Source organism: Flavobacterium sp. K5-23 (assembly GCF_023278045.1).
Taxonomy (GTDB): Bacteria; Bacteroidota; Bacteroidia; order Flavobacteriales; family Flavobacteriaceae; genus Flavobacterium.
The window spans coordinates 1,397,501-1,455,171 of the sequence record NZ_CP056783.1; the positions used below are offsets into that span (position 1 = coordinate 1,397,501).

40 protein-coding genes, 6 tRNA genes, 3 rRNA genes and 2 pseudogenes (2 of these 51 running past the window's edge) are annotated in these 57,671 nt (G+C 34.8%); 26 read left to right on the forward strand and 25 right to left on the reverse strand.

Going from position 1 to position 57,671, the window contains the following annotated elements:
• The 7 genes from FLAK523_RS06145 to FLAK523_RS06175 all read left to right on the forward strand — a co-directional run.
• A 16S ribosomal RNA gene (locus FLAK523_RS06145) occupies positions 1–1,034 on the forward strand; it begins 475 nt to the left of the window's first position.
• 126 nt (positions 1,035–1,160) lie between these two features.
• Positions 1,161–1,234, forward strand: a tRNA-Ile gene (locus FLAK523_RS06150).
• A gap of 108 nt (positions 1,235–1,342) precedes the next feature.
• A tRNA-Ala gene (locus FLAK523_RS06155) sits at positions 1,343–1,416 on the forward strand.
• Between the two features lie 208 nt (positions 1,417–1,624).
• Positions 1,625–4,505 (forward strand): 23S ribosomal RNA (locus tag FLAK523_RS06160).
• A 144-nt stretch (positions 4,506–4,649) separates the two neighbouring features.
• Positions 4,650–4,759, forward strand: a 5S ribosomal RNA gene (gene rrf / locus FLAK523_RS06165).
• Together the 16S, 23S and 5S rRNA genes with 4 tRNA genes alongside form the textbook arrangement of a ribosomal RNA operon.
• Before the next feature lie 73 nt (positions 4,760–4,832).
• Positions 4,833–4,905: transfer RNA gene (locus tag FLAK523_RS06170), tRNA-Phe, on the forward strand.
• A gap of 7 nt (positions 4,906–4,912) precedes the next feature.
• Positions 4,913–4,998, forward strand: a tRNA-Leu gene (locus tag FLAK523_RS06175).
• 172 nt (positions 4,999–5,170) lie between these two features.
• On the opposite strand, the pseudogene FLAK523_RS15245 reads toward FLAK523_RS06175, so the two are convergent.
• The 9 genes and pseudogenes from FLAK523_RS15245 to FLAK523_RS06215 all read right to left on the reverse strand — a co-directional run.
• Positions 5,171–5,254 (reverse strand): annotated as a pseudogene (locus tag FLAK523_RS15245) (transposase); the annotation flags it as partial.
• Positions 5,255–5,971: 717 nt separating this feature from the next.
• Entirely contained in the window at positions 5,972–7,633 is a 1,662-nt protein-coding gene (locus tag FLAK523_RS06180; protein ID WP_248907612.1) for an MFS transporter, read from the reverse strand.
• 109 nt (positions 7,634–7,742) lie between these two features.
• Entirely contained in the window at positions 7,743–10,043 is a 2,301-nt protein-coding gene (gene bglX / locus FLAK523_RS06185; protein ID WP_248907613.1) for a beta-glucosidase BglX, read from the reverse strand.
• A gap of 77 nt (positions 10,044–10,120) precedes the next feature.
• Positions 10,121–11,233, reverse strand: coding sequence for a family 16 glycosylhydrolase (locus FLAK523_RS06190; protein WP_248907614.1), 1,113 nt, complete (start codon positions 11,231–11,233; stop codon positions 10,121–10,123).
• A 109-nt stretch (positions 11,234–11,342) separates the two neighbouring features.
• Complete coding sequence (locus FLAK523_RS06195) at positions 11,343–12,296, reverse strand: hypothetical protein (RefSeq protein WP_248907615.1); 954 nt, start codon at positions 12,294–12,296, stop codon at positions 11,343–11,345.
• Positions 12,297–12,305: 9 nt separating this feature from the next.
• Positions 12,306–13,400: a hypothetical protein gene (locus tag FLAK523_RS06200; RefSeq protein WP_248907616.1), complete on the reverse strand. Its 1,095-nt coding sequence runs from the start codon at positions 13,398–13,400 to the stop codon at positions 12,306–12,308.
• A gap of 14 nt (positions 13,401–13,414) precedes the next feature.
• Entirely contained in the window at positions 13,415–14,923 is a 1,509-nt protein-coding gene (locus tag FLAK523_RS06205) for a RagB/SusD family nutrient uptake outer membrane protein (RefSeq protein WP_248907617.1), read from the reverse strand.
• Positions 14,924–14,934: 11 nt separating this feature from the next.
• Positions 14,935–18,054: a TonB-dependent receptor gene (locus tag FLAK523_RS06210; RefSeq protein WP_248907618.1), complete on the reverse strand. Its 3,120-nt coding sequence runs from the start codon at positions 18,052–18,054 to the stop codon at positions 14,935–14,937.
• Positions 18,055–18,823: 769 nt separating this feature from the next.
• On the reverse strand, positions 18,824–21,625 hold the full coding sequence (locus FLAK523_RS06215) for a triple tyrosine motif-containing protein (protein WP_248907619.1): 2,802 nt from the start codon (positions 21,623–21,625) through the stop codon (positions 18,824–18,826).
• A 209-nt stretch (positions 21,626–21,834) separates the two neighbouring features.
• Here FLAK523_RS06215 and FLAK523_RS06220 point away from each other — a divergent pair.
• Positions 21,835–22,084 (forward strand): annotated as a pseudogene (locus FLAK523_RS06220) (hypothetical protein); the annotation flags it as partial.
• 88 nt (positions 22,085–22,172) lie between these two features.
• Complete coding sequence (locus FLAK523_RS06225; protein ID WP_248907620.1) at positions 22,173–22,565, forward strand: LuxR C-terminal-related transcriptional regulator; 393 nt, start codon at positions 22,173–22,175, stop codon at positions 22,563–22,565.
• A gap of 48 nt (positions 22,566–22,613) precedes the next feature.
• Here FLAK523_RS06225 and murF read toward each other — a convergent pair whose 3' ends face one another.
• Positions 22,614–23,897, reverse strand: a complete 1,284-nt coding sequence (gene murF, locus FLAK523_RS06230) for a UDP-N-acetylmuramoyl-tripeptide--D-alanyl-D-alanine ligase (RefSeq protein WP_248907621.1) — start codon at positions 23,895–23,897, stop codon at positions 22,614–22,616.
• Positions 23,898–23,962: 65 nt separating this feature from the next.
• Positions 23,963–25,642: a gliding motility lipoprotein GldJ gene (gldJ, locus tag FLAK523_RS06235; protein ID WP_248907622.1), complete on the reverse strand. Its 1,680-nt coding sequence runs from the start codon at positions 25,640–25,642 to the stop codon at positions 23,963–23,965.
• Between the two features lie 195 nt (positions 25,643–25,837).
• Here gldJ and porU point away from each other — a divergent pair, with 195 nt between their 5' ends.
• The 5 genes from porU to FLAK523_RS06260 all read left to right on the forward strand — a co-directional run bounded on the left by porU (position 25,838) and on the right by FLAK523_RS06260 (position 34,201).
• Positions 25,838–29,665, forward strand: coding sequence for a type IX secretion system sortase PorU (gene porU, locus FLAK523_RS06240; protein ID WP_248907623.1), 3,828 nt, complete (start codon positions 25,838–25,840; stop codon positions 29,663–29,665).
• A 38-nt stretch (positions 29,666–29,703) separates the two neighbouring features.
• Positions 29,704–30,873, forward strand: a complete 1,170-nt coding sequence (gene porV, locus FLAK523_RS06245; protein WP_248908056.1) for a type IX secretion system outer membrane channel protein PorV — start codon at positions 29,704–29,706, stop codon at positions 30,871–30,873.
• Positions 30,874–30,947: 74 nt separating this feature from the next.
• Positions 30,948–31,430, forward strand: a complete 483-nt coding sequence (cdd, locus tag FLAK523_RS06250) for a cytidine deaminase (protein ID WP_248907624.1) — start codon at positions 30,948–30,950, stop codon at positions 31,428–31,430.
• Between the two features lie 143 nt (positions 31,431–31,573).
• Positions 31,574–32,572, forward strand: coding sequence for a pyruvate dehydrogenase (acetyl-transferring) E1 component subunit alpha (pdhA, locus tag FLAK523_RS06255; protein WP_248907625.1), 999 nt, complete (start codon positions 31,574–31,576; stop codon positions 32,570–32,572).
• 6 nt (positions 32,573–32,578) lie between these two features.
• Positions 32,579–34,201, forward strand: a complete 1,623-nt coding sequence (locus tag FLAK523_RS06260) for a pyruvate dehydrogenase complex dihydrolipoamide acetyltransferase (protein ID WP_248907626.1) — start codon at positions 32,579–32,581, stop codon at positions 34,199–34,201.
• A 71-nt stretch (positions 34,202–34,272) separates the two neighbouring features.
• Here the strand turns inward: FLAK523_RS06260 and FLAK523_RS06265 are convergent, their stop codons facing one another.
• Complete coding sequence (locus FLAK523_RS06265) at positions 34,273–35,520, reverse strand: glycosyltransferase (RefSeq protein WP_248907627.1); 1,248 nt, start codon at positions 35,518–35,520, stop codon at positions 34,273–34,275.
• A 111-nt stretch (positions 35,521–35,631) separates the two neighbouring features.
• Here FLAK523_RS06265 and FLAK523_RS06270 point away from each other — a divergent pair, with 111 nt between their 5' ends.
• Positions 35,632–36,213 (forward strand): tRNA-(ms[2]io[6]A)-hydroxylase, encoded by a 582-nt coding sequence (locus FLAK523_RS06270; protein WP_248907628.1) that lies wholly within the window; start codon positions 35,632–35,634, stop codon positions 36,211–36,213.
• 70 nt (positions 36,214–36,283) lie between these two features.
• On the opposite strand, the gene FLAK523_RS06275 is transcribed toward FLAK523_RS06270, so the two are convergent.
• The 11 genes from FLAK523_RS06275 to FLAK523_RS06325 form a co-directional block, all read right to left on the reverse strand.
• Positions 36,284–38,413, reverse strand: a complete 2,130-nt coding sequence (locus tag FLAK523_RS06275) for an OmpA family protein (protein WP_248907629.1) — start codon at positions 38,411–38,413, stop codon at positions 36,284–36,286.
• Between the two features lie 14 nt (positions 38,414–38,427).
• Positions 38,428–39,354 carry a type IX secretion system membrane protein PorP/SprF gene (locus FLAK523_RS06280; RefSeq protein ID WP_248907630.1) on the reverse strand — a complete coding sequence of 309 codons (927 nt, stop codon included), beginning with the start codon at positions 39,352–39,354 and terminating at the stop codon, positions 38,428–38,430.
• A 31-nt stretch (positions 39,355–39,385) separates the two neighbouring features.
• A complete protein-coding gene (locus FLAK523_RS06285) occupies positions 39,386–42,031 on the reverse strand; it encodes a gliding motility-associated C-terminal domain-containing protein (protein WP_248907631.1) in 2,646 nt (881 codons plus the stop codon).
• A 181-nt stretch (positions 42,032–42,212) separates the two neighbouring features.
• Positions 42,213–42,287 (reverse strand) — tRNA-Val (locus tag FLAK523_RS06290).
• A gap of 33 nt (positions 42,288–42,320) precedes the next feature.
• A tRNA-Val gene (locus tag FLAK523_RS06295) sits at positions 42,321–42,398 on the reverse strand.
• 72 nt (positions 42,399–42,470) lie between these two features.
• Positions 42,471–43,691: a folylpolyglutamate synthase/dihydrofolate synthase family protein gene (locus FLAK523_RS06300; protein ID WP_248907632.1), complete on the reverse strand. Its 1,221-nt coding sequence runs from the start codon at positions 43,689–43,691 to the stop codon at positions 42,471–42,473.
• 51 nt (positions 43,692–43,742) lie between these two features.
• Positions 43,743–44,540, reverse strand: a complete 798-nt coding sequence (locus tag FLAK523_RS06305) for an energy transducer TonB (protein ID WP_248907633.1) — start codon at positions 44,538–44,540, stop codon at positions 43,743–43,745.
• A gap of 35 nt (positions 44,541–44,575) precedes the next feature.
• Entirely contained in the window at positions 44,576–44,968 is a 393-nt protein-coding gene (locus FLAK523_RS06310; RefSeq protein ID WP_248907634.1) for a biopolymer transporter ExbD, read from the reverse strand.
• A 59-nt stretch (positions 44,969–45,027) separates the two neighbouring features.
• Positions 45,028–45,732: a MotA/TolQ/ExbB proton channel family protein gene (locus FLAK523_RS06315; protein ID WP_248907635.1), complete on the reverse strand. Its 705-nt coding sequence runs from the start codon at positions 45,730–45,732 to the stop codon at positions 45,028–45,030.
• Between the two features lie 199 nt (positions 45,733–45,931).
• Entirely contained in the window at positions 45,932–47,158 is a 1,227-nt protein-coding gene (locus FLAK523_RS06320) for a Glu/Leu/Phe/Val dehydrogenase dimerization domain-containing protein (protein WP_248907636.1), read from the reverse strand.
• A 68-nt stretch (positions 47,159–47,226) separates the two neighbouring features.
• Positions 47,227–48,297: an anhydro-N-acetylmuramic acid kinase gene (locus FLAK523_RS06325; protein WP_248907638.1), complete on the reverse strand. Its 1,071-nt coding sequence runs from the start codon at positions 48,295–48,297 to the stop codon at positions 47,227–47,229.
• A 99-nt stretch (positions 48,298–48,396) separates the two neighbouring features.
• Here FLAK523_RS06325 and FLAK523_RS06330 point away from each other — a divergent pair, with 99 nt between their 5' ends.
• The 8 genes from FLAK523_RS06330 to FLAK523_RS06365 all read left to right on the forward strand — a co-directional run bounded on the left by FLAK523_RS06330 (position 48,397) and on the right by FLAK523_RS06365 (position 55,202).
• Complete coding sequence (locus FLAK523_RS06330; protein ID WP_248907640.1) at positions 48,397–49,536, forward strand: acyl-CoA dehydrogenase family protein; 1,140 nt, start codon at positions 48,397–48,399, stop codon at positions 49,534–49,536.
• Between the two features lie 130 nt (positions 49,537–49,666).
• The gene (locus FLAK523_RS06335) at positions 49,667–50,344 is read left to right on the forward strand and encodes a Crp/Fnr family transcriptional regulator (protein WP_248907642.1); all 678 of its coding nucleotides are present in this window, start codon (positions 49,667–49,669) and stop codon (positions 50,342–50,344) included.
• 80 nt (positions 50,345–50,424) lie between these two features.
• Positions 50,425–51,024: a peroxiredoxin-like family protein gene (locus tag FLAK523_RS06340; RefSeq protein WP_248907644.1), complete on the forward strand. Its 600-nt coding sequence runs from the start codon at positions 50,425–50,427 to the stop codon at positions 51,022–51,024.
• 196 nt (positions 51,025–51,220) lie between these two features.
• Complete coding sequence (locus tag FLAK523_RS06345) at positions 51,221–51,709, forward strand: DinB family protein (protein ID WP_248907646.1); 489 nt, start codon at positions 51,221–51,223, stop codon at positions 51,707–51,709.
• Positions 51,697–52,404, forward strand: coding sequence for an NRDE family protein (locus FLAK523_RS06350; RefSeq protein ID WP_248907648.1), 708 nt, complete (start codon positions 51,697–51,699; stop codon positions 52,402–52,404). The genes FLAK523_RS06345 and FLAK523_RS06350 overlap by 13 nt, the downstream gene beginning before the upstream one ends.
• Positions 52,405–52,647: 243 nt before the next feature.
• Positions 52,648–53,523: a D-alanine--D-alanine ligase gene (locus tag FLAK523_RS06355; protein ID WP_248907650.1), complete on the forward strand. Its 876-nt coding sequence runs from the start codon at positions 52,648–52,650 to the stop codon at positions 53,521–53,523.
• Positions 53,524–53,527: 4 nt separating this feature from the next.
• Positions 53,528–54,166 carry a hypothetical protein gene (locus FLAK523_RS06360; protein WP_248907652.1) on the forward strand — a complete coding sequence of 213 codons (639 nt, stop codon included), beginning with the start codon at positions 53,528–53,530 and terminating at the stop codon, positions 54,164–54,166.
• Between the two features lie 58 nt (positions 54,167–54,224).
• A complete protein-coding gene (locus FLAK523_RS06365; protein WP_248907655.1) occupies positions 54,225–55,202 on the forward strand; it encodes a M28 family peptidase in 978 nt (325 codons plus the stop codon).
• Positions 55,203–55,206: 4 nt separating this feature from the next.
• On the opposite strand, the gene FLAK523_RS06370 is transcribed toward FLAK523_RS06365, so the two are convergent.
• Complete coding sequence (locus FLAK523_RS06370) at positions 55,207–55,776, reverse strand: GNAT family acetyltransferase (RefSeq protein ID WP_248907657.1); 570 nt, start codon at positions 55,774–55,776, stop codon at positions 55,207–55,209.
• A 131-nt stretch (positions 55,777–55,907) separates the two neighbouring features.
• On the opposite strand from FLAK523_RS06370, the gene FLAK523_RS06375 reads away from it, so the two are divergent.
• The 3 genes from FLAK523_RS06375 to FLAK523_RS06385 all read left to right on the forward strand — a co-directional run bounded on the left by FLAK523_RS06375 (position 55,908) and on the right by FLAK523_RS06385 (position 57,649).
• Positions 55,908–56,585 (forward strand): SDR family oxidoreductase, encoded by a 678-nt coding sequence (locus FLAK523_RS06375; RefSeq protein ID WP_248907659.1) that lies wholly within the window; start codon positions 55,908–55,910, stop codon positions 56,583–56,585.
• Between the two features lie 77 nt (positions 56,586–56,662).
• A complete protein-coding gene (locus tag FLAK523_RS06380; RefSeq protein ID WP_248907661.1) occupies positions 56,663–57,016 on the forward strand; it encodes a four helix bundle protein in 354 nt (117 codons plus the stop codon).
• Positions 57,017–57,049: 33 nt separating this feature from the next.
• On the forward strand, positions 57,050–57,649 hold the full coding sequence (locus tag FLAK523_RS06385) for a SprT-like domain-containing protein (protein WP_248907663.1): 600 nt from the start codon (positions 57,050–57,052) through the stop codon (positions 57,647–57,649).
• 13 nt (positions 57,650–57,662) lie between these two features.
• Here FLAK523_RS06385 and FLAK523_RS06390 read toward each other — a convergent pair whose 3' ends face one another.
• On the reverse strand, positions 57,663–57,671 hold the 3' portion of the coding sequence (locus FLAK523_RS06390) for an ABC transporter ATP-binding protein (protein WP_248907665.1). Its footprint extends 753 nt past the window's final position; the window shows 9 of its 762 coding nt (coding positions 754–762); its start codon lies off the right edge, out of view — the gene reads right to left on this strand; its stop codon occupies positions 57,663–57,665.

Consider the following 57,671-nt stretch of genomic DNA (forward strand, 5'->3'; position numbering starts at 1 on the left):
CTGTAAGAATAAGGATCGGCTAACTCCGTGCCAGCAGCCGCGGTAATACGGAGGATCCAAGCGTTATCCGGAATCATTGGGTTTAAAGGGTCCGTAGGCGGTCAGATAAGTCAGTGGTGAAAGCCCATCGCTCAACGGTGGAACGGCCATTGATACTGTCTGACTTGAATTATTAGGAAGTAACTAGAATATGTAGTGTAGCGGTGAAATGCTTAGAGATTACATGGAATACCAATTGCGAAGGCAGGTTACTACTAATGGATTGACGCTGATGGACGAAAGCGTGGGTAGCGAACAGGATTAGATACCCTGGTAGTCCACGCCGTAAACGATGGATACTAGCTGTTGGGAGCAATCTCAGTGGCTAAGCGAAAGTGATAAGTATCCCCAGAGTACGAACGCAAGTTTGAAACTCAAAGGAATTGACGGGGGCCCGCACAAGCGGTGGAGCATGTGGTTTAATTCGATGATACGCGAGGAACCTTACCAAGGCTTAAATGTAGTTTGACCGGTTTGGAAACAGATCTTTCGCAAGACAAATTACAAGGTGCTGCATGGTTGTCGTCAGCTCGTGCCGTGAGGTGTCAGGTTAAGTCCTATAACGAGCGCAACCCCTGTTGTTAGTTGCCAGCGAGTCATGTCGGGAACTCTAACGAGACTGCCAGTGCAAACTGTGAGGAAGGTGGGGATGACGTCAAATCATCACGGCCCTTACGCCTTGGGCTACACACGTGCTACAATGGACGGTACAGAGAGCAGCCACTACGCAAGTAGGAGCGAATCTACAAAACCGTTCTCAGTTCGGATCGGAGTCTGCAACTCGACTCCGTGAAGCTGGAATCGCTAGTAATCGGATATCAGCCATGATCCGGTGAATACGTTCCCGGGCCTTGTACACACCGCCCGTCAAGCCATGGAAGCTGGGGGTGCCTGAAGTCGGTGACCGCAAGGAGCTGCCTAGGGTAAAACTGGTAACTAGGGCTAAGTCGTAACAAGGTAGCCGTACCGGAAGGTGCGGCTGGAACACCTCCTTTCTAGAGCCTTAGTGTTAGTTGATTTATCAACACGCTAGGAAAGAGACGAAAAGAGAAATTGGAAACAAAGATTAAAATTTATTACTCTTGCTGTTAGTTCAAATAATACAATTTAAGAATAAAGAGTGTCTCGTAGCTCAGCTGGTTAGAGTACTACACTGATAATGTAGGGGTCGACAGTTCGAGTCTGTCCGAGACAACTATTTAAACTTAAAAAAAAAGAAGAATCTAGAGTTAGCAATTCACAACTCATTTGGATGTAAAGTAAAGTTACTGAAAACTGAATACTGAACACTGCCAACTGTATTGGGGAATTAGCTCAGCTGGCTAGAGCACCTGCCTTGCACGCAGGGGGTCAACGGTTCGACTCCGTTATTCTCCACTAATTTAGTAATTAGACAAAAGCCAATAGGCAAGAGTTTAAAAACTAGATAACGAAGCGATACTAATGCCTTTTGGCTATTACCTATTGCCTAGAAAAAAGTTCATTGACATATTGAGATAAGAAAATAATAAAAAGTAGAAAGCAGATTTACTATTTATTTAGTAAATCGAAAAAAAAACGGTCTTAATTGATTTTAAGATTGGTACAATAAGCAAAATAAGGGCGTATGGGGAATGCCTAGGCTCTCAGAGGCGATGAAGGGCGTGATAAGCTGCGAAAAGCTACGGGGACGAGCACACATCGATCGATCCGTAGATACCCGAATGGGGCAACCCACTATGTTGAAGACATAGTACACCGATAGGTGAGCAAACCCGCTGAACTGAAACATCTAAGTAGGCGGAGGAGAAGAAAACAAAAGTGATTCCGTAAGTAGTGGCGAGCGAACGCGGATTAGCCCAAACCAATGTTGTTACGGCAATGTTGGGGTTGTAGGACCACGTTATTTGTTGCGGATAGAATTAGAATCTACTGGAAAGTAGAGCCAAAGAAGGTGATAGCCCTGTATAAGTAATAGAAGATAACGATAGTGGTATCCTGAGTAGGGCGGGACACGAGAAATCCTGTCTGAATTTGGCGGGACCATCCGCTAAGGCTAAATACTCCTGAGAGACCGATAGTGAACCAGTACCGTGAGGGAAAGGTGAAAAGAACCGTGAATAACGGAGTGAAATAGATCCTGAAACCATACGCTTACAAGCGGTCGGAGCCCTTTCGTGGGGTGACGGCGTGCCTTTTGCATAATGAGCCTACGAGTTAACGTTGCTGGCAAGGATAAGTGGTTAAGCCACGGATCCGTAGCGAAAGCGAGTCTGAATAGGGCGCTTTAGTCAGTAGTGTTAGACGCGAAACCGTGTGATCTACCCATGGGCAGGTTGAAGCTGTGGTAACACACAGTGGAGGACCGAACCGGTTGACGTTGAAAAGTCTTCGGATGACCTGTGGGTAGGGGTGAAAGGCCAATCAAACTCGGAAATAGCTCGTACTCCCCGAAATGCATTTAGGTGCAGCGTTATGCGTAAAGTTATATAGAGGTAGAGCTACTGATTGGATGCGGGGGGCTTCACCGCCTACCAATTCCTGACAAACTCCGAATGCTATATAATGTTTCATAACAGTGAGGGCTTGGGTGCTAAGGTCCAAGTCCGAGAGGGAAAGAACCCAGACCATCAGCTAAGGTCCCCAAATATACGCTAAGTTGAAAGAACGAGGTTTGTCTGCATAGACAGCTAGGATGTTGGCTTGGAAGCAGCCATTCATTTAAAGAGTGCGTAACAGCTCACTAGTCGAGCGGACGAGCATGGATAATAATCGGGCATAAGCGTATTACCGAAGCTATGGATTTCATATTAAATTATGGAGTGGTAGGGGAGCATTCTCACAGGGTAGAAGGTGTATCGTAAGGTATGCTGGACTGGTGAGAAAAGAAAATGTAGGCATAAGTAACGATAATGCGGGCGAGAAACCCGCACACCGAAAGACTAAGGTTTCCACAGCTATGCTAATCAGCTGTGGGTTAGTCGGGACCTAAGGCGAACCCGAAAGGGACAGTCGATGGACAACGGGTTAATATTCCCGTACTACTTATTACTGTGATGGGGTGACGGAGTGATGAAAGCGCCGCGAACTGACGGAATAGTTCGTTGAAGTACCTACCTATAAGATCTGCAGGCAAATCCACAGATCTTGGGGAAATACGATAGTACTCGGAGTCTTCGGACAAAGAGATAGTGCGCCTAAGGGCTTCCAAGAAAAACCTCTAAACTTCAGGTAATGAGTACCCGTACCGCAAACCGACACAGGTAGTCGAGGAGAGAATCCTAAGGTGCTCGAGAGATTCATGGCTAAGGAATTAGGCAAAATAGACCCGTAACTTCGGGAGAAGGGTCGCCACGCTTTACGGCGTGGCCGCAGTGAAGAGGTCCAGGCGACTGTTTATCAAAACACAGGGCTCTGCAAAATCGTAAGATGAAGTATAGGGCCTGACACCTGCCCGGTGCTGGAAGGTTAAGTGGAGATGTTATCTTCGGAGAAGCATTGAAATGAAGCCCCAGTAAACGGCGGCCGTAACTATAACGGTCCTAAGGTAGCGAAATTCCTTGTCGGGTAAGTTCCGACCTGCACGAATGGTGTAACGATCTGGACACTGTCTCAGCCATGAGCTCGGTGAAATTGTAGTAACGGTGAAGATGCCGTTTACCCGCAGTGGGACGAAAAGACCCTGTGCACCTTTACTATAGCTTAGTATTGACCTTGGACAAATGATGTGTAGGATAGGTTGGAGACTGTGAAGTGGCGTCGCTAGGCGTTGTGGAGTCATTGTTGAAATACAACCCTTTGTTTGTCTGAGGCCTAACCCCGCGAACGCGGGGGACATTGCTTGGTGGGTAGTTTGACTGGGGTGGTCGCCTCCAAAAGAGTAACGGAGGCTTCTAAAGGTTCCCTCAGTACGCTTGGTAACCGTGCGTAGAGTGCAATGGCATAAGGGAGCTTGACTGAGAGACATACAGGTCGATCAGGTACGAAAGTAGAGCATAGTGATCCGGTGGTTCCGCATGGAAGGGCCATCGCTCAAAGGATAAAAGGTACGCCGGGGATAACAGGCTGATCTCCCCCAAGAGCTCATATCGACGGGGGGGTTTGGCACCTCGATGTCGGCTCGTCACATGGGCTGGAGAAGGTCCCAAGGGTTGGGCTGTTCGCCCATTAAAGTGGCACGCGAGCTGGGTTCAGAACGTCGTGAGACAGTTCGGTCTCTATCTACTGTGGGCGCAAGAAATTTGAGTGGATCTGATTCTAGTACGAGAGGACCGAATTGGACAAACCTCTGGTGTATCTGTTGTTCCATAGCATCGCAGAGTAGCTACGTTTGGAAGGGATAAGCGCTGAAAGCATATAAGCGCGAAACCCACCACAAGATGAGATTTCTTTTAAGGGTCGTGGGAGATGACCACGTTGATAGGCTATAGATGTAAAGGCAGTAATGTCATAGTCGAGTAGTACTAATAACCCGTAAGCTTATGTACACTTTTCCCCTGCTTCGGCGGGGGGAGAAACTTTCTAAAAAATACTTTTTTCTTTATCTCAGTATGTTAAGATATTTTGTAATTGATAGTTAACTTTAGTTAATTAATAATTATGATAATTGCCCAAAGCAATTATAACAACCTTAAGGTGGTTATTGCGGCGGGGCTCACCTCTTCCCATCCCGAACAGAGTAGTTAAGCCCGCCTGCGCAGATGGTACTGCAGTTATGTGGGAGAGTATGTCGTCGCCTTTCTTTTAAAAATCCTCATTAATTATTTGATGAGGATTTTTTAATCAAATATTACTTTACATATGTAAAGTTTTATGGTACCTTAGCTCAGATGGTAGAGCAATGGACTGAAAATCCATGTGTCCCTGGTTCGATCCCTGGAGGTACCACATTATTGCTCGGATGGTGAAATTGGTAGACACGCTGGACTTAAAATCCAGTGAACAGCAATGTTCGTGCGGGTTCAAGTCCCGCTCTGAGTACAAGTAAACCCCTTATTTTTAAGGGGTTTTTTGTTTTTGGCTCTATTTAACGATGCAATATTTTGATGTAATTAATCAAAAAGTGCCTATAAACGAGCCTGTAAAAATTCAAACTAAAGTAGGGTTGCGGGATTTCTCGGAATCAATTCCAAAACCTGTGGATTTGCAAAAATTAAGCATAAATATTTGTTGTCCTAAAATGGAAGAATTCCACATTTCTTACACCTCTAAATTGAGATCTATAATCTTTTATTTTAGCATTGAAAGATTCCGGAGAAGTATTTGTGCTTCTGTTATCAAAATAGTATAGTGTCCCCCATTAGCTGGGTAGTTTCTTGTATTGATAAATAGTTGTCTAATTTTTCAGGAGAAATAAGCAACTGTTGACGTTTGATAGTCGATTCCAGGTTTTAATTCACTTAAAAATCTTTGTATTGATGTTTTTTTTTACTTCTAACGCCCCTAGTAAGAAGAGATAGGATTTCAATCATTAGGATTGGAATCTATGATCTTTTTTAAAAAAGACACAAACTTCAGTGTTTCCTGAGTCCCGTCTTCCACTAAATTCTTCCTGATAGCTATCGAGACTAAAAACTACTTGTCCAGTATCTACATTGAGTCGTCTTCTACAAGTGATATGAAGGCATACTTTGGACCACGGATCGGTAAATCTTTAACTGTTGACTCATCAAAGAATTCTTTAGAATTTAGTTTTAATTGTCGATATTCTTTAGGAATCGAATTATTCTCTTTTAAGTAAAGATGAAGTATTTCTCCCCATTTTTTATAAGAAGTCAGTTCAAAGTATGCAAATATCATTTCAGGAAGTAACAACTTGAAAAGGAAGACAAAAATTTTTTATTTTATACCTAATTTCAAAACACAAAAAAAAAAGCAACATTTTATATTTTTCCTCAACATTTATACTTGATCCATAAATAATACTATTCAAGAGACATCTTAAAAAAGGATATTAATGCGCTCCGCCTACTTCAATATCATGACTAATACCTTGTTTTTCTAATATCCCAATCACTTTCCAACCAAAGAAAGCAAGATATCCAAAACACAAAACCGGTATAAAATAAGAAGTATGAATACCAACTATATCAGCTAATTTACCTTGAAGCGGAGGTATAATCCCACCACCTAATATCATCATAATCAAGAAAGCTGATCCTTGAGAAGTATATTTCCCTAATCCCGCAATAGACAAAGAGAAAATGGCAGGCCACATAATACTACAAAAAAGTCCACCACTCATAAAGGCAAAAATCGCCACTGTCCCTGAAGTCATTAATCCAATTATCATTGCAATCATACCCATTAAACCAAAAATCATCAAGGTACGAGCAGGCCTATCCTTACCAAGAAAAAAACCAAGAACTTGAAAAATTATGACAAATGCGTATGCATATAATGGAGTCACATCTTGACCACTTATATAATTTACAAAAAGAACAACTCCAAATGCTGTGTACGGAATAATAATCAATAATGCTTTTTTAAGTTGAGAAGAAGGATTAAATACTGAAATTGCACCTGCCCAACGTCCAATCATTAAACTACCCCAATACATCGAGATATATGGTGCTAGTAAAGAACCTGATATGTTTCCAAAAGCATCTGTATTTAACAATTCCCCTAAGTTACTTCCTATTGTTACTTCCACACCTACGTATGTAAAAATACCTAACATCCCTAAAACCAACTGAGGGTATTTCATAGCGCCCCAACCTTCAGGTTTTTTTTGAGCTCTTGAATTCGCAAACAATAATCCAATAACAACAACCACTAAAGTTGCAAATGTTAAACCTAATCCTAAATAATCTTTTTCTTTATTATTTATGAAACGAGAAATGAATTCAGGATCTTCATAACGGGAAAATATATAAGCGAATATCCCTATTAGAATTAATGTAATTGCAATTAAGGTTTTCATTTCTTTACTTGCTGATTGAAAAGAAGAATCACTTTTTCCAGAAGGTAATTTTTTCGAAAAAAAGAATAATGCTGCCGCTAATACAAAAAGACCTCCAACACATAAATAAAGTATTCTCATTGCATCCAATGAATTTGCTTTTTGAGCAAACTCATCGATATTCACACCCGAAATAACACCAAACAAGGCAAAAGAAACAACTATTGGTCCTATTGTAGTACCCAATGAATTGATTCCACCAGCTAAATTCAGCCTGTTAGACGCAGTATGAGGCTCTCCTAATGAAGCCACAAAAGGCTGTGCGGATGTTTGTTGTAAAGAAAATCCAAGAGCGACAATAAACAAAGCCCCAAGAATCATTAAATAACTTCCTTGGGTAACGGCAAATATCATTAACAAGGCACCAAAAGCACTAATTAACAAACCGTTTATAATTCCTTTTTTAAAGCCCCACGCATTTAAAATGTCTTTTTTAACCAAACTACTAAAAATAAAAAGCAACAAAGCGCCAATATAATAAGCGCCATAAAAAGCAAAATCAATAAGCTGACTTTGAAATTGGTCTAGGCCAAACTTAGCTTTACAAAATGGAATAAAAACGCCATTAGAAGCTCCGATAAATCCCCAAAAGAAAAATACGGTAATAAGTGTATAAAGAGCCGAATTGTTCGACTTTGTTTGTTCTGAATTCATAATAGTAATTGAAATTAGGTTTATTGGTATAATTGATTTTTTATATGGTTTGTAATATCTAAAACGCATTTGAAAATAGAACAAACTAATTTTCACAGTTCATTTTGTATTAATTATTATATTGAAAATTAGCATCAATTGTTTTTACTGAGCTTCCACCAACAAAAACATTAAAATCACCTTCTTCAGCTTCCCATTTAGATTGCGCTGTATAAAACTCAATTGTTTTTTTGTTGATGATAAAACGAACTTTTTTAGTTTCGTTAGGTTGTAATTCTATCATCTCAAATCCCTTCAATTCTTTCACTGGACGAGTTACTGACGCAATTATATCTCTAATATACAACTGAACTACCTCTTTACCCGCGTACTTTCCGGTGTTTTTTACATTCACTGAAACTTCAATACTGCCATCACCAGAGAATGATTTTTGATCTAATTCTAAATCCGAATATTCAAATTGAGTATAACTTAGTCCATAACCAAATGGATACAAAGGAGTATTTTTTTCGTCAATATAGTGAGACCAAAAGACACTTTCAGGCTCGTTCATCACAGGGCGTCCAGTATTTTTGTAATTATAATAAATAGGAACCTGTCCTACATTTCTGGGAAAAGTCATAGGTAATTTTCCGCTAGGGTTATAATCTCCATACAATACCTGAGCGATAGCATTCCCACTTTGAGTCCCAAGTTGCCAAGCTTCTACAATGGCAGGAACATGATCATCGGCCCACGGAATAGCAAGTGGTCTTCCGTTGTTTAAAACCAAAACAATATTTGGGTTTACTTTATAAACTTCTTCTAATAATTCTTGTTGTACTCCTGGCAAGCCAATATCTGTTCTACTTCTTCCTTCTCCTGATTGCAAACCGTGTTCACCAAGTACCATAACTACTACGTCAGCTCCTTTAGCAGCAGCAATCGCGGCTGGAAAACCACTTTTATCAGTGGTGTTAATCTTCGTTTCCCAGACAAATTGAGTTCGGCCTTCGGCTACATTCGCTCCTTTAACATAAGACAATTGATTGCCTTTATAACTTTGCATACCTTCAAGAACTGAAACGGCTGTTTCATCATCAGCCGCAATGCGCCAACTTCCTAATGGGCTGGTTTTATCGTCTGCCAAAGCTCCTATAAGTACAAATTTTTGACCTGATTTTTTAAGCGGCAATAGTTCTTTTTCATTCTTCAAGAGAACGATGGATTTTTTGGCCATTTCTAAAACAGCGTCATGAAAAGCTTTTTTTCCAACAGTCTCTTTTTCATAGTTTTCGTCACAATACAAATACGGATTATCGAATAACCCCAATTCGAATTTAACTTTCAAAATTCTTCTTGCAGCATCGTCTATATCACTTTCTTTAACTTTTCCTTCTTTAACCAAATCCGCTAAATGCTCTATATAAGCACTGGACTCCATATCCATATCAGAACCTGCATTAATAGCGATTTCAGCTGCCTGTTTATTATCTTTAGCATAACCATGAGCAATCATCTCGTTGATAGAGCCCCAGTCAGAAACTACAAATCCATCAAATTTCCAATCTCCCTTTAATATTTGCCTTTGCAAATATTTATTTCCTGTTGCTGGTATTCCGTTTAGCTCATTGAATGAATTCATAAACGTTCTCACCCCTGCTTCTACGGAAGCTTTAAAAGGTGGAAAAACAATGTTTTGCAAAGTTGATTCTCCTATATCTACCGTATTATAATCTCTACCAGACTCAGCAAAAGCATAGCCCGCAAAATGTTTGGCGCAAGCCAAAATTGTATTCCTTGCTTTTAAATCTTCGCCTTGAAAACCCTGAATCCGAGCCACTGCTATTTGGCTCCCTAAATATGGATCTTCACCAGAACCTTCCATCACTCTTCCCCAACGGGCATCGCGAGCAATATCAACCATAGGTGCAAAAGTCCAGTTCAGCCCTACAGAAGCAGCTTCTTCAGCTGCCATTGCTGCTGATTTTTTAATTTCTGCCATGTCCCAACTTGCTGCTTCAGCCAATGGAATAGGACTAATGGTTTTATAGCCATGAATTACGTCAAAGCCAAAAAGGAGAGGGATTCCTAATCGAGTTTCTTCTACCGCAATTTTCTGTAATGCTCGAACGTCTTTAACACCTTTTACATTTAGCATAGAACCTACTAAACCTTTTTTTAGATCTTCATATTTTTTGGCAGCTTGACCTTCTTTTGGAGTTGGCCCTGTTATTTCCCAAAAACCATTGTATTGATTCAGTTGCCCCACTTTTTCTTCTAATGTCATCAGTTTAAGTACCGAATCTACTTTTGTTTCTAAAGGATTAATTTTAGAATACGCGACAGATGTATTACTCATTTTGCTACTGCAAGCGGCAAGAACAACAACCGCTACAGCGAATGATGCAATTAAAAATAAATTCTTCATTTGTTTCTCTTATTATTTAAATTAAAAGACCGGTAAAAAAACCACCCTCTTGCTATATATTAAATTTTAGAACCTTATTAATTATAAACCCTCACATAATCAATTTCAAAAGTAGAAGACACAAAATTCGGGTCGATAGCTCCTCCATAAGTTCCTCCCATTGCACAATTAAAAATCAAAAAGAACTTTTGATTAAAAGGCACATTACCATTATTTGCAAATGATAAAAACAATTGATTATCAACATAAATTTTTATATGTGATTCTCTCCAGTCTACCGAATAGATATGAAATTCTGTTTCAGCATTTGAAATTGTCGTATTTCCAGTAAAAGGATTTCCCCCTGAATTTCCAGGATAATGCAAAGCAGCTGTAATTTTATTAACTCGATTTCCAGCATATTCCATTATGTCAATTTCGCCACAAGCTGGCCAACCGACAGTACTAATATTATCTCCGAGCATCCAAAGTGCAGGCCAAACGCCACCACCTCCAGGCAATTTTGCCCTGATTTCGACTCTGCCATATTTGAAAGAAAATTTACCTTTAGTAAGAAGTCTTGCAGAAGTATAACTACTTCCTAAATAGTTTTCTTTTTTGGCAATAATTTTCAATACCCCACCTTGTATAATTACATTATCGGCTCTATTGGTGTAATATTGAGACTCATTATTCCCCCAACCTCCAGCTCCTAAATCATACCCCCATTTTGAGGCATCAGGTGCTCCAGGAGTATTAAATTCATCAGACCAAATGGATTTAGGCGCAACGTATAAAGTCACAGAAACAGACGTACTAACAAAATTGGCACCGTTATATGCAGATACATGTACAACATAAGTATTTGTTCCTCCTGCTGTATATGTATAAGTATTAACCCCAGTAGTTGCATCTATTGTATTTCCATCGCCTAGCGAAATTTTATAAGAGGTAGCATTTGTTGCACTAATATTAAAATTCACTATTCCGCTACCATCCCCGTTGGGATTTTGTGCATTTGTACCGACAACGCTAGCTGAAACGACAAGATTTGAAGGTGTAGTTCCTATTCCATTTCCTAAATCGTCAGCAGAGGAATTACTTGAACTACAAGAAGTTAAAGTAAATACAGTTAAAAGGAATGAAATAAATAAACTATCAATCAATGGTTTTATAAGCTTGTATCTTGTAATTAAATTGTGTTGTTTCATTATGACCAATTTATATTTTATATTATTAGCATTAATCAAGCAGGAAAATTTGATTAGAATTAAAAAAACCCAGAACCAAATGTAGTTCTGGGTTCCATTTTCAGAAAACTTAAGGTGCTGGCTTTAATTTTAAATACCAAACAAGATCCGTCTCAGTTCCTCGTACTCTAAGGAACATATAAGTAGGCGTTATAGCCAAAATTTCGTATGATTTTTGTGTCGCACCGAATCCTATGAAAGTATTAATCCCAGATAAATTAATACTCACTTTAGTTGATGGAGCGTTTGCAGGAATTGCTGATGAGGAGGCAGCTAGAACAAAACCAGAAGTTCCTCCAGCATAAGGATAACATCCTTCAGCTCCAGAAGCTGGAATACCTGGAAGACCTCCCGCTAAAGCACCTGTTTTTGTAAATGCACCATCAGGAGTATCAACTGTTAAGGTGAAGGTACCAGATGCTGCCACTTTAGCAAATGTAAATTTAGCAGTGTAAAAGCAAGGTGCCTCAGTAATTTTAGCATCAATAGGTGCAGGATAATACCATACAGCAGGATTAAGATCGTTTCTAAACCAGTCATCAACACCAAAATGAGCAAATACACTTTTATCAACAATCCAGGTTTTTGAAGTATTATTTGTTAGATTAGTAACAATTGCAGGATCCGGAGTATAATCGTACCGTACCGTAATGTCTTTAGTTACATTAGTAGAAGTACCACCAATACCCGAAGCAAGTACAGTTACTCTATAATTATTTGTCCCAGTAGCAACATCAAATGTTTTAGTAACTGAGTTATTGGTTAATACAACCCAATCCACATCAGTGTTAGCATCAAAATCAATTTTACTTCCAAGGATATTATCGCCAGTAACAGTAATCTTTACTTTCCCTGAACCATCTCCATTAGGATTAGCTGCACTTTTACCCACAATTTCTGCGTTGATTACAACATTAGTAGGAGCTTTTAGATCTCCTAAAGAATAGTTTTCTTCCGTGCAACTTGTAACCGCAAAAAGCAGCAAGAAGAATACGCCAAAAATGTATTTTATATTTGTTTTCATATTTTTATATTAATTAGTTAGTCTGAAATTATCTACATAGAAAACTTCTTGAGTCCCATCTTGTGTATCGTTAAAACGCAGTACCAATTGACCGAATTTAGCTCCAGCTGGAACAGCTGAAATACCACTAAAATCAAACGTTACTTCTTCCCATGCACCAGAAGTAGTTATAGGCATTTTTACTATAGCAACACCATTTGCTGGTACCCCTCCAATAGCCGCTTCTAATTCAATATTTATATTTTTACCAATATTGGCAGCACTTGGATTATAAACCATCACTTTGATTTTTTTTCCGTACGCAAAATTTATTGGGATATTTAATGGACTATAGGTTCCACTCCAGGGCGCATGACCATTAGTATACTTACCTACTTTGTTACTAGTATTAATACCTGTTTTGCTTGGATTGTCAACCGTTGCAAATTGCTGTTGACCCCAATCATCAAATGTTCCGAAAAAATCTACATCGGCAGTTTCAAAATCAATCGGGAAATCAAATAATGTTTTGGTCGCAGTAGTTTTTGCAACGCCACCACTCAATACCTCTACTTTAAGAACAAAAGGACCTCCAGTTGCAGGATAAGTATGAGCTGGTAACTCTTGACCAACAGCCATTGCCTTACCCACTTCATTAGCCACATCACCATAATAAACTAAAAATGATTTGGCATATAATGCAGTTGCACTCACTTTCATTTCACCAGACGTAGAAATAGTTACATTTTCTGGAGCTCTATAAACAACTGTCAATGGCACTGTGGTAGTTTTTATATTTCCTGCAATATCAGTTGCGGCTATAGAAACAGTATAATTTCCTTCTGGATATATATGTGAAGTGCTTGCCCCAGGTACAACTACTGCAGATGCAAGAGCGCCAATACCATGTCCGTAATTAACCTTAAACGAAGTTACTCCTTCTCCTGTCGGTGTTATTTTAACAATTCCTGAATTATCCGTACTAATGTCAAAAATTTTAGAAACGTTTCCTGATGCTGCAGAACTTAAAAAAGAAGTGTCCTGATCGATTCCATCAGGAATGCTACAACTTATTGTAACAGCAAGTAGTAATACGAAGCTGAAAATTAATTTTATGTTTTTCATATTATTATTATTTATTAATTATATCCAGGATTTTGAACAAGTAAAGTGTTTTGCAATTCTTTGAAAGGAATTGGGAAAACTTCATTTTTACCTGCTTTAAAACCTTTAGTTGCTAAAACTGTTGCAGCATCACCCCATCTTACTAAATCGAAGAAACGATGTCCTTCACCAGCTAATTCTAATCTTCTTTCTGCTTTAATTGCAGCAAGTGAAACTGGTGTGCTTGCTAAACCAACTCTTGCTCTTACAGCATCAAGTAAAGCTTGCGCTCTTGTTCCAGTTCCTCCTAAAGCTTCTGCTTCCATCAAATAAGAATCGGCTAAACGAATTACATATGTGTTTTGACGATAATTTAATATCGGCTCTCCAGTTCCAGTAGTTACATCAGCTTTTCTAGGAATATATTTGTTTAGGAAATATCCCGTGTCTTGATATCCACCAATATAACTTGCTTGACCTGCAGCACTTAAGGCTTTCATATCTAAAACAGTCGCTGCAAATCGAGGATCTATTTTAATTACATCATAAAACCCTTGTGTAAAAACACTAAAACTCCATCCAGATGGAATATCATCGGCTGTAGCTCCAATTTTAGTGTAGGTTCTAGGACCAACCATTGTATTGACAATATTTCCTTCAGCAGCTCCACTTAACCAGTTACCCCAATGAGCACTTGATTCATTAGTATGAGCTACTTCTAAAATAGATTCTGTATTAAACTTATCACTAACAGACCATAAATTTTTGTAACTAGCCATTAATTTATATCCATATTGACTTGTTCCACCAGGAGTCCCATTTACAGCTAAAAATTCTGCAGCTGCCAATGTTTTCTTGTTGTTATACAAATATACTTTACCAAGTAATGCTTTTGCAGCTCCTTTTGTAAATCGACCTGCTTCTGTAGCAGGTACAGTATTTGGTAAAACAGCGATTGCTTCAGTAAGATCTTTTTCTATTTGAGCATAAACAGCACCTGATGTTGCTTGCTTAACAGTATAAAATTCAGATGTTGTCAATGGAGTCAAAATTAATGGAACGTTTTTGAACATTCTCACTAAATTAAAATAATAATTGGCTCTCAATGCTTTACTTTCAGCAGTGTATCTTGCAATTAAACTAGCATCCATAGGAACGCTTGGTAATTTTGAAAGTAGAAAATTAGCTCTAAAAACACCTTGATAATGATCACTCCAAAAACTTAATGGAACTGTCGTAGGACTTATGGTGAAGTTTGAAAAACCTTGAATCCCAGCTCCATCTGTTACTGATCCTCCTCCTGCGAAATGATCGTCTGAACCAGAATTCATCATAGTAATGATATTATCAAAACCTCCTGAATTTTTGTTCATAATATCATATACAGCCACTAGTCCTGCATATGCTTGCGATTGATTGGTATAATAATTCGCCTCTAGATCCGTCCCTTTGGGTGCCACCTCCAGAAAGTCACTACTGCAAGATCCCATTGTGATTATCATTGCAGTTGCAATAAATAAAAACTTTACTTTTATTTTTATCATAATTCTAATTATTAAAATTGTACATTAAGTCCAAACAAGAAAGATTTTGCTTGAGGATAGAATCCTTTGTCTATTCCTAAAACATTTCCTCCAATTTCTGGATCATAACCTGTATATTTTGTAAGGGTCAATAAATTTTCTCCTGTGGCATAAAATCTTACTTTAGAAGCACCCATTTTACTAACTACATTACTAGGTAAAGAATAACCTAATGAAAGGACTTTAAGACGTAGATAATCTCCATCTTCTAGGTAGAAATCAGACATTTTTTCGAAATTTCCATTAGAATCAAGATTAGTCAATCTTGGATATTCATTAGAAGTTCCTTCCCCAGTCCAACGGCTCAAGGCTACTGTTTGATAATTAGCATTCAAAATATCTAAACGACGTAATCCTTGAAAAATAGTATTTCCAGTTGCTCCTTGAGCAAAAGCCATAAAATCAAATCCTTTATACTCTAGGTTTATAGTCAACCCGAAAGTAAATTTAGGAAGTGGGCTACCTAGGAATTGTCTATCTCCGTCAGTGATTGCTCCATCTCCATCTGTATCTGTCCAACGAAAATCCCCTGGCACAGCATTTGGCTGAATTAATCCTCCTGCTGCATTTTTATATGCATTTACATCAGCAAGGTTTTGAAAAATCCCAGCAGTTTTAAATCCATAAAAAGAGTTGTAAGATTGTCCTACTTGTGTTCTAGTTACGTCTCCCATTGATTGAAAACCTGCTGCTCCACCAGTAATAAAACTTTTGTCTTGACCTAAGAAAGTAACTTCATTTTTTAAATAAGAAACGTTCCCATTTGCAGAGAAATTAACTCCTCCAATTTGTCTACGGTATCCCAATTCAACTTCAACTCCTTTATTACCCATATCAGCTACGTTTCCTAACGGACTACCTGTAGCTCCAACATATCCTGGCAGATCAACATATTGTAATATCCCAGTTGTTTTCTTATCATAATATTCCATAGTTAAGGTAAAATCATTGAATAATTTCGCGTCAAATCCTATGTTTAATTGTGAAGTTTCCTCCCATTTCAAGTCAGAATTTGCAGGTGCATCTGGACTATTTCCAGAAGAAACAACACTACCAGTACTACCAAAAGTATAATTTCTACCTCCACCAATAAGTGCTAAATAACCATTAGGTTGAATAGCATCATTACCAGTCACACCATAACCTCCTCTAAATTTCAAAGTGTTTACAATATTGTTAGCTTTCCAAAAGTCTTCTTTTGAAACTGCCCATCCAGCTGAAAAGGAAGGAAAAACACCAAACTTATTATTTTCTCCAAAATTGGTAGAACCATCACGACGAATAATTCCAGTTAACAAATATCTTTCTTTATAATTGTAATTTAAACGAGAAAACAAAGAGGTAACTCTATGCTCTTGTGATGTATATGCACTACCTCTTTTTTGAGCTTCAGGAATTGGAAAGTTAAATGAAGTATCCTGAAAATTATTCACAGGAATGTTTTGATGTAAAACATAAGTTCCGCTAGAGTTATTATCAGAATATGCTCCTTGACCTAATAATAATGTGAAATCATGACCTCCTAAAGTTTTAGAATAAGAAGCAGTGTTTTCAATATTCCAACCATAAGTTTCATTGGTGTTTCTGCTTAAACTGTTTTGTGTAGCATTAACAGTTGGACTTAAAAAGAAACTTGGAGTAAAAGATTCATCACCCCAAAAGGCTCTTTTTAAACCTACAGTTGTTTTAAATTTCAAATCTTTGATTGGTGTAAACTCAATAAAAGCATTCCCAATAAAATCATTAGACCAGTTAAAATTTCCTAATCTTGTATTCTGATAAGCTACTGGATTAGACATTTCTTGACCTACTACTGAAGAAATTCCATAAGGCCTACCTAATTGATCTCTGAAAACAGGATTACTAGAATATAATGAACTATTTGCAACAATTGGATCTGTTACAACTACAGGAGTTGTAGGATCTAAATTAATTGCAGAACTTAATGGCCCACCATATTCACTATTTGTATTTCCTAAACCAACACCTTTTTGATGTGTAAATCCAAAAGTTTGACCAATAGTAAATAATTTAGACAATTTATGGCTAGAATTTAAACGGATATTCTTTTTACCAAAATTTGAAATTTCTTTTGAAACAATACCTTCCTGGTCTGAAATACCAAATGATGCGAAAAAGGTAGAAACATCATTTCCACCACTCAAACTAAATTCGTGATTCGTACGGATAGCATTATTGCTGAAAATTTCTTTTTGCCAATCTGTACCTATGCCCAACGAGCTTAAATTAGTATAAGGAATTGCTTGCCCAGCTGCACCTGCTTTTTCATTCATTAAAGCACCATATTGGGAAGCATTAAGTAAATCTAATGTTTTAGCTGGAGAAGAAACTCCTGCAAACCCATTATAACTAACACTAAATTTTCCTGATTTTCCTTTTTTGGTAGTAATCAATATAACTCCAGATGCAGCACGAGCTCCATAAATGGCCAATGATGCAGCATCTTTAAGCACCTCCATAGATTCAATATCAGATTGATTTACAAATCCAATTCCTCCAGAATCAATAATAACACCATCAACAACCCAAAGTGGATTATTACCACCATAGGTATCGAAAGTAGTAAGCCCTCTAACCCTAACTGTAGAAGCAGCTCCTGGCTGACCTGATTGGGCTGATACTGTTACCCCGGAAACTCTTCCCTGCAGTGCTTGTTCTACACGTCCATTGGGGATTTTTTCAAGATCTTTTGCTTTAACACTAGAAATAGCCCCAGTATTTACACTTTTCTTTTGGGTACCATAACCTACCACAATAACTTCTTCAAGAGATTGCGTTGATGGCTTAAGTTTGACGTCTATACTTTTTCTACCGTTAATGGCTTCCTGAATTGAAGTATAACCCAGATAGCTATATACTAAAGTGCCGGTAGAAGCAGCCTTTATTTGATAATTCCCATCAAAATCCGTAGCCGTAGAATTTGAAGTCCCCTTAATTAAAATGGATGCCCCAGGAATGGGTAATCCGTTCTCGTCAATTACTTTTCCGGTTATGGAAACATCTTGTGCTTGTCCATAAACTGAAAATAGTGTAGCGAAAAAACAAAAAATAAGTAATTTTGTAAATTTCATTTTTCTAAAATTTTGGTTAGTTAGTAATCTTTATTAATGAATCATAAAATTATCATAAGAGATTGAAGAAACGATTAAAAGAACCTTTACAAAAAACATACAATGCATAAAAAATATTAATATTTTATTAATAACATGTAAAACCTAAAGATACTGTTCAATTTCCCTTATATTAAGTACCTAGCAATAACAGGAAAGACAGAACAATAACGTTAATGTTGTGGTAATGTATAGTTTTTTTAGCTGTTCTGATTACCTTCCTTAACAGTTATCGAATATTTTACAAGGCCTTGTTCTTGCAATAAATCCGTTTTTTACGCAAACGATAAATTTTCACCCCTACACTGCAAACAGAAATAGCAACTAAATGAGCTGTTAATTTGGAGAAAACTTTAAAACACTAATAAGTACATCCCCTGTAACATGTTTGACCCAAGTCAATATTGTTTGTGTTTAAAATTGCCCACCCCGAAATCCCTGAACAGCTGCTATAGCAATTTGACTTCCTTAAAAAATCTTTCCCTGCTCCTTCAATTCCTTACTCCTGCAGGTCAACTTTTTAAAAAGGTTGTTTGACTCTCCCTTTCCCACTTCTTCTGCTGCAATAGACACAATTAGAACCGTTATCTAATTTATTACCCACGGCTTTTTGTAAATAAAACGAACACAACTAGTAACAAAAAAAAGGTTAACTAATAAAATAATTATTAGTTAACCTTTTTTTTAATTCTTAGCATATGTTAAACAACAGCGGCAACACCAAGTAAATTTATACAGCCAAGATATACTCTACAAGTCCTTCTTCATGCGACAAATCCATTTTTTTACGTAAACGATATCTTTTTATCTCTACACTGCGTACCGAAATATTCAATAAAGGAGCTATTTCTTTGGAAGAAAGATTTAATCTAAGGAAAGCGCAAAGCTTCAAATCACTTGGCGTTAATAATGGATGCGATGATTTTATTTTTTTCAAAAAATCTTTATCCGTATTTTCAAAAGCTTCTTTAAAAACACTCCAAGAATCATTTCCTGTAATATTCTTATTAATTGTAGATATAACAGATCTAAGGCTTTTATTTTTATCATCATCCGTTTTCTTCAAGTCATCTTTTATAAAAGCCAACAATTCATTTTTATTGTTCAAACTCATTGCAGTAATAGCTAATTCTCTACTTTTTATATCAACGTCAAGTGAAAGCTGTTCATTTCTAACTCTCATTATTTCATGTCCATTTTCAAGCTCTTTGATTTCCAACAAACGATTATTTTCCTCAATTAACTTATCTTCTTTCTTTTGGTAATAACTCTTATACGCTTTATGGATAATCCGTGCCAAAACAATACTAATTATTAAATAAAAAAATAATGCCATACTGGTCCTATACCATGGCTTAAGAACCGTGAAAGAATATATGGCAGTATTCTCTAGTAAAGAATTGGCAAATTTGGCTCTAACTTTAAACACGTACTTCCCTGAAGGCAAATTTTTAAAATTCACAACAGTCCTTGTACTCCATTCACTCCAATTATCTTGAAATCCTTCTAGTAAATACTGATATTCAACATTGATGTATTTATTATATTCGGGAACCGTGTAGTTGAAAGTTATATTGTTCTCATCATATTTAAAGTTCCCTTCTTCCTGAATGCTACTGTTTTTTAAATTTTCATTCAACTTATTTGTAACAATATTTGAAATGGCAACCTTATAGTTATTAAAACTTAAATCGTTAATATTAATAGTATAATAACCGTCAGTGGTTCCTATTAGATAATCGTTATTTGAAATCTGTTCTATATTTTCAAAGCCAGACATTGAATTAGTCAAGGAAGCCGGAATAGGGATTACATTCTGCTTCAGCTTATTACTTAATTTACTCAATGAGAAATAATTAATATAGTTTTTAGAAAACAACCATATTTTATTCGAATGGTCGACAATCAATTTACCTGATGTATATTCATCTTTTTCAAAAACCGAACTCAAAACATCATCCTTTTCAAATAGCTTTGTTTTGTTGTTTAATTTGAAAACCCCGTCTTTATAAGCGTAATAAATTGTATTGTTGAATTTCTTTAAGCCAGCATTTTTTCCTTTTTTTGGTTGTTCATATTCAGTAAATGATTTTATTTTAAGTAACTTATTATCCAACTGCAACCTAAAAACTCCTTTATATTCATGACTTACATACGCTTCTAAAGCATCTGTAATTTCGAAATATCGCACTGAATAATCAAATCCTGCTAATTTATTCCTGAAACGCCATTGATTGTTCACTTTCTCCAATACCGAAATTCCATAGTAATTCCCTTGCAGCAAAAGCCCTTTTTGATTAGGAACTGTTTCAAATTTCCAAGTTCCTGATTTTGAAAATATATTCTTTGCAGAACCATTTTCAATAGTAAATGTTCCCGAATCGTGCCCACAGAACAATGTTCCATCGTATTCAAATAGGGACCAAACTTGTCCTTTAGTCCCATTTATAAATTTAAACTCTCCCTTACTCTGATAATCTTTATAAAACAATCCTTGATTAGTTCCTATATATAATTTCCCATTATAAAGTTTAGAAGTATAAACTGTCCCTAAAATTCCCGTATCATCAACAAAATTTTTAATAGGCGATTGAAGGTTAATACAATTAACACCATTATCTAATCCCACCCAAAGATTTTTATCTGCATCTTCAAACAAGGACAAAGCAGTATTATTACTCAATCCTTTGTTTTGCGAAATATGATGTTTAATCCTTCCTTCAGTCGTCAAAATAAAAATCCCATTAGAAACGGTACCAATAACATAACTACCATCGGATAGTAGAAGACTGCTATAAACAATATTGGCCATCATTTTCGAATCAGCTTCAGTTACAAATTTAGATAAATTTGTTCCGTTCAACCTGTATAAACCATTAAGTAGTGTTTGAATCAATAATCCTTCGTCTGTGGCAAAAACATTAACAATTTTATTGTTTCTTAAAATTTGATTATTAGAAACCAATCTTGCTTTTCCACTTTCTATTTCAAAAAGACCTTCATTGATTGTTTGAAAGTATATCGAATTTTTAGTACTGAACGATTTGGTAATTTTATTCTTTGGCGCAATTATCTTAAAATGCCCAGTTTTAGTATCATATATATATATTCTGTCCAAAGACTGAAAAATCACCCATTGATCATAGTTTAATATATTCCAGAACTGCTCATCATCAAGAATGCTTTTTATAATAGTTTTACTTAGGGATACATATTTTAGCTTCCCATCTCTTTGTCTTGACCAGTAACCAAATTCCATGTAACCACCAGTATACACTTTATTACCAATCACTTTTACGGAACGTAATATTGTTTCGTTTGGCGATGGATACAATTCCCAATTTGATCCATTAAATTCTAATAGACCTTCATTGTTTGCAAAGAAAAGGTAATGATTTTTGTCTTGCGAAATCATCCAATTTTGATTTCCTGCTCCATAGGTGGATGGGGCATATTTTACAATTGGAGGTAGATCCTGAGAAAAAACACAAGAACATATCAAAAGGAGTGCAATACAAAATTTGCTTTTCATGTGAGGAATGGTATTAATTTATTGTAATGCTTAAAATATATATAAAATATTTTTTGTCAAAAAATTATATAATAACTATTCGATCATAAAAATAGTAATCTGAAACAATTTTTATATAATAAAAGGCAATGATAACTAAAATTTGCGACATGTTCAACCTCTCTTCTCCGATGAAAATTAATTACTTTTATAGAAGCACAATATTTTTTATGCAAGTTAACTTTTCCAAGATATACCCAAAGAAAAACATGATAATTAAACGAGCAGAAGTTCACATTTGAAGAGTGTGGATGTCGTGAATCGCAGAAACAAACTAGTTGTTATTACCGGATTTTCTGGTTCGGGAAAACCTGTTTGGTATTTGATACCTTGTATACCGAAGGACAGAGACGCTACATGAAGAGCTTGAATTCCTATGCAAGACAACTACTTGGGCGATTAAACAAGAACAATATGAACTTGAAAAGGAAATCGAAAAATAAAAAACGTCAAACTTCAAGTTCAAATATTAGCAAAAGACAAAGAACTTGTTTCTAACACCCTACAAGTGGCTAAGAAAAATAAAATACTTAATGGTATTATTCAAAAAATTAAGGATATCAATGCTGAATCATTTGATGAGACAACAAAAACTCAATTTGTTAAATTGAATAAAAGCATAACCAAAGAAGTAAATTCAGATAAGAGTTGGAAAGAATTAGAAAAACACATTAAAAATGTCCATTTTGATTTTCTTAAAAGATTAAAAGAAAAACATCCTGCAATTTCACCAAGAGAGATGGACCTATCTACTTATTTATTAATGAATATGTCTACCAAAGAAATTGCCGAAACCATGAATATTTCGAGTGGAGGTGTTGAACTGGCAAGGTATCGATTACGAAAAAAATTAAACCTTAATAACAAAGAAAATTTAATAAGTTTTATTATGAGTATATAACAAAAAGAACGGCCATCATTTTAATGACGGCCGTTCTTTTTAAATGTTTTATATAAAATCTAAAGTTCGCTCTAAAGCCATTCCTCTGGATCCTTTTATCAAAATTGATTTGTTTTCAAATTGATTAACTTTTATATCATTCGAAAAATCCTCAAAGGTTTCATAAAAGTGAAAATTAAATTTTTCTATTCTATTATAACAGAAATCTTTTCCAATAAAGAAACATTCGATTTGATCCACATTTAAGAGCGAATCAACGATTCTTTTATGTTCCACAATACTTTCGTTGCCTAATTCAAACATATCTCCTAATACTACTATTTTATTAACTTTGTCAAGTTGAACAAAATTAACGATAGCAACTTCCATACTACTAGGATTAGCATTATATGCATCCAGAATTATTTCATTTGTGCCTTTTAATAAAAGTTGGGATCTATTATTCTCAGGGATATAGTTCTCAATAGCTTCTTTTATGTCAGAATCTTTTACCTTGAAATAAGTACCTATGGTTATTGCTGCATTAATATTATTAGCATTATACAACCCAATTAAATGGGATGTTATAGATTGAGTGGAATAACTTATTTGAACGAAAGGGTCAGCCTTTACATTTATTATGTTCACATCAGCGTTAGGACCATTACTCCCGAATGAATAGCTTTTGATTTTTTTAGTTTTTTCTACTTGGATAGGATCGTCCAGATTTATAAAAACCAACTTCTCATTTTGAAAAAGGTAATCATACATTTCGCTTTTCCCCTGGATGACACCTTCTACGCCACCAAAACCTTCCAAATGCGCCTTTCCAAAATTAGTTATATACCCAAAATCTGGCTTTGCTAACTCACACAGAAATTTAATTTCCTTTTTATGATTAGCTCCCATCTCGACAATACCAATTTCTGTATCTGAATTGAAAGACAACAATGTTAAAGGAACTCCAATATGATTGTTTAGATTTCCAACTGTTGCTTTTGTATTATACTTTTTTGAAAGTACCGCATTTATCAATTCTTTGGTTGTCGTCTTACCATTACTTCCTGTAAGTGCAATTATTGGGATTTTTAAATATTCTCTGTGAAATTGTGCTAATTCCTGTAATGCAACTAAGCTATCCTTTACTATAATAGTTCTGTCATCAATATAATATTCCGCATTGTCTATAATCACATAAGAAGCGCCTTTCTCAAGAGCTTCATTAGCGAAAGTATTGGCGTCAAAACGATCTCCTTTTATTGAGACAAAAAGAGAATCACGCTCAATTTTACGAGTATCTATTGAAACCGATTTGCATTTTAAAAACAAACTATGAATGTAAGTAATATCCATTTAAAAAAGATTTAAAAAAAAAGCCCTAATCAAAGGGCTTTTTTATAACTATTGTATAAATTATTTTAATTTCTTGCAGATTTTCTTTTTTCAGCTTTTGGACCAACTCTAGACATTGCACATCTAAATCCAATGTAATCTGTCGCCATATCTTGAGGGAAATATCTTCTTTGAGCAGGATCTAACCAATAAGCTCTGTCTCTCCAAGAACCGCCTTTATAAACTCTGACTTCATTGTTTATTAGAGTTGTTCTTTTGCTTGATTTGTCATATTGACGAACCATTTTCCCTAAACTATCTGTAGAAACATTATGTTTTGGAGAATTATACATTTTTCTTTCATCTTTTTCCTTACCAGTTTCAGACTCAGATGAACCAAAATTATAATATCTAGAAGACTGTTTGTCTCCATCTCTATAATTAATATTGTCACTTTTGTCGAAATTCTGTCTTAAATAAGTCTCGTTTTCATCAACAGGAACTTGAGAAATTTGTCCAGGGAAATTCCTAGCCATAACTTTACCGTTACTCAATGTGTCATACTTCATATTGTCTTTTGTAACTATGACAACCTTACCATCTTTTCCTATTTCATTTTTAGTGTACTGATTCCCTCTAAAGTAATTGAAATCATTCCACTCATTATCAATAATAGGTCTGTAAACATCGGCAACCCATTCTGCTACATTTCCAGCCATATCATACAAACCAAAATCGTTTGCTGGATAATATTTAACTACTTGAGTAATATCGGCACCGTCATCAGACCAACCAGCTATTCCTCCATAATCTCCATTTCCTTGTTTAAAGTTAGCCAATTGATCTCCTTTTGACTGCCTTTTCCCAGAACGAGTATAACTTCCTGACCAAGGGTATTTTTTTTGTCCTTTATAAATATTGTATTCTCTTTGTCCAACGTCAGCAGCTGCAGCATACTCCCATTCAGCTTCTGTAGGAAGTCTGTATTCAGGTAAAACAATTCCTGATGAACGTTGTGCGTAAACATTTTTTTGCTCTGAGACATTTCCGTTTTTACCCGCTTTAGGATTTTTCTTATCCCCTTTTTTCAAAACTATTTCTTCATTTCCTCCATAGGTCATTGTAGGGGCATTCAAATAAGTTTCAGTATTAAAAGTACTTTCTGCAGAAACATCCTGTGTTTTAGCATTCTTTTTAAGATAACCGTTTTTTTCAAGAATTGCTTCGTTTACACGTTCAGTTCTCCATTTACTAAATTCAACTGCTTGCATCCAGTTAACACCTACAACAGGGTAATTAGCATAAGAAGGGTGTCTTAAGTAATTATTTGTCATCGTTTCGTTATATCCTAATCTGTTTCTCCAAACTAAAGTATCTGGCGAAGCCCCTTCATAAATATTCTTGTAAATTTCTTCAGTTGGAGGAAAAACTTTTTTCAACCAATCTAAATATTCTAAATACATAAAATTAGTTACTTCTGTTTCATCCATATAAAAGGACTGTACATGCTGTTGTGTTGGAGTATTATTCCAGTCATGCATAACATCATCCTGTACTTTACCCATAGTAAAAGTTCCACCTTCAACAAAAACCAATCCTGGTCCTGCTACTTGTTTTTTACTACTGGAAGCTTTTTTACTGTCCACATTCCACCCAGTAGCTCTTGAAGCGCTTTTTGAGCTCGATTTTTTACTACAACCCGATAAACCAACAATCAATATCATTGATATCATCAATTGTAAGGTCTTAAATTTGTTTACTTTCATACTATTTTGTAGGTAACATTTTGGTGACGCAATATAATAATTAACAGTTAACACGCAAAGCCATTTTGCAATAATTATATGCATATGGCTTATATAACAAGAATCATATAAAGCAAACGCAAATTTATACTTTTTATTATTTAATTTCATAATAAATGATATATTTTTACTAGTTCTATTAATGCATAATAAACAATGAGAAAGTTACTTTTGTATAATTTATTCCTAATTTCATTTATTTCACATTCCCAGACAAAGGGGGAGGTGACTATTGACTGGATTGAAAAAACAGAAATTTCTTTTGGGAGCTATAAGGTAAATACGCCTCAGTTTTCCGGAAATATTTTCTCTTACGATCCTGCAAATAAGTCTATTTTTTTATCTGTAAAATTATCTGATTCTGGTACTTATAACGAAAATAATCTAGATGTTTACAATATAACTTACGAAACTATTTCAAAAAATCAGTTAGGTGATTTAGACTTAGACAAAATTCCAACCTCGATATCCGCAACACTTAAAATTGTTGAATCTAGAGAAGAAAAGCAGAATTTTATAATTCTTTCTCCTATTATAAAAGGGGCATCAAGTTTTTTAAAAATAAAATCATTTTATTACTCAATAAATAATAGCACAAGTAAACAGTATACTGACAAATCAACTTTCGTCTTATCTAATTCAGTTTTGGCCTCTGGAGAATGGTATAAGTTTTACGTGGAAAAATCCGGGGTTTACAAAATTTCAAAATCTTTTTTACAACAACTAGGCATTAATTTAAACAATGTCAATCCCAATACAATAAAAATCTTTGGAAATGGAGGCAAAATGCTCCCTCTATTAAATAGTATTTATTACCCATCAGATCTAACAGAAAATGCAATTCAAATAGTAGGGGAGAACGACGGTAGTTTTGATAACGAGGATTATATCTTATTTTACGCAGAAGGAGTGGACACTTGGAATGATGAAAGCAAAACTTTCAATAATTTATATGATACAAAATCTTATTATTATATTACCACCCAGGGTGAATACGGAAAAAGAATTTTAGAGATGACACTGCCTGCAGGAAACGCAACTTTGACTTTGAATACCTTTGACGAGCATCAATTTCACGAAAAAGATCTTGTAAACATTGCGCATTTAGGCCGTCAATGGTTTGGAGAAATTTTTGATTTCAATCAGGAGCAGGAATTCTCTTTTAATTTTCCAAATATCGACACTTCGACTCCTATAAAAATCAAAACGACTGCCGCGTCAGCCGCCTACACCTCTACCTCATTTAAAATAGCAGCAAATGGCCAGGAAATTGGAAATATCACTTTCCCTGCCCTTAACACAAGTTCAGACACCGAATTCAACACCGGAAACCTCCTTAACAACACCAGTTTCAATGCCTCTGAAAATATAAAATTAAAACTAAATTACAACAATAATGGAGTCCCTGGTTCAAAAGGGTTTCTGGACTATATTGAGCTTATAGCAAAAAGAAAACTTCAAGGATACGGTAAACAATTTCATTTTCAATACGATTTATCCAATTCAAATTTAGGAGTTGTGAATTATAGCATTTCAAACGCAAGCGGTATTTCCCAAATATGGGATGTTACTGACTTGTTCAATGTTAGCAAAATCGAAAATTCAAAACAAGATACTTTTTCTTTTAGTGCTAATCTGGGTGAAATTAGAAAATACATAGCCCTTGACGCGTCTGATTATTACACTCCTAAAAAAGAAAGTCAATCCAGAATTATTAACCAGAACTTAAAAGGAACGCTTTTCAAAAACGCTCAAGGCCAATTTGAAGACATAGATTATGTTATTATCAGTCCCGCTATTTTATCACAACAAGCAGAGAAACTGGCAAATTTCCATCGAATGAATTCAAATTTAACGGTAAAAGTAATAACTCTTGAATCCATATATCTGGAATTTTCATCTGGGAAACAGGACATTGCAGCAATTAGAAACTGCATTAAATACATTTATAATAATGCTTCTACGCCCTTAAAAAGAATCAAATATATAAATCTATTCGGAGACGCATCTTTCGACTATAAAAACAGAATTTCAAACAATAATAATATAGTCCCAATTTACCATGCGTTACATAGTAAGTCAACTGGAGAGGCTTCTTTTTCTTCTGATGACTTTTTCGGATTAATGGATGCAAATGAAGGGAATATCACTACGTTTTTTGGAGGAATAGATATTGCTGTAGGAAGAATGTTAGTCAACAATGCTAAGCAAGCAGATGAAATGGTTGATAAAGTTATTGAATACCATGACATAAAATCTTATGGAAACTGGAGAAATAATTTTGTAATGATTAGTGACGATTCTGACAAGCCTTCAGATGTGAGTCTGCAAACAAGGCAAAACAACCTCGCGGATATCATTAGTGCCGATAAGCCTTTTTTGAACGCAAGTAAAATAATATTAGATTCATACGCTCAAGAAGCGTCTGCCGGAGGATTTAGATATCCAAAAGCAAGAGCCGATCTGTTCAATGCTTTCGAAAAAGGAGCCTTGGTATTTAACTATTTAGGACATGGAGGAGAAGATGGGCTAAGCGCAGAACGTATTTGGGAAAAAGCAGACGGTCAAAAATTAAGTAATCAATATAGGTATCCCTTGTTTATAACTATAACATGTGAATTCTCTCGTTTTGACAACCCATCAAGGCCTACTGCAGGAGAGTACACTTATTGGAACCCAAAAGGCGGTGCAATTTCAATGATCACAACCACCAGAGCAATTGGTCAATTTAGCGCTGAAAATTTCAATGATAATTTATCAAAAAATCTTTTTGCTTTTGGTTCAAACCAATACAATTCTATTGCGGAAGTATTAAGGATATCTAAAAACAACAATCCAAATTCATCGACCAATGTAGTGTCCTATATAGGCGACCCAGCATTAATGCTAGCAATACCTAAACCAAATGTAAAGCTTACAAAGGTAAATGACGTTTCCGTAACCCAGCCATTTGATGATTTTAAATCATTGGCACACATGAAAATAACAGGGGAAGTAACTGATGAGAACAACATAGTACTTACTAATTACAATGGGGAAATTTCTACTACAATTTTCGATAAAATAATTCAAAGGGCAACAAATAATAATGACGGAAATAGTCCGCCAATAACTTTCAATACCCTGGGAGAAACTATTTTTAGAGGTAATGCATCAGTTACAAATGGTCAGTTTGAATTTAGTTTTGTAGTTCCCCGAGATATCCGTATACCATTAGCTAATGGGAAAATTAGTTTTTACGCAAAAAAAGGACAATTCCTGGACAGTAAAACAGGTTATGACACAAGTATAAAAATTGGAGGGATAAATGAAAATGCCGTTGCAGACAATATTAGTCCAAAAGTGAAGTTATATATGAATGACGAGACTTTTGTCTCCGGAGGCATTACTAATGAATCTCCATTCCTGCTGGCCTTTCTCGAAGATGAAAACGGGATAAATACCGCAAGCGGAATTGGACATGATATTGTGGCCATCCTAGACGGAGACGTAAACAATCCGTTTATATTAAATGATTATTATCAAACGCAACTAGATGATTACACAAAAGGGAGTCTTCGTTTTCCATTGCGTAATTTATCTGTTGGTTTACATACTATAACTTTTAAAGCTTGGGATGTTTACAATAATCCTATTACAATTGATATTCAATTTGTAGTTGTTGGTAACGAAAATATAACACTGTCACATGTGTTGAATTACCCCAATCCATTTGTCAATTACACGGAATTTTGGTTTACACATAACAGACCTTTCGAGCCATTGCAAGTACAGATTCAGGTTTTTACTATTGCCGGAAAAGTGGTTTGGACAAGAAATCAAATCATTACAACGGACGGATTTTTATCCAAAGACATCAGTTGGGACGGCAAAGATGATTTTGGCAACAAAATAGGGAAAGGCGTTTATATTTATAAACTGACTGTCAAATCGGCTTTAAGTAATAAAAAGACAGAAAAGTTTGAAAAACTTGTAATACTTTAATAAAATACTATATTTGTCCAATGAATTTCACAGTAATAATGAGAAAAATAATACCACTTTTAACGTGTTTATTTGCCGTTACTTTTGTAAACGCACAAGAAAACAATAGAGTTATAACTACAGGAGTACCATTTTTATTAGTATCCGCAGATGCTAGAGCAGCAGGAATGGCTGATCAAGGTGTCGCAACGGCTGCTGATGCTTTTTCACAGCAATGGAATCCAGCAAAGTATGCGTTTTCAACGGACAAGCAAGGCTTTTCAATAAGCTACACGCCTTACTTAATAGAATTAGCCAATGATATATCATTAGCTCAATTGACCTATTTTAATAAAATAAGTGACCGTAGTGCTTTCGCAGGGAGTTTACGATATTTTGGGTTTGGAGAGATTGAGTTAAGAGAAAATTCATTTGATGAACCAAGAATAGTTTCGCCTAACGAACTCGCATTAGACTTATCTTATTCTTTAAAACTAAGTGAAAAATTCTCTATGGCAGTTGCTGGAAGATATATTCGCTCTAGTCTAAAAGTAGCAGATGTAAATAATGATGCTTCCGCAGCAAATTCATTTGCGATCGATGTTGCTGGTTTTTATCAATCAGAGGAAATCGCTTATAGTGAATTTAATGGTAGATGGAGAGCCGGTTTTAATATTCAAAATTTAGGACCTAAAATCAGTTATGACAATGATGAATTCAGCACAAACTTTTTACCCGCTAATTTAAAAATTGGAACTGGATTTGATTTTATATTTGATGAGTATAATAAACTTGGAATAAATCTAGAATTAAATAAATTACTTGTCCCTACACCTCAAAATCCAGATTTAAATGGTGATGGAACAATTTCTACAGCTGAAAGAGCACAAAATTTTGACAACTACAGATCCATTGGCTGGGTTTCTGGAATCTTTAAGTCATTTGGTGATGCACCAGATGGTTTTAGTGAAGAACTAAAAGAAGTTACTTATTCTCTTGGAGCAGAATACTTGTACCAAGATTCATTTGCAATGCGTATGGGTTATTTCCACGAAAATGATTTAAAAGGAGCCAGGAAATTTTTCTCGCTTGGTGCAGGTTTCAAATACAACGTAGTCAAAGTTGACGTTTCTTATTTATTCTCTACTTCTAGGGTTAAAAGTCCTCTAGAAAACACCTTACGTTTTTCTCTTACGTTCAACTTTGGAGATAAGTATGAGCAATACTAAAACCTGAAAACAAACTAATTATAAAAATCCAAATTCTTGAAATAAGAATTTGGATTTTTTTTCCTTAAAAAATCATGAAAGAAATATCTATTACAAGCAAATTCTCAGTTTACGACACGATTCCTGATTTACCACTTGACATCCAAAACCTGATGGAACAAGCTGTTGATGTTAGAAAAAAAGCTTATGCTCCTTATTCTAATTTCAGGGTAGGGACAGCTTTACTTTTAGATAATGGGGAAATAGTTTTAGGCTCTAACCAAGAAAATGCTGCCTACCCATCCGGACTTTGTGCGGAACGTGTTGCTATATTTTATGCAGGTGCAATTTACCCTGAAGCCAAGATTTTAAAAATGGCAATTACAGCAGCTTCAGATACTAATACAACAAAATCTCCAATCCCACCTTGTGGCGCGTGTAGACAATCTATTGCTGAATATGAAACGAGACAGGACGTCCCAATAGAGATTTATTTTATGGGAGAATTAGGGGCGATTTATAAATCAGACTCTCTTAAAAACCTATTGCCTTTTATGTTTGACAAAAACTTCTTGTAAAATACCTAAAAATTAGCGTTTAAATTTTACTTCTTACTTGGAATGTCTTATTTTTGCGATTCGCAAATTGTGGGAGGAAACTATTTTGCGTTATAGGTACTAATTGATTAAACAATAAAAACTTTAGCAAAAGAACATTTGAGATGAAAGAAGTTACAAAAGAGGTTTATTTAAAGTGGTATGAAGACATGCTTCTTTGGAGAAAGTTTGAAGACAAACTAGCAGCACTGTACATACAACAAAAAGTTAGAGGATTTTTACACTTATACAATGGTCAAGAAGCTGTACTTGCAGGTGCATTACACGCTATGGATTTGACAAAGGACAAAATGATTACTGCGTATAGAAATCACGTACAACCTATCGGAATGGGTGTTGACCCAAGACGAGTTATGGCTGAACTTCTAGGTAAAGTAACAGGAACTTCTAAAGGTATGGGTGGATCTATGCATATTTTTTCTAAGGAACACCGTTTTTATGGTGGACATGGAATCGTAGGAGGTCAAATCCCTGTAGGAGCAGGTTTAGCTTTTGCTGATAAATATTTTGAAACTGGTGGTGTTACAATGACCTATTTTGGTGATGGTGCAGCAAGACAAGGTTCTTTACATGAAGCTTTTAATATGGCAATGTTATGGAAACTTCCTGTTGTTTTTATTGTTGAAAATAATGGATACGCAATGGGTACTTCTGTAGAAAGAACTGCTAACCATACAGATATCTGGAAACTAGGTTTAGGGTACGAAATGCCTTGTGGACCTGTTGATGGAATGAACCCTATTAAAGTTGCTGAAGCAATGACTGAAGCTATCGAAAGAGCTCGTCGTGGTGACGGACCTACCTTCCTTGAAATGAAAACGTATCGTTATAGAGGTCACTCTATGTCTGACGCTCAACTATACCGTACAAAGGATGAAGTTGAAGAATACAAAAAAATAGATCCAATCACTCAAGTTTTAGATGTGATAAAAGATAAAAATTACGCTACAGCAGAAGAAATTGAAGTTATTGATAAAAGAGTAAAAGATTTAGTTGAAGAATGTGTGACATTTGCCGAAGAATCTCCTTACCCTGAAATTCAACAATTATACGATGTAGTATACGACCAAGAAAACTATCCATTTATACCTCATAAATTATAATCAATTATGGCAACAATTATAACAATGCCTCGTTTGAGCGATACTATGACGGAAGGAACGGTAGCAACTTGGCTTAAAAATGTAGGGGACAAAATCGTCGAGGGTGATATCCTTGCGGAAATTGAAACTGACAAAGCAACAATGGAATTTGAATCTTTCAATGAAGGTACACTTTTACACATTGGTATACCTGCGGGTGAAACTGCTCCTGTAGACTCTTTATTAGCTATTATTGGTAATGAAGGTGAAGATATTTCAGCACTATTGTCTGGCGCAGCTACAATCGCTGAAGCTGTAAAAGAAGAAACTGTTATTGAAGACAAAAATGAAACTTCAACTCTATCCGCGTCACTTCCAAATGGAGTTGTAGTGGTAACTATGCCTCGATTGAGTGATACAATGACAGAAGGAACAGTTGCTACTTGGTTAAAAAAAGTAGGAGACAAAGTAAGTGAAGGAGATATTCTTGCTGAAATTGAAACCGACAAAGCAACAATGGAATTTGAGTCTTTCAACGAAGGAACTTTATTATACATAGGAATTGAAGAAGGAAATGCCGCCCCTATTGACAGCTTATTAGCAATAATAGGACCTGAAGGAACTGACATTTCTGGAATTGCTGGTAATTTTAAAATTGGAGGTTCTACTGTTGCACCAAAAACAGAAGAATCAAAAACTACTTCAGTAGAAAATACAGTTGAAGCAGTTACAATTTCTACGGATGGAAAAAGAATATTAGCTTCTCCTTTAGCAAAGAAAATTGCTTCTGACAAAGGAGTTAATCTTTCTCAAGTAAAAGGATCTGGCGAAAATGGACGTATCATAAAAAGCGATATAGAAAATTTCACTCCAAGTGCTGTTACAAGTGCTCCTGCTCCTCAGACGGTAGCAGCAGTGGTTGAAAAAACAAACGCACCTGCACCAAAAGTTTTTGTTCCTGTTGGAGAAGTATACTCTGAAGAAATCAAGAATTCGCAAATGCGTAAAATCATAGCAAAACGTTTAGCTGAATCTTTATTTACAGCACCTCATTACAATTTAACTATAGAAGTTGGAATGGATGAAGCAATGAAATCAAGAGCAATAATAAATACCGTTCCAGATACGAAAGTATCATTCAATGATATGGTTATTAAAGCTTGTGCTATGGCATTGAAAAAACACTTGAAAATTAACTCACAGTGGAAAGAAGATGCTATTACAATCAATCATCATGTAAATATCGGAGTAGCTGTAGCTGTTGAAGATGGCCTTGTAGTTCCAGTATTAAAATTTACAGACACTATGAGTTTATCACAAATTGGTGGAAATGTTAGAGACCTTGCAGGAAGAGCTAAAAACAAGAAATTATTGCCTTCAGAAATGGAAGGAAGTACATTTACTGTTTCTAACCTTGGTATGTTTGGAATTACAGAATTCAATTCGATAATAAACCAACCAAATTCAGCGATCTTATCAGTAGGTGCAATTGTTGAAAAACCAGTTGTTAAAAACGGCCAAATCGTTGTGGGTAATACAATGATGTTGTCTTTAGCTTGCGATCATAGAACTATTGACGGAGCGACTGGAGCACAGTTTTTACAAACTTTGAAACAATATATTGAAAACCCAGTTACTATGCTGGCGTAATTTTCATTTATAATAATTAAAAAATCCCGAATTGATAATTTTCAGTTCGGGATTTTTTATTTCGAAAAAAATTATCTGATTTTATTCTTTTCTTCTATCCATTTAGACATATACTTAGTACTTCTTATGGTATGATGTTGAAGTAATCCACCAAAAAAATTATTACTTCGATGTTGTTTTAAATTCTTTAGTAAATCAAAAATCGAATCCATAAAATCCAAGGCAAATATATTTTTTGAATAACATTCGTTTATAATAGCAATACCTTTTGATTGCATATCACTCCAAAGTATTTTATTTTGATACAACTCAATAGCGGATTCAGCAAATTCCTGAGGATTATCGTGTACAAAGCCATTCCAATGCAAATCGGCGTGCATTGACTCAGCTCCTATAGTTGTAGTTACACTAGGTGTTCCACATAACATCGCTTCTACTAATTTCCCTTTAAGGCCAGCTCCAAATCGTAAGGGCGCCAAAACAACACGAGCCTCTTTAACTACTTGATTTGCATCTATAGCACGTCCCATTATATAAAAACCTTCTTTAGGCTGATGTAATTGTAACACTTTCTGAGAAGGGTATGCGCCATAGATGTGTAAAACTCCTTCTGGATAACGTTTCTTAATTAATGGCCAAATAGTTTCTTTTAAATATTGAACCGCGTTCCAATTAGGTTCGTGAAGAAAATTACCTATAAATATAAAATTATTTCTTTCTTCGAATAAAGGAAGATTATAAAGTGTATCAGAATTTATGGAATCCAATAAAAAAGGTAAGTAATAAAGCAATGAATTGTCAATTTTAAAAACCCTTTCTAATAAATCGATTTCATATTTAGAAATCATCAATGATAAATCACAACGCAATATGCTTGCTATTTCACGTTTGGCAACATCCTCACTTAATAAATCAGATTCTTCAAACACTCGATTATTCTTAAAAGCATTTTGACGAGCTAAACGCAAACAATGTAAGTCTTCGGTATCTAATAGACGTAATGCATTTGGACATATATCAGCAACTCTCCAGCCAAATTGTTCCTCCATCATAAACCTGTCAAATAAAACTACTGTAGGATTCAGGTCTCTTACAAAAGAATCAAAACTAGAACAGTTTAAAGCTATTGTACATTTATTGACTCCTATATCTTTGAGATTAATCATGAACTCACTGTCTAATGCCGGGCTCGCAAAAGTAACTTCAAATCCTTTATTCTTAAATAAAGAAATTAATTGTATCATTCTTGTACCTGCAGCAGAGGAGTTAGGTTCAGGCCAAACAAACCCAAGTATTAAAAGCGAATTAGAAGAATTCATATTTATATATTATTATAAATGCAAAATAATGCTATTAAAATGTCATTCCATTGATTTCTTGAAAAAATCAAACATAAATTCTTAATTTTGCAGTACTAAAACTAAAATCAAATGTTAGGATTAAAATTAGCAACAGACCCACGCTGGGTAAATATAGTAGAATCAAACATAGAAGAGATTTTGACAGATCATGCATGGTGTGAGCAAAAAGCAGCTTCAAATGCAATAAGCCTTATCACGTATAATTCTGAACTGGAAGAACTAGTTACTGAACTATTGATTATTGCAAGAGAAGAACTCGAACACCTGCAAATGGTACATGATCTTATAAAAAGTAAAGGTTTAACTTTAGGACGTGAACGAAAAGACCATTATGTAAATGAACTTTTTAAGTTTATGAAAAAAGATGGAAGTAGAAAAGACGCCTTATGCGATCGTTTACTGTTTTCAGCTATGATAGAAGCGAGAAGTTGCGAAAGATTCAAAGTATTGTCCGAAAACATAAAAGATCCCGTATTAGCCAAATTTTACCGTGACTTAATGGTCTCCGAAGCGGGTCATTATACTACTTTTTTAGGTTTTGCCCGTAAATACACAGATAATATAGACGTAGATAAACGTTGGAAAGAATGGATTGATTTTGAAACATCAATAATCACCAACTACGGAAAACAAGAAACAATCCACGGATAATAATCTTAAATACTGTTCATAAAAAAAGGGATGTCTTTAAAACATCCCTTTTCTGTATTAAAACTGAAACTTATAAACTTTTAATTACAAATTCACTTCTTCTATTTAATTCATGTTGCTCTTCAATACAAGATTCACTTGGTTCACATTTTATGATCTGAACGGTTTCCCCATATCCTTTTGCGAAAATTCTTTTTTCAGGAACACCTTGATTTATGAAATATTCTCTTGTTGATTGTGCTCTGTTTGAAGAAAGATTCATATTGTACTTACCATTCCCTCTATTATCAGTATGCGAACCAATCTCAACAACCATTTCAGGATATTTTTTCATAAGTTCAATAACGCGATTTAAGATTGGTTTTGATTCTTTACGAATGTACCACAAATCATAATCAAAATAAATCGGATCTGTTTTTATGACCAATTGATTTTTGACTTTTACAACATCTTTTTCCGCTGCTACAATACGGTCAACCTTCTCTTTTTTCTTGATTTTAGCAGCCTCAATTTCATTTTTAGCAGCAATTAGTTTGTCCTGTTTCTCCTTTTCAATCAAAGCCAGTTCCTCTTTTTTCTTTTGCTCAAGCAAAGCCAATTCCTCGCTTTTTTTCTTCTGAAGGGCTAATTCTTCTTCGTTTCTGATTGTTGTCATTGATTTTAAAGCCATAGACGCATCATTAACACGATCTCTTTCTTTCCTGAGGTTAAATGATTTTGAATCTTTTGTATAATCTTCTTTTGCAGCAAAAACTGAATAGACTGATTCACAGGCAACGGTAAAACTGAACTTTCCGTCTTGTGTAGTCACAATTTTTTGAATTTCAACTTTATCTGCATTTTGCAGGCTGACAAAAGCATTTTCTAAAGGCAGTTTTGAATCTACATCAGTAATAACTCCAATAATTAATTGCTTACAATCTTCTATTAATAAAGGTTTCGTTTCCTTTAGTTTGTAAATATCATCATTACCCTTTCCGCCCACTCTATTAGATGCAAAATATCCTAGTTTTGTATCCGAATCAATGTTAAAAGAAAAATCATCATAACCGGAATTTACCGGAAGCCCTACATTGGATGGTTCAGAAAAAGTATTGGCTTGTATTTCAGTCACAAAGACATCTAATGATCCATATCCTGCATGCCCATTGGAAGAGAAATACAATTTGTTATCTTTTGACACAAAGGGAAATTGTTCTTTTTTGTTCGTGTTTATCGCATCACCTAAATTTTCGGGAGTCCCATAATCCGCCCCATTAATAGTCACACTGAAGATATCAAATGAACCCAATGTACCTGGCATATCTGATGCGAAATACAAGGTTTTTTCGTCATAACTCAATGCAGGATGTTCAACCGAATAATCATCACTATTAAATGGAAGTGATGTAATATTCGTCCATTTATTATCCACAAATTCAGCTTTAAAAATTTGTAGATTTGAAATTTTATCCTTGTTTTTACCTCTTCTCCCCTTTTTGTAATTGTTTCTGGTGAAATAAATAGTTTTTCCATCTTTTGTAAAAACAACATTTGCCTCATGCATGGATGTGTTTATTTGTTTAGAAAAATAATTTACTACAGAATCATTCGAATTCGAATTTTCTAATGGTATCGAGACTAAATCAAGATATTGTTCATTGTTCCATTTGTAAATTTTATCAAATAAACCTGTCTTCTTTTTCACGCCTGAAAAAACCAGGTTTTGTCCTTGTTGCACCGCCCCAAATTCTGAATTTGCAGTATTTATGGCTAGATTTTTCAATTCAAATCTTGCTCCAATTGCCGACACGTTTTCAAGTGTAGAATTACCTTTTTCGAAATTCATCAGCTCCTGTCTGTTATTTGAACTAATGAGATAATTACGCATAACTGTATTTGCCTCATCATAATTACCCGTTGCCTTCAATGTTTGAGAATATCTAAAATAATATTCTTCTTCCAAATCGTTACTGAATCTTGAAATCAAACTGCGGTACTGCCTTTGGGCATTTGCGTAATCATTCGTATAATAATAACAATCTGCTAAGTTTTTTAATACTGTAACAGAATGATTTTCCTGAATAATATTTTCATACAAAGGGATTGCATCGCTGTAATAAGTTCTTTCAAAAAAGCGTTTGGCCCTTTGCAAATCTTGCGTTTGGGCATTTATAAGTTGTACTGAAAATACAATTATGATTATGAATACTCTTTTCATGTTTTTTATATATTTTAAAAGAATCTTGGTGATTTGTCATATCCTTTGCTTAATAAATCTAAATTAAACAAAACAAAAATTTCATGCGTACCGGAATTAAACTGTCCTAAATTAGAAATGGTATAATCATACGCATATCCTATTCTAATGTTTGGAGTTGCCTTTACATTCATCAAAGCACTTACTGCATCACCAAATCTATAGGATGCACCAAATTCAAATTTATCATTATATAGCACATTGGCAGAAAGGTCTAAAGTTACCGGTGCTCCTTTCACAAATTTCGACATAAATGCAGGTTTGAATCTGAAGGAATCAGATAACGTGAACACGTAACCACCGGTTAAAAAAGCATGGATATTTTCTGAACCATAGTCACTAATTCCAGAACGCTTTTCAATATGTTTCGAATTAAGAAGATTGGGCGCTGATAATCCAACATAATAGTCATCTGTAAAATAATAAGCGCCTATTCCAACATTTGGCTTAATAAAATCTCTGTTTTCAAATGCGAAATCCGGCGAAGTACTCTCAAACTTAAACCCATTAAAATTGGTTTGCAGGGAAGATATTCCTGCTTTTAATCCTAAAGAAAGCTTGTGATTATTATTAAGTTGAAGCACGTATGCAAAATCTGCAAAAAAGTTGTTTTCTTTTTTGGCTCCATCCCCAATATCATCAGAAATCAGGGAAAATCCCAATTCAACTTTTTTATTTACAGGAAGGTGCCCAAACAGAGTCATTGTTTTTGGAGCTCCTGTCGCACCAACCCATTGCGTTCTATATAACATCCCTACATCTAGTATGGATTGTTCTCCTGTTGCATAAGCAGGATTGACCACATTCATGTTATACATATATTGGGTGTATTGCGGGTCTTGTTGAGCTGAGGCATTTATTATAACAAATAAAAAACTTACAATCAGTATTGTTTTTTTCATATAAAATTTAGTTTTAGGTAATGATGAGCATTTATCGATTTAAATAGAGGCGCCCTTGATAAGGTGATTTGTTCGCTTTATTAAAATTGATAATATAAAAATAAACCCCGTTTGGCGAAAGTCCATCTATCCCAATATTAAAATCGGAATTTTTCCCATCCCATTCTGATTTAAATCTATTGCCATCAAACATTAGATTTCCGTATCTGTTGTAAATTTCCAAAGAATAATTTGGGTATATAAATTCAATATCTGGAATTCGGAAAGTGTCATTTACCCCATCTCCGTTTGGAGAAAATCCGTCAGGAATAAAAAATCCAGGAGGCACATTACAATTAGTAAGGGATACGGTTACCGCAAAAGCATCCGAGTAACAATTCGTAGCTCTTGAAAAATAAAAACCATAGTAAGTATGAGCATCTTTAAGCAATGTATTTTCAGCCACTTGATTTCCATTCACAGGAGCATCAAACCAGGATAATGTGCCGTTTGAAGTCGTATTTGAGGACAAATCAAGCAAAGTAGGTTTATCCAATCCACAGAAATTTTGCCCCCCTTGGATTAATGTTGGCGACTGCTGCTCATTTATCACAACGACAGCCAGTACTCTTCCAGATTCACATCCAGTAACGGTATTGACTTCTTTTACATAATAATCCCCCGAAACTAAAAGAGTACTACTAGTTAATACTGCTGTACTTGCTGCCGAATTGAACCATTGGTATTGCGACCCTTGTGGAGTTAAATTGGCAATTGTTTTTTTATCGTTTTTACAAAATATTTCATTTTTCGTTATTGGTACATTTGGAATTGCATTAATTGTAAAATTTTTAGTTCCATTGGTTATCGTGGCTACACAACCACCACCATTATCAATAATACCTGTAATTAATAACGACGTAACGCCTATATTGACAAGTAAATTAGCCGGAATAACATAACTGGCATTCCCAGAGCTAACCGGCAACACCAAAGATTGATTAACAGCAGTATTTGCTCCGGTAAGATCATAATTTAAAGTTATATTTGTCAAGATTCCTAATCCTGAAAACGTTACAGTTGCAGGTTGAGTTTTACAAATATCTTTAACCTCAATCTTTAAATTAGGAAGATCAGTTAATGGTTTTATGACAAAACTTTGAGTTGCAGTTGTAGTATTAGTACACCCTGTAATTAGATTTGTGATTTTTGTAATTAGGATTGTAGTATTCCCAATATTTGGAATTAAACTAGCTGGAACAACAAAATTAGCCAAACCACCACTAACTGTAAAAACTGCTTGTTGAGCCACAGCCAAATTACTTCCTGACAAATTATAGACAATATTATAATTACTGTTGGATAAATTAGTGTTACCAGAAATTCCGACCGTCGCACTAGAACCTTTACAAACAGGATTAATGGTTAGTGTTGCGGTATTAATTTTCGGTAAAGGGTTAACATTTAAATCATCTTTAATTGTGCCAATTATATTGGTGCAAATACCTAAACTTGCATTATTTACAATCCTTGTTATGTTTATCGAATATTTACCTACTTTTGGAAAAAGAACTCGATTAATATCAAAATTAAAAACACCGTTGATAAAGCTGGAAGTTGTTGTAATCGAACCCGCTACCCCTGAAACAGTATAAGTCACATCATATGTACCATTTGGTATATTCTGGGTAAGTTGATTTACTTGTGTGAGAACCGCACTATAGGTTGCCGTAGCAATTTCTTCTTCACAAATATCAGAGTTTACCTCAAGTGTAGCGCCAGTAAAATCGAGTAGATCTTCAATGATGATCGTTACCGTTGCTTTTTTAATATTACAAATAGGATTATTGGGTAAAACAGAATAGGTAAAACTATAAGCACCTGCACCAAAAGTATTATACAAGTTCTGAACATTTACCCTAGAATCAAATGGACTGGATAATTCAACAGTACCGGTTTCTGTCCATAAACCACCAGAATCTGCTCCGCTCAATCTACTATTCAAATCTAAATCACTATACAAAGACAAATCATCAGAACTACATAATAGCAAAGGAACAGCTGTTCCTGGTTCCGGAGCTCTAAATATAGTTACATTAACGGTAGAAGATTGTGCAGGACAAGTTCCTATTGCGGGCATAGTATAGGTAAAAGAATATGTCCCCAATCCAGCAACTTTAGCATTAAGAAGACCGCCATTTAGTGCCCCTGTCCCATTATTATCAGACCAAACACCGTTAATTTGCGGTCCTAAGAAATTTCCGTTAAAGCCCTGAAATAAATTAAAACTTGAATCATCACTACATGCCGAAACATTAGGACTGGACACTCCTGAATAACCTCCTACTGTAACAGTTACAGTAGCAGAATTTATACATCCGCTACCATCGTTAACAGTATAGGTGTATGTGTAAACACCACTTTTATTAATAAGTTGAGCGTTTAATATTCCTGTAGTTTGGTTTAAACCTCCAGAAAAAAGGTCATCTTTCCAAGTTCCTCCTGCCACAGGAGATCCTAATAATTGATTAAAAAGATTTATGGATTGACTACTGGAATCTGTAATGTTACAAACTGTTAAACTATTATTATTCCCTGCACATTGTGCATTAATATTTGTTTTAGAGAAAAACATTACAATGATAATAATAAAATGTAAAAAGTAATCCTTTGGCGCGAAAAGTAATTTTAAAACCATAAATATTTCTTTAATTTTAATCAAAAATAAACTAAAATTAGTTAAATAAATTGCTTTAGGTAAAAAATCATAGGAAAATATTTAAAAAAAATCCTTTTAAATATATAAAGGTTCAAGTCTAGATGTTGTGGGAAAATATAAGACATAAAAAAAACTCCTTAATTTCTTAAGGAGTTTTTTGTGGGCGATGAGGGGTTCGAACCCCCGACCCCCTCGGTGTAAACGAGGTGCTCTGAACCAGCTGAGCTAATCGCCCGATATTTTGCGTATCAGGTATGTGTGATAAAAGTGGTGGGCGATGAGGGGTTCGAACCCCCGACCCCCTCGGTGTAAACGAGGTGCTCTGAACCAGCTGAGCTAATCGCCCTTTTATCATTAATGGGTTGAACATTAATTCGGGTGCAAATATAGTACTATATTTGTTATCTACAATACTTTTTTAAACTATTTCTGCAATTACAAAAGTACTGCCGCCTATGAATATTAGGTCTTGTTTTGCTGCGTTTTGTTTTGCTGTGGCGTAAGCTATTGCAACAGAAGAATGTGAGTCTCCAATTAGTTGGTGTTCTCTTGCTTTTTCTTGTAAAATTATTGTTTCTAATCCACGAGAAATATTTGGTTTGCAAAAATAATAAATTGCATTTTTAGGGAATAATTGTAAAATTTCATCTAGATCTTTATCATTTACAACTCCCAATACGATATGTAACTGGTCAAAAGATTCTTTTTGTATTTGGTTTAAGACAATCTCCAGTCCGTTTTTGTTGTGTGCCGTATCGCAAATTATTTTTGGAGATTCCCCTAATTGTTGCCATCTTCCTAAAAGCCCTGTGTTTTTTACCGTTTTCAGTAAACCGGTTTGTATGTTATTTAAACTAATACTAAACTCTTTTCGAACGTTTAAGACAGCGATTGTTTGTTGAACCGTTTTTTTATTGTGTGCTTGATAGTCTCCAATTAAATCTGAAGGATGTGTTTCTAAAATTAAATCGGAAGCAAAAAAGATTTCAGAATTATTTTCTTTGGCTTTGGTCAAAAAAACTTCTTTTGATTCTGTTGTGTATTCTCCTATCACTACAGGGATTCCGGGTTTGATGATTCCAGCTTTTTCTTTCGCTATAGCTTCAATTGTATTTCCAAGAAATTGAACGTGATCCATACCTATATTCGTAATTACGGATACTAACGGTGTTATTACATTGGTGGCGTCTAATCGTCCTCCCATACCAACTTCAATAACCGCAATGTCGACTTCTTCTTTTGCGAAATAGTCGAATGCCAATCCAACACTCATTTCAAAAAAACTCATCTCTGTTTTTTCAAAAAAACTCATGTTTTTATTTATAAAATCACAAACGAAATCTTCAGAAATCATACTCCCGTTGATTTTTATTCGTTCCCTGAAATCTTTCAAATGTGGGGAAGTGTATAATCCAACTTTATATCCTGCTTCCTGAAGAATGGAAGCAAGCATATGCGAGGTAGATCCCTTGCCGTTTGTTCCTGCTACATGAATGCATTTTAGGTTTTTCTGGGGGTTATCAAGATGATTGATGAGTAAGTGAGTGTTGCTTAAATCTTTTTTATAAGCTGATGCTCCTTGCAGTTGATACATAGGGAGCTGGTTAAACATCCAGTTTATGGTTTCTTGATAATTCATTACGTATAGTTGTGTTTTGAAAAATTAATCTAACTTAATTTTCAAGTAATATTATTCTCCAAGTTTGAAGTTAACTGTGATAAACCCTATTTGAGTTTCGGGTGCATTAGAATCCGGCTGCCATTTGTATTGCCTAGCTGTGGCTATAGCGGGCTCTACGAGGCAAGGATTTGTGTTTGTTGTGCCTTTGGTATACTTGGCTGCAATTACGTTTCCGTTTCTGTTTACAGTGATTTGAACAACTACGGTCCCAAATTCATTACATTTTTGAACTTCTTTTCCTCTGCTGCTTATTTTTCTACCATTTAGTCCCCAACCACTACCGTTTCCGCTACCGGTTCCAGAACCATAATAACTGTTTGCATAAGGATCTCCATTTAAGCTTCCCTTATCTCCGGCTATGTTGTCATTTCCTTCTCCACCCTTGGCTTTCCCGTCTGATTTTGGTCCGTTTATTAGACTTGACAAAGCATCGGATGTGCTTTTTGATGGTTTCGGACTTTCGACCGGTTTAGGCTTAGTAACTTCTTTAGCTGTTTCTTTCGTGGGTTCTGCTTTTTTTTCTTTTTTCATTACTACCGCTTCTTCAATATCTTGTGATAGAACTTCATCGTCACTTGATGCTGATTGTTTTGCAGCTGTAGGTTGTGGAGCGGATTGAATAGCTTCAGTAGGTTGTATTTCTCCAGATCCAAATTCGGTTGTGCCGAAATTTATGGCTATTCCGTTTTCAGGCGGTGGGTCTAAAGAGGTAAGTCCAAAATAAAAGAACAACAAAAACATAATCACAAACAAGATGGTTGTAATTGCAAATGATTTTTTCTCTTCTTCTGTTTTTAAATATTTCATGTAGAATAGCTGTTGTAATATAAGGGCAGATAAAATTATTTAGGTCTTACGGCCAAAACAACTTTTATTTGGTTTCTGTTTGCAATGTCTAAAACATTTACTGCTTTTTCTATTGGAACACCTTCCTCTGCTCTTAAAATGATTGCTTTTTCTTTGTCTGCTGAGAACAAGGACAGTAATTTAGATTCCAATTCAGTTTCTGAAACGGGCTCTTTGTCAATAAAAAATTCTAGTTTCTTATTGATGCTTACGGCTATATTCTTGTTGCTGTCTGTTTTTCCCTTTGCTTTTGGTAACACTAAATCTAAAGCATTTGTGGTTACCATTGTTGATGTTAGCATAAAGAATATCAGTAACAAAAAAACAATATCAGTCATTGAAGACATATTGAATTCGGCACTAACTTTATTTCTTCCTCTTAAATTCATGCGTTGTTTGTGTAATATTGTTGCCTATTTAGTGAAGCTGTTTTAGTATCAAATGAAAATTATGCAGGATCATTTAATAAATCCAAAAAGTCAACTGCATTTGCCTCCATTTGATGAACAATCTTATCCGTTTTTACAACTAAGTGGTTGTATCCTACATAAGCGATAATTCCAACTACTAATCCAACTACTGTTGTGGTCATAGCGGTGTATATTCCTTCTGAAAGAGCACCAACTTCGATTTGCCCTCCTGAACTTGCCATTTTATGAAATGCTTGTATCATTCCTACAACTGTTCCTAAGAAACCTGTCATAGGACCAGCTCCTGAGATTGTAGCTAGCATACTTACGTTTTTTTCAAGTTTGTATATTTCAAGTTTTCCTGCGTTTTCAATAGCTGTATTGATATCGTCAAGAGGCTTCCCAATTCTTGATATTCCTTTTTCGATTAATCTCGCTACAGGTGAATTAGAGTGGGCGCATGCTATTTTAGCGTTGTCAATGCGACCATTTCGAATGTTTTCTCTAATTTGTCCCATAAAGTTAGCGTCAATTTTTGAAGCTGCATTTATGGCCATTAAGCGTTCGAAATAAAGATATAGTGCAACAAAAAACATCAAAAATAAAGCAGACATTATGATCTGACCTGCTAATCCTCCGCTAGTTAGTAATTCAATTATGGATAATGTTTTCTCAACCGGAACGGTTTCTGCTAAAGTTTCCTGTGCAACAGATAAGGTATCTGTTTGAAGCAATATACTCATATAAATTTTCTTTATTATTGAAACGCTAATATATTATAAAAATTGTTAGCTATTAATATTAAAATCGCAAACAAAGAGTATTTGTTTAAAGCGGTTATTTTACTGGAATTTTAAGAGAATTGATGGTTTATAGGTATAAAAAAATCGGTTTGCTAAATTAAATTTAACAAACCGATTAATAAATATAATCTAATATTGGTTATACCAATTGTTTCAAAGCAATTTCAAATGCGGTAGCACTAATGTTAGTTTTAGAACTGTTTAAAGCGTGTGCTTTTACAATCGCATTTTTTATAATATCGGAAGTGTCATTAAATACAGACTCATCTGTCATTTGAACTTTCTTCTCCATAAAATAAGCAAATACTCTCGCCATTCCACAGTTTGAAATAAAGTCAGGAATCAAACTTACTTTGTTGTCTACATTTTCCATAATTGGACCAAAGAAAATTTCTTTGTCAGCAAAAGGAACATTCGCACCACAAGAAATTACTTCAAGACCATTAGCGATCAAATTATCGATTTGGTCTTGTGTTACTAATCTTGAAGCAGCACAAGGAGTGAATATTTCAGCACCTATTGTCCATATTTTTTTATTGATTTCCTCAAAAGGAATCATATTTTCGGCTACTAATTTGTTTCCGTCCTTAGCAAGAAATAAATCTCTTATTTCTTCAAAGCTAAATCCTTCTTCCTTTATTAATCCACCATCTCTGTCGATTATACCAATTACTTTTGCTCCCATTTCGGCCAAGTAAAAAGCGGCAGCAGAACCTACATTACCAAATCCCTGAACAATTGCTTTCTTTCCTTTTACATCACCTCCATAAATAGAATAGTAATGACGAACGGCTTCAGCAACTCCATAACCGGTAATCATATCAGCAATAGTGTATTTTTTATTTACATCAGGTGAGAATTTAGGGTTTTCGATTACCTTAACAACACCTTGACGCAATTGTCCTATTCTGTTAATTTTATCAGCTTCTGTTGGTTTAAAGTGACCATTAAACACTCCTTCTTGTGGATGCCAAACACCACATTCCTCAGTCATTGGGATAACTTCGTGAATTTCGTCAACATTCAAATCTCCACCAGTACCGTAGTAACTTTTCAATAAAGGAGAAACTGCTTTATACCAACGTTGTAAAACGCCTTTTTTTCTTGGGTCATTCGGATCAAAATTAATTCCTGATTTAGCACCTCCAATAGCAGGTCCAGAAACTGAAAATTTTACCTCCATAGTTTTTGCCAATGACAAAACTTCGTTCATGTCCAAACCTTTTCTCATACGAGTACCACCTCCTGCAGCTCCGCCACGTAGAGAATTGATAACTGTCCAACCTTCAGCTTCTGTTTCAGCATCTTTCCAGTTGAATACAATTTCAGGCTCTTTATTTTCGAATTTCTTTAGTAAATCTTTCATTTCGTTGCGATATGTTTAAGTTGGCCAAATATAAAAAATAGAATAATGCGAATTATATATTTTGCCGTTTATTTAAAATAATGAATAATTCCGGAGCTATGGTCTTTTTGCGCGCCGGTGACGCTTGATAAGACATTGACTTCATTTCTTAGTTTTAAAACGCCTAACAATCCAAAAATCAGCGCCTCTTTGAACTCTAAGATTTCAGTAGATGGGATTATGATAGTCATTTGTGGAAGGTGAAATTGAATTCTTTGAAGGAGGAAATCATTATAAGCCCCGCCACCAGTTATGAACAGCTTCCCTTCTTTTATTGGCAAAGCCAAAGCAATTTGGATCGCTACGTGTTCACTAAAAGTATGTAGCTTGTCTTCGATTGTAATATTAAATTTTTCAATTAAAGGTAATACAGTTTCTTTTACAAATTCGAACCCCAATGATTTAGGATGTTTTTTAATGTAATAATCCAATGCATTCAGTTTCTTTAATAAGGACTGATTTATTTTTCCCGTCCGGGCTAATTGTCCTTTGTCGTCATAATCCAGTTCCAATTGATTAGCATAATGATTCAAAACCGTATTTACGGGAGAAATGTCGAATGCGATTCTTTTGTTGTTTTCTTCGAATGAAACATTAGAAAAACCGCCTAAATTCATGCAGTAATCGTATTCTGAAAATAATATTCGATCGCCAATAGGGACCAGAGGAGCGCCTTGCCCGCCTAGTTGAACATCTTGAACCCTGAAATCACAGACTACAGTTTGTTCTGTCAAAGTTGCAATTTCGGGTAAATTCCCTATTTGAAGAGTGAAGCCATTGTGAGGTTGGTGTAATATAGTATGGCCATGAGAACAAACGGCATCAAGATTTTTGATATTGTTCTTATTAATGAAATCCGATGCTGTTTTGGCTATTAATTTAGTATAGTCTTTATTTAATTCTTCTAATTCCGGTTCAGAAAAATCTACTGCAATTTTTAATCTTTCAAGCCAATTATTACTGTAACGAATCGTTTCGTTTTCAAGGATTTTAAATGCCCATTTATTGTCCTTTATGGTAAAATGAAGGTGTGCTAAATCAATGCCATCAAGCGAGGTTCCTGACATAATACCAACAACGTTATAGTTTTCAATTTTCATGGCTCAAATTTACAAATCAGAATTGAATTATTCACAATAAAAAGTTATCTTTGACAAGTTTTTTTAAATAATTCGCAACATTTTTTATATTATACAATTATGGATTTTAACCTTACCGAAGAGCAGTTAATGATACAACAAGCAGCTAGAGATTTTGCTCAAGCTGAATTGTTAGAAGGAGTAATTGAAAGAGATGAACACTCAAAATTTCCTACAGAACAGGTAAAAAAAATGGCTGAACTAGGATTCTTAGGAATGATGGTTGATCCTAAATATGGAGGTTCTGGATTAGACAGCGTATCCTATGTTTTAGCAATTACTGAAATTGCAAAAGTGGATGCTTCTGCTGCAGTAGTGATGTCAGTTAACAACTCTTTAGTTTGTGCTGGTCTAGAAAAATACTGTAATGAAGAGCAAAAACTTAAATATTTAGTTCCTTTAGCTAAAGGAGAAGTTATAGGTGCTTTTTGTTTGTCAGAGCCTGAAGCTGGTTCAGATGCAACTTCACAAAAGACTACTGCTATCGATAAAGGAGACCATTATTTATTAAATGGTACTAAAAACTGGATTACTAATGGTGCTACGGCTTCTACTTATATAGTAATAGCTCAAACGGATTTAGAAAAAAAGCATAAAGGAATCAATGCTTTTATCGTTGAAAAAGGATGGGCCGGTTTTGATATTGGACCAAAAGAAAGAAAAATGGGTATCCGTGGATCTGATACGCATTCTTTAATGTTTACGGATGTTAAAGTTCCTAAGGAAAACCGAATTGGTGCTGACGGATTTGGATTCAATTTTGCTATGGCAGTTTTAAACGGTGGTAGAATAGGAATTGCTTCTCAAGCATTAGGTATAGCTACAGGTGCTTATGAATTAGCATTGAAATATTCTCAAGAGCGTAAAGCTTTTGGTAAAGAAATTTTCAAACACCAAGCAATTGCATTTAAGCTTGCTGATATGGCAACTCAAATTATGGCAGCCAAAATGTTATGTTTAAAAGCGGCTTGTGAAAAAGATGCTGGTCAAGATATTTCACAGTCTGGTGCAATGGCAAAATTATTTGCTTCTCAAACTGCAATGGATACTACAATTGAAGCGGTTCAAATTCACGGTGGTAACGGTTATGTAGCTGAATATCACGTGGAACGTATGATGCGTGACGCAAAAATCACTCAAATATATGAGGGAACTTCAGAAATTCAACGTATTGTAATTTCAAGAACACTAGTTTCTTAATTGAATCTATATTAAAGTTATATTAGAAACCATCTTCATAGATTTTGAAGATGGTTTTTTTTATGACTTATTCGTTTTTTTTAATAAGTGATTGCCTAATTTTACGGCAATTGGTTTTCAATAATTAACTATGAATGAGGAATTGAAGTATTGGTATTTACGGGATCATAAATTGTTTAAAACTTTGAGTTTTGGTCAAATTAAAGATTTATGTATTATTATGGGTTTTAAAAAAGCCATGAAAGGCGAAGTTATTTATTTCTCTTCTTCTGATTTGCCTCGAATATTTGTTTTGAAAAAAGGAACAATTAAAATAGTCGCTGTTGACGATGAAGGGAATGAAAGTGTAAAGGATATTATTCAAAAGGGAGATCTTTTTGGAGAATTGTCTCTAGAAGTCGATAGTCAGACAAATGAATACGCAAAAGTTCTCTCAGATGATGTTGTAATTTGTAGTTTTCTATTGTCGGATTTTGAGGATGTGTTATTGAAAAACCCAAGTTTGGCCTTGTCCTATACAAAGATTGTCGGTTTGAAAATGAAACGTATAAAAAACAGCTATTCTAATTTAATTTCTAAAGACGCTAAAACCAGACTGAGATTGTTTTTAAAAGACTGGGGAGAGAAAGAAGGGGTAAAAGTTGGAAATAAAATAGTTATTGAAAATTATCTGACTCAAAACGATATTGCTCAAATTATATGTACCTCGAGACAAACTACGACTCAATTGTTTAACGAGATGGAATCAAGCGGACTGCTTTTATACAATCGCAAGGAAATTATTATAACTGATGTTAGAAATTTATAATAATTTAGTGGAACTGTAATCTAGGCGACAAATCAACTCCTATTATCAAACTAGATTTGTAATATAAAAAATAGAATACTATGAAAAAGTTACTTTGTATTGCTTTAATGGCAATGGGTTCTCTACTACATGCTCAAAATGATTTGCCAAAAAGCGCAACGGATGTTTCTCCTTTGTTAATTGGAGAGAAAATATCGGATATTACATTGAAGTCTGTTGAAGATAAGGATGTAAATACCGCTTCGGTTTTTTCAAAAAAGAAAACGGTATTGGTTTTTTACCGCGGTGGATGGTGTCCGTATTGTAATAAACATTTATCAGCATTAGGAGAAGCGGAAGCTACTTTACTTGAACTAGGATATCAAATTGTTGCCATCAGTCCTGACGCGCCTAAAAATTTGAAAGCTACAATTGAGAAAGACAAAGTGAATTACACTTTGTTGTCTGATAGTAAAGGAGATTTGGCAAAAGAAATGGGAATTGCTTTTCAAGCTCCGTCTAATTATCAATCTGTTTTGTCTAAAGGATCGGATGGATTAAATAGTTCTTACTTACCTGTGCCATCAGTTTTTATTGTAAATTTAGAGGGTGAAATCGAGTTTGAATATATAACTCCAGATTACAAACATAGATTATCGAATGAATTATTAATTGCTGTTGCAAAAGCATTAAAAAAGTAATTTGCCAGATTTAGTGTCAATTCTACTTTGAGGATTATTTGCCATTGTGTTTTTAACACTTAGGTATGAAACCTTACGGTAGAATTGGTTCTTAATTTGTTCGTCCAGGATTTTTTTAATACTTTAATTAACTGTTTTATTGTGCTATATTTCAGTTAGATCTAAAACCCAAATTTGTTAAACTTCAAATTTTAATATGCTAATACCTTCAATAAATAATAATTTAAACGAATTGGTTGATTTACTCAAGCAATTATCTAATTCCGAATATTCAAAGCCATATCCCTCTTTGAGTAACTCTACCATTGGGGAACACATTAGACATATTATTGAAATGTTTCAATGCTTAGAATGTAATTACGACTCGGGTGTCGTGAATTATGATAACAGGCAACGAAATGTATTAGTGCAAACAGATGTTGATTTTGCAATTATTCAAATAAATGCTATTTATAGCTCTTTGGATAAGGAAAATAAAAAAATAGAATTGCAGCAAATTATCGATGGCGAAGAACTTCGAATTGAAAGTAATTACTTCAGAGAGTTACTTTACAATTTAGAACATTGTATACATCATCAGGCATTAATAAAAGTGGCGGTTTTGCAAAACGCAGCTCTTATTGTTGACACTAATTTTGGTGTGGCTCGTTCAACAATTGAATACAGAAGTACATGTGCACAGTAAGTTTTGTTAAGGTTAATGGAAAAGTGGTCATTACATCAAATCGGGACGAAAAAGTAATAAGACTCGCGATTCCACCCCGGAATTATTTGATTAACGGGAAGAATGTTATATTTCCAAAAGACCCTAAAGCCGGAGGGACATGGTATGCAATAGATGAAAACGGGAATGTGTTGGTTTTGTTAAATGGCGCTTCTGAAAAACATATAATCCAGGAATCTTATAGAAAAAGCAGGGGATTGATCGTACTGGATATTATTAGCAGTAAATCTCCAAAAGATTTTTGGCAGGAACTAAATTTAGAAAACATTGAACCTTTTACTCTGGTATTGTTTCAAGATGAAGAACTTTTTCAATTGCGCTGGAATGGTGATGATAAAGAAACATTGCTTTTAGATACAAATAAAAACCATATTTGGGCCTCTTCGACATTATATCCAAAAGAAATTAGAGCCAAAAGAGCTGATTTATTCGACTCCTTTTTAGAATCAAATCAAGAGGTTTCTGCCCAAGAGATTCATCACTTTCACAGGTATGCTGAAAATGAAAATCAAGAAAATGGATTGGTTATTAATAGGAATGATGTGTTGAAAACACTGAGTATTACACAAACAGTTATTGAGAGTAACAAAGTTTCCATTACACATTATGATTTAATTGAAAACAAGGAATTTTCGAATACCTTTATAACAATATAAATACAATATTATCTATAGTAATAAGCTCTTCAAGTGATTTTAGTATAGATCTAAAAACGAATCTGATTGATAACAAATAGACGCAGTAATCTTTTTCTGCACAAGTTAACACATTGGGAATATTGGCCATTTCAGGTGGTTTATATTCCAATATATTTTCTGTGGGCTTTTTATTCGCTTAAAGCCAAATCAATATTCTTTTTTAGCGCTTCTAATCCAAGCATAAAAAATGGCGGCTTTATTATGGAGTCCAAAAAAGAAATCTACAATTTAATTCCGTCGCAGTATTACCCTAAAACCGAATTGATTAATGAAGGAACCCCATTAGAAGATATCCAGAAAGTAATTCAAAATTCAGGAATTAGATACCCTTTAATTGCAAAACCCGACATTGGATTGCGAGGTTCAGCTGTGAAAAAAATCAATAGTATAGAAGATTTAAAAAGCTATTCCTTAAAAGCGGATTTTGATTATTTAATTCAAGACTTGATTCCTTATGAGAACGAAGTTGGAATTTTTTATGTGCGTTATCCAAATCAAAAAATAGGTAAAATAACGGGAATTGTTTCAAAAGAATTTTTGATAATTACCGGAAATGGAATAGCAACTATCGAAGAGTTAATAAAAGAAAATCCTCGTTATGAATTGCAGTTAAAAGTTCTGAGACAGGAATACGGAAAGCGATTGTTAGACATATTACCTGAAGGGGAAAAGATAAATCTTGTTCCATACGGCAATCACGCTCGCGGTGCAAAATTCATTGATGGAAGCCACCAGATTACGGCTAAATTAGAAGAGACTTTTAACGAAATTTGTCTGCAAATCCCCGGTTTCTTTTTTGGAAGAATGGATGTGATGTACAATACTTTTGAAGAATTAGAAAACGGAATAAATTTTTCCATTGTCGAATTAAACGGAGCCGCAAGCGAACCCACCCACATTTATGACCCAAAACATTCTTTGCTATTTGCGTGGAAAGAACTGGCAAGGCATATAACCTATATGTACGAGATAAGTGTCGAAAACAATAAAAAGGGGGTTCCTTTTTTAGAGCACCAGCTTGGGATGAAAGAATATAGAATGCATCTAATTCAAAGTAATAAAATCGTAAATTTCTAATTGAATGAGAGTGATAAAAAATATACTAGTTGGTTTTTTAGTAAGCTTTGTAGGTTCTATACCTCTAGGATATTTAAATATTATAGGATTTGAAATGCATACTGCATTTGGTTTTGAAAGTATGGTACTCTTTTTGTTAGGTGTTGTGTTTATTGAAGCATTTGTTATTTATTTCACTTTGATTTTTGCAAATCGATTAGTCGAAAATAAAAGATTAATGAAGTGGATAGATATTTTTGGGATTGTATTTCTGTTGTTTTTGGCTTATAGCTTCTATTCACACGCCAGTATGACTGCTGAAAACCAGAATTATTTAGAAAAATATAAAGATTATTCCCCTTTTCTGATTGGGGTGTTTTTAAGTAGTATCAACTTTCTCCAGTTTCCTTTTTGGACGGCCTGGAATTTATACTTGATCAATAATAAATACATTTCGGTTAGTAGTCCATTACAGTTTTTTTATGTTGGAGGGACTTTATTCGGAACATTTGCGGGTATGGTGTCTTTCATATATTTTTTAGATTCTGTTTCTCAAAACTCAGGTAGTTTTTCAAAATACTTGATGCCGGTTATTATTCCGCTTTTTTTCATAGTTTTGGCTTGCGCCCAAGGGTATAAAGTTTTCAAGAAATACATTAGATAAAAATCATAAAATTAAAAGTTATCTCTTTCGATAAATCATAAAAATCAACAATTCGATTATGAAAAAAGTATTATTCCTACTCCCTTTTGTTTTACTGGGATGTAAATCTTCAACTAGTTTAGTTCCTATTGCTGCATTAGATACTGCTCACAAACCACTTGAAATTAAATATATAGTGAAGGAAAAAGAAGTTGCAGAAACATTGAAATACCTTGCTTCAGATGAACTGGAAGGAAGAGATACAGGTTCTAAAGGAATGGAGAAAGCAGCTGATTATTTAGAACAAATTCTCATAAAAAATAATGTAAAACCTTACTTTTCATCTTACCGTGATACCCTGTCTAATTTTAAAGGGACTGCTTATAATATCGTTGGTTATTTAGAAGGAACGGATCCAGTTCTTAAAAATGAATTCGTTTTAATAAGTGGCCATTATGACCATATAGGATTGGATAAAAAAGGGGTAAATGGAGATTTCATCAATAACGGTGCTAATGATGATGCCTCAGGGACAACAGCAGTAGCTGAAATGGCCAAATATTTTAGCAAGTCTAAATCGAATAAAAGAAGTGTTCTTTTTGTGTTTTTTACAGGAGAAGAGAAAGGGCTGTTAGGTTCTAAGCATTTGTCCAAAAAGCTGGCTTTGAAAAACTTTAATTTATATACCCAATTCAATATCGAAATGATTGGTGTACCTATGAAAAGGGATTATTTAGCGTATGTTTCGGGTTTTGATAAATCGAATATGGCAAGTAAAATCAATGAATATACAGGTAAAAACACCATTGGATTTTTACCCAAAGAAGCCGAATTTAAATTGTTTTACAGATCAGATAATTTTCCGTTTTATGAAGCTTTCAAAAAACCGTGTCAGTCGGTTAGTACGTTTGATTTTGAAAATTTCGAGTTTTATCACCACGTTTCCGATGATTTTAGCGCGATGAACATTCCGCATATGACTTTGTTCATACAGGAATTGTTACCGGCTATAACAAGTATGACTAATTCTACAACTCAGGAAATCCGAATGAATTAGGCTTTTAAGCAATTGGCTTTTTCATATCATATGCCAAAACGAAATAATTGTTGTTGTTGAATTGAAAGTCACCTATAATAGTCAGTTTTAATTTTTCAGTATGCGCTTTCAAAGAAGGTTTGTTGTTTTTATTGATAAATGTTAAAGCCAAAGGATAGCGGGCTACTATATGGCTCCTCATAAATTCAAAAAGGGGGATTATTAAACCTTTGCCACGATAAGCGGAATGAATACAAATGGGACCGTATTGAAAGCTGTTTGATGTGTTGATGTTGAAATCTAAAAAAGAGAGTTCTGGAAAAAGGGTAGTCATATAATTGAAGATGGGCCATTGACTGAAAAAAGCCCAACTTTCAGCAAAAATATATGCTATTATTGTGTTGTTGTCTTTTGCAATAAACAAGCCTTTATTTCTGATGACTTCAGTTAGTTGTTCTGTCGTAAAAGGGGTGGTTACAAAACTAGATTTTTTTTCTTCTTCAGAAAGATTAGATACAAGGTATAGCTCTTGTAAAGACAAGACACCTTCAATATCATTTAAAGTGGCTATTTCTAATTGTATGTTTTCAATCATTATAATGTGATTAGGAATGTGATTTTTTTTGGTGAAATTATAAATAAAAGGGTTTGTTTGTTTTCCTGAATTTAAAATTATTCATTATTTTAAACAGTGCTTTTTTTAACGATTTTGTTTATTTTTGCTAAATGAAAAATATTATCATTACGGGTACGAGTAGGGGAATAGGGTATGAGTTGGCTTTGCAATTTGCTAATGCAGGTCATCAGGTTTTGGCCGTTTCACGAAAAACACCGCGTATTCTTATAGAACATAAAAACATCAGCTGTCTTTCTGTTGATTTGTCGGACGAGTCAGATTTAGAGAAAGTGAAAGTTTTTCTTTCGACTTCTTGGAAAAAAGTAGATGCCATTATCCATAATGCCGGAAGTCTGGTATTGAAACCTTTTTCAGAAACCACGCAAAAAGATTTCGAAGATGTTTATAAAGTCAATGTTTTTGGTGTTGCCAATTTGACTCGTGTTGCTTTGCCTTATTTAGGAAAAGGAAGTCACGTGGTAACCATAAGTTCGATGGGAGGCATACAAGGAAGTTTGAAGTTTGCAGGACTTGCCGCTTACAGTTCGAGTAAAGGTGCTGTGATTACCTTGTCGGAATTATTGGCAGAAGAATACAAAGAAAGAGGAATATCGTTTAATGTATTGGCTTTGGGTGCTGTTCAAACCGAAATGCTTCAGGAAGCTTTCCCTGGTTATGAAGCTCCTATTAAAGCAGATGAAATAGCTGATTATATTTTTAATTTTACTTTGACGGGGAACAAATACTTTAATGGAAAAGTACTTCAAGTTTCTTCAACAAATCCATAAGAGTTATAAATTATAAGTTATGAGTTATGAGTGAGAGCAATGTAAAACAAATTGTTATGAATTATTAGTTATAAATTATGAGTGAAAGCATTGTGAAAACAAAGAGTTTTGAGTTGGCAATTAGAGGGGTGAATTTTTACAAATACTTGGTTTCTGAAAAGAAAGAATATATTATGAGTAAACAATTTTTGCGTTCAGTTACTTCTGTTGGAGCAAATGTCCGTGAAGCGGTTAATGCACAAAGCAAGCCTGACTTTATTCATAAGTTGTCAATAGCTCAGAAAGAATGTGATGAATCTCTTTATTGGTTAGAACTCCTAAAAGGAACAGATTATATTTCTGAGATTGAATTTAATTCAATTCATCAACAAAGCAACGAAGTTTTGAAAATTATTAGAAGCATAATAATTACCTCAAAGAAAAACTCATAATTCTTAATTTATAACTCATAATTCCAATTTGTTTTGTCCGAAACACTAGCAAGATATATCCCGGAACACGCAGTAAAACCAGTTTTCGAACTGATTGTTGTGCATCGCGTGCATCTCAAAATTGTGAACGAGCGCTTAACTCGTCATGGAGATTATAGAAAAGGGTTAAACGGAAAACACGAAATAACTGTCAACTCAAGCTTGAACAAGTATAAGTTTTTGATTACTCTGATTCATGAAATTTCACATTTGGTGGCATTTGAAAAATTTGGTAGAAACATCAAACCGCACGGGAATGAGTGGAAATTTTCCTTTCAACAACTGATGGTTCCATACATTCGACCAGAAATTTTCCCCAATCATTTGTTGCCATTGCTGGCAAGACATTTCAGGAACCCCACGGCGAGCAGTGATACTGATGCCACTTTGTCTTTGGCGTTGAAACAGTTTGACAAACAAAACGATAAAAACTACATATTTGAAATCCCTTACGGCAGCGTTTTCAGGATTCAAAACGGAAAAATTTTCAAGAAAGTGGCCATAAGAACCAAGCGTTTTGAATGCCTGGAAGTAAACTCCGGTAAGACTTATCTTTTCAATCCAAATGCCGAGGTGGAATTGTTGCCGAATTAATTGTTGGCACTATTTACTCTTT

Excerpts from the sequence above, each read along its gene's own strand:
- FLAK523_RS06180 (WP_248907612.1), bottom strand. The coding sequence starts at position 7,633 with ATGAATTCAGAACAAACAAAGTCGAACAATTCGGCTCTTTATACACTT.
- bglX (WP_248907613.1), bottom strand. The coding sequence starts at position 10,043 with ATGAAGAATTTATTTTTAATTGCATCATTCGCTGTAGCGGTTGTTGTT.
- FLAK523_RS06190 (WP_248907614.1), bottom strand. The coding sequence starts at position 11,233 with ATGAAACAACACAATTTAATTACAAGATACAAGCTTATAAAACCATTG.
- FLAK523_RS06195 (WP_248907615.1), bottom strand. The coding sequence starts at position 12,296 with ATGAAAACAAATATAAAATACATTTTTGGCGTATTCTTCTTGCTGCTT.
- FLAK523_RS06200 (WP_248907616.1), bottom strand. The coding sequence starts at position 13,400 with ATGAAAAACATAAAATTAATTTTCAGCTTCGTATTACTACTTGCTGTT.
- FLAK523_RS06205 (WP_248907617.1), bottom strand. The coding sequence starts at position 14,923 with ATGATAAAAATAAAAGTAAAGTTTTTATTTATTGCAACTGCAATGATA.
- FLAK523_RS06210 (WP_248907618.1), bottom strand. The coding sequence starts at position 18,054 with ATGAAATTTACAAAATTACTTATTTTTTGTTTTTTCGCTACACTATTT.
- FLAK523_RS06215 (WP_248907619.1), bottom strand. The coding sequence starts at position 21,625 with ATGAAAAGCAAATTTTGTATTGCACTCCTTTTGATATGTTCTTGTGTT.
- murF (WP_248907621.1), bottom strand. The coding sequence starts at position 23,897 with ATGGATATTACTTACATTCATAGTTTGTTTTTAAAATGCAAATCGGTT.
- gldJ (WP_248907622.1), bottom strand. The coding sequence starts at position 25,642 with ATGAAAGTAAACAAATTTAAGACCTTACAATTGATGATATCAATGATA.
- porU (WP_248907623.1), top strand. The coding sequence starts at position 25,838 with ATGAGAAAGTTACTTTTGTATAATTTATTCCTAATTTCATTTATTTCA.
- porV (WP_248908056.1), top strand. The coding sequence starts at position 29,704 with ATGAGAAAAATAATACCACTTTTAACGTGTTTATTTGCCGTTACTTTT.
- cdd (WP_248907624.1), top strand. The coding sequence starts at position 30,948 with ATGAAAGAAATATCTATTACAAGCAAATTCTCAGTTTACGACACGATT.
- pdhA (WP_248907625.1), top strand. The coding sequence starts at position 31,574 with ATGAAAGAAGTTACAAAAGAGGTTTATTTAAAGTGGTATGAAGACATG.
- FLAK523_RS06260 (WP_248907626.1), top strand. The coding sequence starts at position 32,579 with ATGGCAACAATTATAACAATGCCTCGTTTGAGCGATACTATGACGGAA.
- FLAK523_RS06265 (WP_248907627.1), bottom strand. The coding sequence starts at position 35,520 with ATGAATTCTTCTAATTCGCTTTTAATACTTGGGTTTGTTTGGCCTGAA.
- FLAK523_RS06270 (WP_248907628.1), top strand. The coding sequence starts at position 35,632 with ATGTTAGGATTAAAATTAGCAACAGACCCACGCTGGGTAAATATAGTA.
- FLAK523_RS06275 (WP_248907629.1), bottom strand. The coding sequence starts at position 38,413 with ATGAAAAGAGTATTCATAATCATAATTGTATTTTCAGTACAACTTATA.
- FLAK523_RS06280 (WP_248907630.1), bottom strand. The coding sequence starts at position 39,354 with ATGAAAAAAACAATACTGATTGTAAGTTTTTTATTTGTTATAATAAAT.
- FLAK523_RS06285 (WP_248907631.1), bottom strand. The coding sequence starts at position 42,031 with ATGGTTTTAAAATTACTTTTCGCGCCAAAGGATTACTTTTTACATTTT.
- FLAK523_RS06300 (WP_248907632.1), bottom strand. The coding sequence starts at position 43,691 with ATGAATTATCAAGAAACCATAAACTGGATGTTTAACCAGCTCCCTATG.
- FLAK523_RS06305 (WP_248907633.1), bottom strand. The coding sequence starts at position 44,540 with ATGAAATATTTAAAAACAGAAGAAGAGAAAAAATCATTTGCAATTACA.
- FLAK523_RS06310 (WP_248907634.1), bottom strand. The coding sequence starts at position 44,968 with ATGAATTTAAGAGGAAGAAATAAAGTTAGTGCCGAATTCAATATGTCT.
- FLAK523_RS06315 (WP_248907635.1), bottom strand. The coding sequence starts at position 45,732 with ATGAGTATATTGCTTCAAACAGATACCTTATCTGTTGCACAGGAAACT.
- FLAK523_RS06320 (WP_248907636.1), bottom strand. The coding sequence starts at position 47,158 with ATGAAAGATTTACTAAAGAAATTCGAAAATAAAGAGCCTGAAATTGTA.
- FLAK523_RS06325 (WP_248907638.1), bottom strand. The coding sequence starts at position 48,297 with ATGAAAATTGAAAACTATAACGTTGTTGGTATTATGTCAGGAACCTCG.
- FLAK523_RS06330 (WP_248907640.1), top strand. The coding sequence starts at position 48,397 with ATGGATTTTAACCTTACCGAAGAGCAGTTAATGATACAACAAGCAGCT.
- FLAK523_RS06335 (WP_248907642.1), top strand. The coding sequence starts at position 49,667 with ATGAATGAGGAATTGAAGTATTGGTATTTACGGGATCATAAATTGTTT.
- FLAK523_RS06340 (WP_248907644.1), top strand. The coding sequence starts at position 50,425 with ATGAAAAAGTTACTTTGTATTGCTTTAATGGCAATGGGTTCTCTACTA.
- FLAK523_RS06345 (WP_248907646.1), top strand. The coding sequence starts at position 51,221 with ATGCTAATACCTTCAATAAATAATAATTTAAACGAATTGGTTGATTTA.
- FLAK523_RS06350 (WP_248907648.1), top strand. The coding sequence starts at position 51,697 with ATGTGCACAGTAAGTTTTGTTAAGGTTAATGGAAAAGTGGTCATTACA.
- FLAK523_RS06355 (WP_248907650.1), top strand. The coding sequence starts at position 52,648 with ATGGAGTCCAAAAAAGAAATCTACAATTTAATTCCGTCGCAGTATTAC.
- FLAK523_RS06360 (WP_248907652.1), top strand. The coding sequence starts at position 53,528 with ATGAGAGTGATAAAAAATATACTAGTTGGTTTTTTAGTAAGCTTTGTA.
- FLAK523_RS06365 (WP_248907655.1), top strand. The coding sequence starts at position 54,225 with ATGAAAAAAGTATTATTCCTACTCCCTTTTGTTTTACTGGGATGTAAA.
- FLAK523_RS06370 (WP_248907657.1), bottom strand. The coding sequence starts at position 55,776 with ATGATTGAAAACATACAATTAGAAATAGCCACTTTAAATGATATTGAA.
- FLAK523_RS06375 (WP_248907659.1), top strand. The coding sequence starts at position 55,908 with ATGAAAAATATTATCATTACGGGTACGAGTAGGGGAATAGGGTATGAG.
- FLAK523_RS06380 (WP_248907661.1), top strand. The coding sequence starts at position 56,663 with ATGAGTGAAAGCATTGTGAAAACAAAGAGTTTTGAGTTGGCAATTAGA.